Annotated in this window: 62 protein-coding genes and 4 tRNA genes (1 of these 66 running past the window's edge); 33 read left to right on the forward strand and 33 right to left on the reverse strand. The window is 59.5% G+C overall.

Translation table 11 applies throughout. The features are described 5' to 3' along the window. Window positions 1–20 precede the first annotated feature (20 nt). The 6 genes from Q5H93_RS21425 to Q5H93_RS21450 all read right to left on the reverse strand — a co-directional run bounded on the left by Q5H93_RS21425 (window position 21) and on the right by Q5H93_RS21450 (window position 4,481). The gene (locus Q5H93_RS21425; RefSeq protein WP_305008753.1) at window positions 21–317 is read right to left on the reverse strand and encodes a DnaB-like helicase N-terminal domain-containing protein; all 297 of its coding nucleotides are present in this window, start codon (window positions 315–317) and stop codon (window positions 21–23) included. Beyond that, window positions 314–1,078 (reverse strand): hypothetical protein, encoded by a 765-nt coding sequence (locus Q5H93_RS21430; RefSeq protein ID WP_305008754.1) that lies wholly within the window; start codon window positions 1,076–1,078, stop codon window positions 314–316. The genes Q5H93_RS21425 and Q5H93_RS21430 overlap by 4 nt, the downstream gene beginning before the upstream one ends. 176 nt (window positions 1,079–1,254) lie before the next feature. Further along, window positions 1,255–1,566, reverse strand: coding sequence for a helix-turn-helix domain-containing protein (locus tag Q5H93_RS21435; RefSeq protein ID WP_305008755.1), 312 nt, complete (start codon window positions 1,564–1,566; stop codon window positions 1,255–1,257). A 121-nt stretch (window positions 1,567–1,687) separates the two neighbouring features. Then, window positions 1,688–2,494 carry a hypothetical protein gene (locus Q5H93_RS21440; RefSeq protein WP_305008756.1) on the reverse strand — a complete coding sequence of 269 codons (807 nt, stop codon included), beginning with the start codon at window positions 2,492–2,494 and terminating at the stop codon, window positions 1,688–1,690. Between the two features lie 19 nt (window positions 2,495–2,513). Next, the gene (locus Q5H93_RS21445; RefSeq protein WP_305008757.1) at window positions 2,514–3,473 is read right to left on the reverse strand and encodes a site-specific integrase; all 960 of its coding nucleotides are present in this window, start codon (window positions 3,471–3,473) and stop codon (window positions 2,514–2,516) included. Window positions 3,474–4,040: 567 nt separating this feature from the next. After that, window positions 4,041–4,481, reverse strand: coding sequence for a hypothetical protein (locus Q5H93_RS21450; protein ID WP_305008758.1), 441 nt, complete (start codon window positions 4,479–4,481; stop codon window positions 4,041–4,043). A gap of 108 nt (window positions 4,482–4,589) precedes the next feature. Between Q5H93_RS21450 and Q5H93_RS21455 the strand changes: the two genes are divergently transcribed. Together Q5H93_RS21455 and Q5H93_RS21460 are read left to right on the forward strand one after the other, a co-directional pair. Next, window positions 4,590–4,811, forward strand: coding sequence for a hypothetical protein (locus tag Q5H93_RS21455; protein WP_305008759.1), 222 nt, complete (start codon window positions 4,590–4,592; stop codon window positions 4,809–4,811). 79 nt (window positions 4,812–4,890) lie between these two features. Beyond that, the gene (locus Q5H93_RS21460) at window positions 4,891–5,595 is read left to right on the forward strand and encodes a fasciclin domain-containing protein (protein ID WP_369811081.1); all 705 of its coding nucleotides are present in this window, start codon (window positions 4,891–4,893) and stop codon (window positions 5,593–5,595) included. Between the two features lie 105 nt (window positions 5,596–5,700). Here the strand turns inward: Q5H93_RS21460 and Q5H93_RS21465 are convergent, their stop codons facing one another. The 3 genes from Q5H93_RS21465 to Q5H93_RS21475 all read right to left on the reverse strand — a co-directional run bounded on the left by Q5H93_RS21465 (window position 5,701) and on the right by Q5H93_RS21475 (window position 11,416). Further along, window positions 5,701–7,671 carry a T9SS type A sorting domain-containing protein gene (locus tag Q5H93_RS21465; RefSeq protein ID WP_305008760.1) on the reverse strand — a complete coding sequence of 657 codons (1,971 nt, stop codon included), beginning with the start codon at window positions 7,669–7,671 and terminating at the stop codon, window positions 5,701–5,703. Window positions 7,672–7,733: 62 nt separating this feature from the next. Next, the gene (locus Q5H93_RS21470) at window positions 7,734–8,495 is read right to left on the reverse strand and encodes a PASTA domain-containing protein (RefSeq protein ID WP_305008761.1); all 762 of its coding nucleotides are present in this window, start codon (window positions 8,493–8,495) and stop codon (window positions 7,734–7,736) included. 230 nt (window positions 8,496–8,725) lie between these two features. Then, the gene (locus Q5H93_RS21475) at window positions 8,726–11,416 is read right to left on the reverse strand and encodes a D-alanine--D-alanine ligase family protein (protein WP_305008869.1); all 2,691 of its coding nucleotides are present in this window, start codon (window positions 11,414–11,416) and stop codon (window positions 8,726–8,728) included. 325 nt (window positions 11,417–11,741) lie between these two features. On the opposite strand from Q5H93_RS21475, the gene Q5H93_RS21480 reads away from it, so the two are divergent. After that, complete coding sequence (locus tag Q5H93_RS21480; protein WP_305008762.1) at window positions 11,742–12,932, forward strand: phosphoglycerate kinase; 1,191 nt, start codon at window positions 11,742–11,744, stop codon at window positions 12,930–12,932. A 114-nt stretch (window positions 12,933–13,046) separates the two neighbouring features. Next, on the forward strand, window positions 13,047–15,551 hold the full coding sequence (locus Q5H93_RS21485; protein WP_305008763.1) for a hypothetical protein: 2,505 nt from the start codon (window positions 13,047–13,049) through the stop codon (window positions 15,549–15,551). Between the two features lie 66 nt (window positions 15,552–15,617). Here the strand turns inward: Q5H93_RS21485 and Q5H93_RS21490 are convergent, their stop codons facing one another. The 16 genes from Q5H93_RS21490 to Q5H93_RS21565 form a co-directional block, all read right to left on the reverse strand. Beyond that, window positions 15,618–15,860 carry a hypothetical protein gene (locus Q5H93_RS21490; RefSeq protein ID WP_305008764.1) on the reverse strand — a complete coding sequence of 81 codons (243 nt, stop codon included), beginning with the start codon at window positions 15,858–15,860 and terminating at the stop codon, window positions 15,618–15,620. Window positions 15,861–16,094: 234 nt separating this feature from the next. Next, entirely contained in the window at window positions 16,095–17,030 is a 936-nt protein-coding gene (locus Q5H93_RS21495) for an alpha/beta fold hydrolase (protein ID WP_305008765.1), read from the reverse strand. A 40-nt stretch (window positions 17,031–17,070) separates the two neighbouring features. Next, the gene (locus tag Q5H93_RS21500; protein WP_305008766.1) at window positions 17,071–17,517 is read right to left on the reverse strand and encodes a hypothetical protein; all 447 of its coding nucleotides are present in this window, start codon (window positions 17,515–17,517) and stop codon (window positions 17,071–17,073) included. A 164-nt stretch (window positions 17,518–17,681) separates the two neighbouring features. Then, window positions 17,682–18,116: a hypothetical protein gene (locus tag Q5H93_RS21505; protein WP_305008767.1), complete on the reverse strand. Its 435-nt coding sequence runs from the start codon at window positions 18,114–18,116 to the stop codon at window positions 17,682–17,684. 100 nt (window positions 18,117–18,216) lie between these two features. Then, a complete protein-coding gene (locus Q5H93_RS21510) occupies window positions 18,217–19,551 on the reverse strand; it encodes a site-specific integrase (protein ID WP_305008768.1) in 1,335 nt (444 codons plus the stop codon). Window positions 19,552–19,582: 31 nt separating this feature from the next. Beyond that, a complete protein-coding gene (locus tag Q5H93_RS21515) occupies window positions 19,583–19,774 on the reverse strand; it encodes a hypothetical protein (protein ID WP_305008769.1) in 192 nt (63 codons plus the stop codon). Window positions 19,775–19,793: 19 nt separating this feature from the next. Further along, a complete protein-coding gene (locus tag Q5H93_RS21520) occupies window positions 19,794–19,949 on the reverse strand; it encodes a hypothetical protein (protein WP_305008770.1) in 156 nt (51 codons plus the stop codon). Then, entirely contained in the window at window positions 19,949–20,533 is a 585-nt protein-coding gene (locus tag Q5H93_RS21525) for a hypothetical protein (protein WP_305008771.1), read from the reverse strand. The genes Q5H93_RS21520 and Q5H93_RS21525 overlap by 1 nt, the downstream gene beginning before the upstream one ends. Next, the gene (locus tag Q5H93_RS21530) at window positions 20,530–21,639 is read right to left on the reverse strand and encodes a P-loop NTPase family protein (RefSeq protein ID WP_305008772.1); all 1,110 of its coding nucleotides are present in this window, start codon (window positions 21,637–21,639) and stop codon (window positions 20,530–20,532) included. Before Q5H93_RS21530 ends, Q5H93_RS21525 begins: the two co-directional genes overlap by 4 nt. After that, on the reverse strand, window positions 21,623–22,030 hold the full coding sequence (locus Q5H93_RS21535) for a hypothetical protein (RefSeq protein WP_305008773.1): 408 nt from the start codon (window positions 22,028–22,030) through the stop codon (window positions 21,623–21,625). Before Q5H93_RS21535 ends, Q5H93_RS21530 begins: the two co-directional genes overlap by 17 nt. A 3-nt stretch (window positions 22,031–22,033) precedes the next feature. Continuing rightward, window positions 22,034–22,801, reverse strand: coding sequence for an LvrA C-terminal domain-related protein (locus tag Q5H93_RS21540; protein ID WP_305008774.1), 768 nt, complete (start codon window positions 22,799–22,801; stop codon window positions 22,034–22,036). 11 nt (window positions 22,802–22,812) lie between these two features. Further along, window positions 22,813–23,493 carry an RNA polymerase sigma factor gene (locus Q5H93_RS21545; protein WP_305008775.1) on the reverse strand — a complete coding sequence of 227 codons (681 nt, stop codon included), beginning with the start codon at window positions 23,491–23,493 and terminating at the stop codon, window positions 22,813–22,815. A gap of 2 nt (window positions 23,494–23,495) precedes the next feature. After that, window positions 23,496–24,371, reverse strand: coding sequence for a ParB N-terminal domain-containing protein (locus tag Q5H93_RS21550; RefSeq protein WP_305008776.1), 876 nt, complete (start codon window positions 24,369–24,371; stop codon window positions 23,496–23,498). Between the two features lie 109 nt (window positions 24,372–24,480). Continuing rightward, the gene (locus Q5H93_RS21555; protein WP_305008777.1) at window positions 24,481–24,822 is read right to left on the reverse strand and encodes a hypothetical protein; all 342 of its coding nucleotides are present in this window, start codon (window positions 24,820–24,822) and stop codon (window positions 24,481–24,483) included. Between the two features lie 5 nt (window positions 24,823–24,827). Beyond that, window positions 24,828–25,271, reverse strand: coding sequence for a hypothetical protein (locus Q5H93_RS21560; RefSeq protein ID WP_305008778.1), 444 nt, complete (start codon window positions 25,269–25,271; stop codon window positions 24,828–24,830). Window positions 25,272–25,317: 46 nt separating this feature from the next. Further along, on the reverse strand, window positions 25,318–25,539 hold the full coding sequence (locus tag Q5H93_RS21565) for a hypothetical protein (protein ID WP_305008779.1): 222 nt from the start codon (window positions 25,537–25,539) through the stop codon (window positions 25,318–25,320). 95 nt (window positions 25,540–25,634) lie between these two features. Here Q5H93_RS21565 and Q5H93_RS21570 point away from each other — a divergent pair, with 95 nt between their 5' ends. Beyond that, the gene (locus tag Q5H93_RS21570) at window positions 25,635–26,384 is read left to right on the forward strand and encodes a hypothetical protein (RefSeq protein WP_305008780.1); all 750 of its coding nucleotides are present in this window, start codon (window positions 25,635–25,637) and stop codon (window positions 26,382–26,384) included. Between the two features lie 52 nt (window positions 26,385–26,436). Here Q5H93_RS21570 and Q5H93_RS21575 read toward each other — a convergent pair whose 3' ends face one another. Continuing rightward, complete coding sequence (locus Q5H93_RS21575; RefSeq protein WP_305008873.1) at window positions 26,437–26,655, reverse strand: hypothetical protein; 219 nt, start codon at window positions 26,653–26,655, stop codon at window positions 26,437–26,439. Between Q5H93_RS21575 and Q5H93_RS21580 the strand changes: the two genes are divergently transcribed. The 14 genes from Q5H93_RS21580 (at window position 26,563) to Q5H93_RS21645 (ending at window position 38,344) form a co-directional block, all read left to right on the forward strand. After that, on the forward strand, window positions 26,563–27,549 hold the full coding sequence (locus Q5H93_RS21580) for a DNA cytosine methyltransferase (protein ID WP_305008871.1): 987 nt from the start codon (window positions 26,563–26,565) through the stop codon (window positions 27,547–27,549). The genes Q5H93_RS21575 and Q5H93_RS21580 overlap by 93 nt on opposite strands. 4 nt (window positions 27,550–27,553) lie before the next feature. Further along, entirely contained in the window at window positions 27,554–28,597 is a 1,044-nt protein-coding gene (locus Q5H93_RS21585) for an HD domain-containing protein (protein WP_305008781.1), read from the forward strand. Then, window positions 28,590–30,434 (forward strand): ORC-CDC6 family AAA ATPase, encoded by a 1,845-nt coding sequence (locus Q5H93_RS21590; protein ID WP_305008782.1) that lies wholly within the window; start codon window positions 28,590–28,592, stop codon window positions 30,432–30,434. The genes Q5H93_RS21585 and Q5H93_RS21590 overlap by 8 nt, the downstream gene beginning before the upstream one ends. Then, on the forward strand, window positions 30,427–31,446 hold the full coding sequence (locus Q5H93_RS21595; RefSeq protein ID WP_305008783.1) for a hypothetical protein: 1,020 nt from the start codon (window positions 30,427–30,429) through the stop codon (window positions 31,444–31,446). The genes Q5H93_RS21590 and Q5H93_RS21595 overlap by 8 nt, the downstream gene beginning before the upstream one ends. 69 nt (window positions 31,447–31,515) lie before the next feature. Then, window positions 31,516–31,725, forward strand: a complete 210-nt coding sequence (locus tag Q5H93_RS21600; protein WP_305008784.1) for a hypothetical protein — start codon at window positions 31,516–31,518, stop codon at window positions 31,723–31,725. Window position 31,726: 1 nt separating this feature from the next. Then, window positions 31,727–32,026 (forward strand): hypothetical protein, encoded by a 300-nt coding sequence (locus Q5H93_RS21605; RefSeq protein WP_305008785.1) that lies wholly within the window; start codon window positions 31,727–31,729, stop codon window positions 32,024–32,026. A 66-nt stretch (window positions 32,027–32,092) separates the two neighbouring features. Continuing rightward, the gene (locus Q5H93_RS21610; protein WP_305008786.1) at window positions 32,093–32,758 is read left to right on the forward strand and encodes a hypothetical protein; all 666 of its coding nucleotides are present in this window, start codon (window positions 32,093–32,095) and stop codon (window positions 32,756–32,758) included. A 126-nt stretch (window positions 32,759–32,884) separates the two neighbouring features. Further along, window positions 32,885–33,331 carry a hypothetical protein gene (locus Q5H93_RS21615; protein WP_305008787.1) on the forward strand — a complete coding sequence of 149 codons (447 nt, stop codon included), beginning with the start codon at window positions 32,885–32,887 and terminating at the stop codon, window positions 33,329–33,331. A 207-nt stretch (window positions 33,332–33,538) separates the two neighbouring features. Continuing rightward, a tRNA-Trp gene (locus Q5H93_RS21620) sits at window positions 33,539–33,611 on the forward strand. Window positions 33,612–33,643: 32 nt separating this feature from the next. Next, a tRNA-Tyr gene (locus Q5H93_RS21625) sits at window positions 33,644–33,726 on the forward strand. Window positions 33,727–33,740: 14 nt separating this feature from the next. Further along, window positions 33,741–33,823, forward strand: a tRNA-Ser gene (locus Q5H93_RS21630). Window positions 33,824–33,829: 6 nt separating this feature from the next. Beyond that, window positions 33,830–33,914: transfer RNA gene (locus Q5H93_RS21635), tRNA-Ser, on the forward strand. 237 nt (window positions 33,915–34,151) lie between these two features. Then, entirely contained in the window at window positions 34,152–34,361 is a 210-nt protein-coding gene (locus tag Q5H93_RS21640; protein WP_305008788.1) for a hypothetical protein, read from the forward strand. A gap of 188 nt (window positions 34,362–34,549) precedes the next feature. Then, on the forward strand, window positions 34,550–38,344 hold the full coding sequence (locus tag Q5H93_RS21645; protein ID WP_305008789.1) for a LamG-like jellyroll fold domain-containing protein: 3,795 nt from the start codon (window positions 34,550–34,552) through the stop codon (window positions 38,342–38,344). Window positions 38,345–38,404: 60 nt separating this feature from the next. Here Q5H93_RS21645 and Q5H93_RS21650 read toward each other — a convergent pair whose 3' ends face one another. From Q5H93_RS21650 to Q5H93_RS21675, 6 genes are read right to left on the reverse strand one after another with little or no spacing between them, the layout of a single operon-like run. Next, a complete protein-coding gene (locus Q5H93_RS21650) occupies window positions 38,405–38,929 on the reverse strand; it encodes a hypothetical protein (RefSeq protein WP_305008790.1) in 525 nt (174 codons plus the stop codon). Continuing rightward, window positions 38,926–39,381 (reverse strand): phage virion morphogenesis family protein, encoded by a 456-nt coding sequence (locus tag Q5H93_RS21655; RefSeq protein WP_305008792.1) that lies wholly within the window; start codon window positions 39,379–39,381, stop codon window positions 38,926–38,928. Before Q5H93_RS21655 ends, Q5H93_RS21650 begins: the two co-directional genes overlap by 4 nt. After that, on the reverse strand, window positions 39,378–41,666 hold the full coding sequence (locus Q5H93_RS21660; protein WP_305008793.1) for a phage portal protein family protein: 2,289 nt from the start codon (window positions 41,664–41,666) through the stop codon (window positions 39,378–39,380). The genes Q5H93_RS21655 and Q5H93_RS21660 overlap by 4 nt, the downstream gene beginning before the upstream one ends. A gap of 1 nt (window position 41,667) precedes the next feature. Next, a complete protein-coding gene (locus tag Q5H93_RS21665; protein ID WP_305008795.1) occupies window positions 41,668–42,102 on the reverse strand; it encodes a phage protein Gp36 family protein in 435 nt (144 codons plus the stop codon). 16 nt (window positions 42,103–42,118) lie between these two features. Continuing rightward, window positions 42,119–43,639, reverse strand: a complete 1,521-nt coding sequence (locus tag Q5H93_RS21670; RefSeq protein WP_305008796.1) for a terminase large subunit domain-containing protein — start codon at window positions 43,637–43,639, stop codon at window positions 42,119–42,121. Continuing rightward, window positions 43,623–44,135 (reverse strand): hypothetical protein, encoded by a 513-nt coding sequence (locus Q5H93_RS21675; RefSeq protein ID WP_305008798.1) that lies wholly within the window; start codon window positions 44,133–44,135, stop codon window positions 43,623–43,625. Before Q5H93_RS21675 ends, Q5H93_RS21670 begins: the two co-directional genes overlap by 17 nt. A 207-nt stretch (window positions 44,136–44,342) precedes the next feature. Between Q5H93_RS21675 and Q5H93_RS21680 the strand changes: the two genes are divergently transcribed. From Q5H93_RS21680 to Q5H93_RS21730, 11 genes are all read left to right on the forward strand, one after another. Next, complete coding sequence (locus Q5H93_RS21680; RefSeq protein ID WP_305008799.1) at window positions 44,343–45,434, forward strand: Clp protease ClpP; 1,092 nt, start codon at window positions 44,343–44,345, stop codon at window positions 45,432–45,434. A gap of 37 nt (window positions 45,435–45,471) precedes the next feature. Further along, window positions 45,472–46,413, forward strand: a complete 942-nt coding sequence (locus Q5H93_RS21685) for a hypothetical protein (RefSeq protein ID WP_305008800.1) — start codon at window positions 45,472–45,474, stop codon at window positions 46,411–46,413. A 91-nt stretch (window positions 46,414–46,504) separates the two neighbouring features. Further along, window positions 46,505–46,714 carry a hypothetical protein gene (locus Q5H93_RS21690; RefSeq protein ID WP_305008801.1) on the forward strand — a complete coding sequence of 70 codons (210 nt, stop codon included), beginning with the start codon at window positions 46,505–46,507 and terminating at the stop codon, window positions 46,712–46,714. 34 nt (window positions 46,715–46,748) lie between these two features. After that, window positions 46,749–47,183, forward strand: coding sequence for a DUF5675 family protein (locus Q5H93_RS21695; RefSeq protein WP_305008802.1), 435 nt, complete (start codon window positions 46,749–46,751; stop codon window positions 47,181–47,183). Window positions 47,184–47,186: 3 nt separating this feature from the next. Beyond that, a complete protein-coding gene (locus Q5H93_RS21700; protein ID WP_305008803.1) occupies window positions 47,187–47,492 on the forward strand; it encodes a hypothetical protein in 306 nt (101 codons plus the stop codon). 3 nt (window positions 47,493–47,495) lie between these two features. Continuing rightward, the gene (locus tag Q5H93_RS21705; protein WP_305008804.1) at window positions 47,496–48,089 is read left to right on the forward strand and encodes a hypothetical protein; all 594 of its coding nucleotides are present in this window, start codon (window positions 47,496–47,498) and stop codon (window positions 48,087–48,089) included. Next, the gene (locus Q5H93_RS21710) at window positions 48,086–48,313 is read left to right on the forward strand and encodes a hypothetical protein (RefSeq protein WP_305008805.1); all 228 of its coding nucleotides are present in this window, start codon (window positions 48,086–48,088) and stop codon (window positions 48,311–48,313) included. Before Q5H93_RS21705 ends, Q5H93_RS21710 begins: the two co-directional genes overlap by 4 nt. A gap of 3 nt (window positions 48,314–48,316) precedes the next feature. After that, complete coding sequence (locus tag Q5H93_RS21715) at window positions 48,317–49,516, forward strand: DUF2586 family protein (protein WP_305008806.1); 1,200 nt, start codon at window positions 48,317–48,319, stop codon at window positions 49,514–49,516. Window positions 49,517–49,521: 5 nt separating this feature from the next. After that, window positions 49,522–49,947, forward strand: coding sequence for a hypothetical protein (locus Q5H93_RS21720; RefSeq protein ID WP_305008807.1), 426 nt, complete (start codon window positions 49,522–49,524; stop codon window positions 49,945–49,947). Between the two features lie 3 nt (window positions 49,948–49,950). Next, complete coding sequence (locus Q5H93_RS21725) at window positions 49,951–50,271, forward strand: hypothetical protein (RefSeq protein ID WP_305008808.1); 321 nt, start codon at window positions 49,951–49,953, stop codon at window positions 50,269–50,271. 50 nt (window positions 50,272–50,321) lie between these two features. Next, window positions 50,322–50,474, forward strand: coding sequence for a hypothetical protein (locus Q5H93_RS21730; protein ID WP_305008809.1), 153 nt, complete (start codon window positions 50,322–50,324; stop codon window positions 50,472–50,474). Here the strand turns inward: Q5H93_RS21730 and Q5H93_RS21735 are convergent. Then, complete coding sequence (locus tag Q5H93_RS21735; RefSeq protein ID WP_305008810.1) at window positions 50,471–50,671, reverse strand: hypothetical protein; 201 nt, start codon at window positions 50,669–50,671, stop codon at window positions 50,471–50,473. The genes Q5H93_RS21730 and Q5H93_RS21735 overlap by 4 nt on opposite strands. A 51-nt stretch (window positions 50,672–50,722) precedes the next feature. Here Q5H93_RS21735 and Q5H93_RS21740 point away from each other — a divergent pair, with 51 nt between their 5' ends. The 3 genes in view from Q5H93_RS21740 to Q5H93_RS21750 are tightly spaced (at most 3 nt apart) and all read left to right on the forward strand, a layout consistent with a single transcriptional unit that may run on beyond the window. Next, window positions 50,723–52,378, forward strand: coding sequence for a tape measure protein (locus Q5H93_RS21740; protein WP_305008811.1), 1,656 nt, complete (start codon window positions 50,723–50,725; stop codon window positions 52,376–52,378). Between the two features lie 3 nt (window positions 52,379–52,381). Next, window positions 52,382–53,089: a DUF6046 domain-containing protein gene (locus Q5H93_RS21745; protein ID WP_305008812.1), complete on the forward strand. Its 708-nt coding sequence runs from the start codon at window positions 52,382–52,384 to the stop codon at window positions 53,087–53,089. A 3-nt stretch (window positions 53,090–53,092) separates the two neighbouring features. After that, window positions 53,093–53,297 carry the 5' end (the start) of a hypothetical protein gene (locus tag Q5H93_RS21750; RefSeq protein ID WP_305008813.1) on the forward strand. Its footprint extends 836 nt past the window's final position, so the window shows 205 of its 1,041 coding nt (coding positions 1–205); it begins with the start codon at window positions 53,093–53,095; its stop codon lies beyond the right edge, outside the window.

Here is a 53,297-nt window from a genome sequence, read left to right on the forward strand (position 1 = left end):
TTTTATGACCCCACTCGAATTTAAACAAGCAGCTTAACCTCTACTAACGACTGGCTTGCCGAATGGGGAAGCGTACAGCCCGCTTTCTGCAGCTCATTGACCACGGTTGCGAAGTCAACATCTAATCCCTTGCGCTGTAGTTCCAGGATAGCCCGGTATACATGCTGGTGGGCTGGGAAGTGAAAAATATCGACCTGAGAGCCAAAACTTTCCTGAATAATGCGTAGTGCTGGCGCTTCGAGCAGCGCTGCGCCGAGTACTGCCTCTTCAAGTGTGCGGTCGTTGAGAGGGTGTAAGGATTGGTCGGCAGATTTCATAGGATAGGCTGCTGAACAGTGCCTTTGGCGTGCAAGTCGCCAATGCTGCCGTGGAGAGTGGGAGAGGAGCTACTAGCTTGCGCGGCCAACAGGAGCGCATCCTTTGCCCGGTCATTGTTCAGGTAGCTGATAATCCATTTCCGCCAGCGGGGGAGGGATAGAGCTAGGGTATTGTCGCGAGCCGTTGCGAGCATTTGCAGGCGGTAGGTTTCGATATCCACGTGCGCATAGTTACCTTCTCGCAGAATGCGAACAAAGTGCTCGGCATTCACTAGGGGACTATCATCAGCACTCAGTTCATCCGTCGTCGTGCGCGGACCGACTGTCTGGTTTGATAAGGAAGAACGAGTTTTCTTTACTGATGAGGCAGTATTTTCCAGCCTATCGGGGAGCTGACAAGTCCCATAACCCTCGCTCAACACCGGAAAAGACTGGAGTTTACTACGACTATTTTCCAGGGTATCATCAGCGCCTAGTAGGTGGTCATGGGTAGCCAGCCAGTAGGTGGTGGGGTAGCGCTTATGGCCTGGCTGATAAGTAAGCAGACCAGCGCTTTGAAGCTTAGTCCGCGCGGCTATCAGCGTTTTTTCGGTAATGTTTAGGCTGACGTACAGCAGCTGATTGGAGTGTTGGAAGGGGTTCTTCCAGCGGAGGCCGTTGCATATAGCAAGCAAGGCAAAATATAGGGCCGTTTCGGCGGGGGTAAAGCTTGCTTCGCGGTGTCGTTGCCAGAAGCGATTGAGGAGTTTAATGTAATCCATGATGGATTCAAAGTGAACTGCAGAGCTGAAGCCTCGTAAAGGCCAGAATTCTGAAGCAGGTCATGCGCCCGAAAGAGGGATAGCATGAGATAAAGGCGATGATTGGGGCGCCTCAAGGCAATGAGGGCTAGGGTAGGTGCCGAACCGTAGAGAGCTACAGAATATGCGCCATACATTTAGCGGCTTTTTCTGCCAGTCTTTACCGTGCGCTGCTGGCCTTGCAAGGCCGCTAATACCTCATGGCGCTTGAGGTAAGTGCGCCCCCCAATTTTGTAGTAGCACAGCAGGCCTTTGCGCTTCCACTCGTGAACGGTCTGCAGGCAGACGTCGAGCATGGCGGCAGCTTCTCGCACCGTGAGTAGTTGTTCGGCCTCAGGCTCCTTCGAGGAAGGGATGGCCAATGTGTTCTGGACTTCCCCACGCACTAAGGCGCGGAGGTCTTCCAGTAGTTGGGTGTAGAGTACACCCGATAAAATGACTTGTTGCATGGTATCGCACTTCGGGGTTGTGAGCGAAGTGGGACAAAGGTGGGGTCCTAGCGAATCAGCCTGCAAGCGACCATCTATCGGATAATCTATCCCCGGCCTAAATCATCTATTATTTGTCGGCTTAGCTCGGCATCAGGCGGCGAGCGGTAAGCTCGGCAGCCGTTAGAGCCATGTAGTCCCCGGCAGCTAGTTTTTGCTTGTAAAGGACCGTGCGAACTTCGACGCCGTAGCGTTGACCAAAGAATTCGTTCAGTTCAGCGACGGTACCCGTAACCAGTCCTCTAGCATACAAGGCCCGGTGAAATCCTATCAGGGCGCTCTTTTTCTTAGGGCCAAGTATATAGCGGCCGTGTTTTATAAGCCCGACCGTCGTGGCAATTTCATCAGCCAGTTCAAGGGTAAGTGGCGCTAGGCAAGGGTTGCCCAAGACCGACGCCGCTGGCGCTTGCTCCGCAGCGACCTGCCGAGCCGCCCGGCTTTTAAGTTGGTCAAGCAAGCGAAGCGCCCGGCCCACCGCTGGCGACTTAAGCGCGTCAGCGGCGCGCAGGATGTCGGCCAGATAGCCATAGCCAAGCTTGTCCTGAAGTTCGGGGTGTGCGGCGCAGAATTCCCTCAAGTAAGGTTCAATATCGTGCAGGGGTCGGCTGCTCACCTGCGTGTAAAAAGCCGCATCAAAGTCTTTGTGAAAAGGTGTCTGCCGCCCAAAATATGCGTGACGCTCCTGCAAGCGAGTTTCGAACAGGTCGTCGGCGCGCTCGCCACCTTCTTCGTACCAAGCGGTACGGATATCCATCATAAGGCAATGCATCGCCTGCCAACTCATGGTAGCCGTGTTTTTAATGCCAAAAGCAGCAGCTACCCGGCGAGCCACCGCTAGTACAGCGGCATCCTGCCGCGCACGATAAAGGGTAATTTCTTCGTCGGTCATGTGAAGAGTAACGCTTTTATTACACCCGGGCCGGCTCGTACACGCGGGCAAATTCAGTTAGCACGGCATCCTCGGTTACGTTCACATACCGGCTGAATGACTTCAGGTCTTTGTGGCCGGTGATTTTCATAATCAGTTCGGGCCGGAGCTGGTCCTCCAGCGCCAGCGTTACGAAGGTTCGGCGGGCAGTGTGGGTGGTTACGAACTCGTATTTGGGTGCCGTGTGCGCGTAACGCTTGCCCCCAGCGTAGTGAATGCGCTCGGTGAGTGTTTCGATGCCAGCCAGGGCCGCTAGCTCTTTCAGGTAGCGATTCAATGTCTGATTCGGCAAAGGGCGCAGAGTGCCATCTACTACCCGTTCCAGTAGTGGCCGTGCTTCTGGTCGGATGGGTATAATAAGCGTGGTGCGCGTTTTCTGGGTCGTCAGTCGCAAGCGGTCCGGTTGAATGTGCTCGGGGCGGAGGGCGGCAACGTCCGAAAAACGCAGCCCCGTGTAGACCCCCAGCAGAAACAGGGCCCGGGCATTGTCAAGGGGGCGGTGCTGGGTCAGGTCCAACGTGGCCAGGGCCATTACCTCGGCCCGGGTGAGCGTGAGAATATCAGGCTCCCGGCGCTGCCAGCTTATTTTTTTATACTCCGGATTGACTGGATACCCCTGCTCACTGGCCCAGCCCAGAAAGCACTTAAGAATAACCAAATTTTTGCGCACAGCCGTATCCCGGAGCTGACGGTGCGTAAGCAGGTACTCGGCCAGGCGCTTGGCGAACGCAGTACCAACAGCCTGAAAGGTCAGCATACTCTTGCCCGTGGCCTGCAGGTCGCGCAGGTGACGTAGGGTTGTGCGGTAGGTGCGAAGGGTGTTCGGCGTATGGGTAAGGGCGCGGCCGGTTATCCAGTCGGCAAATAACTCCAGCATTCCAGCGGTAGTCGTGGTGCCCGGTGAAGCGTCAGGAGCAGCAGAGGCAATGGCTTCCTTCAACTGAGAAGCTGTTGGCAGCAGCCCTTCGGCGCGATATTGACCGTAGCAGTCCAATAGGCTCGTCTCAGCCGTATCAAGAGCATCGTTTAAGTGTCCGTTTCCCTCGTTCCCGCGCCCCCGAACTTGTGCCCGCTGGGCATCCTTAACCCACTTCGCGGGGTGGATACTTAAGCCCGTGTACACCTTGATGCGGCCGCCTTCGTGGGCCAGGAAAGCGAAGATTGCCGTTGGGCGGTCGACCTTGGGGTCCTTTAGGTGAAACGACACAGTTGCCATAGTTTTGCAGTGTTGGTTACGGCTTCAAATGTAACACAGAACAACAAAATCCGGGGTACAGCTGGGGGTACAATAAAGCCGTTTCAAGCCGACCGTCTTCCGACACAAACCGACTAGTGAAATAAGAAAAACCCCTTCACGTGCTACTAGAGGCTGTTTTTTGCTCAGAAGCAATCGGGTTTCATCAAGTGGTTCGATTCTTAGCGCGACCACTTTTTTAATTCAAAAACCGCCCCGGCAAGCTGCTGAGGCGGTTTTTTTGTTGCAGATGCAGGGTAGTTGGTTTCAACACTACTTAGCGCTGAAGCGCACGCCGCTGTAGAGCACCGGGCTGGACTGGGTTTTCAGGGGCTCGATGCGGACGCGGCGGTTGTTGTCGCGTACGTTGGCAAGCTGGAGCAGAGGAGTGTAATCGGCGGTGGCGCCGTGGGCAGTGCGAATAAAAAAGTCGTGGACCTGACGGGTTTGGGAGTTGAAGCTTACGAGCAGCGTGGTCGTGTCGCGGGCGAATATTTTGGTCCACTCGGTGGGGCCACTCTGGTACTGGCGGGCGTTGGGGTCGTCGGCGCGGCCCTGGGTTTTGCCGAGCAGGCTGGAACGAACTTGGTCAATGTCCTGGCCCAGCAGAGCAGGCACGTCGAACACGGCGCCGCCGGCAGTGGGGCTGCTGGGGCGGTCGGCGACGGCGCAGCTGGTGAGGAGCAGGAGGGCGAAAAAAGCAAGATAGCGCATGGTGGGACGAAGCAAAATGTGAAAAGCAGCCAAGTGCGGCTTGCGGCTGCCTACGCGGGATTACGGCCGGAGTTCCGTTCTTTACGGCTCTCTCAAGCATCTTTCATTATGCCCTTCGTACAAATTGATGGCAAGCTGAGCTGGGTCAACGACCAGCCCCAGCCCGCCAAGGCCCAACGCCAGCTTATCGAGCAGGCTGCCCAATTGCTGGCCAGTCAGGAAGCTAAAAGTGACTACGCCTGCGTGCCACTGACACCGCCGGGCCAGGCGCCGGTGAGCGTGTGTTTCCGGCGAGAGGGTGACGAATGGGTGTTTGATAAGATGGAATAGAAACGAGGGGCGGTAGCATCTTTAGGGGAGCGGGGCCGTATAGCAAGGCCAACTATTCTTTCCATTTTCCCGAATTACCATGAACACCAAGCCTCTTTTCGCCGCTTTTGCCCTGAGTTTTGCCGTAGCCGCTCCCAGTTTCGCGCAGGACATGAAAACCAAAAGCGACGGCGACAAAACCAAAACCACTACCAAAGGCATGACGGTGAAAACCAAAGCTGAAGCCGATGGTAAAATGAAAGTTAAAGGCAAGTCGGATGACGGCGCCAAGATGAAAGCTACCACCAAGCCGCGCGAAGATGGCCCGGGCATGAGTGGCAAAGGCGTGATGGTGGGCGGTGCCCTGATGAGGCCCGACAAAGACATCGTGGACAACGCTGCTGGCTCAAAAGAGCACACCACGCTGGTAGCCGCCGTGAAAGCCGCTAACCTCGTAACCACGCTGAAAAGCGCCGGGCCTTTCACCGTATTCGCGCCCACCGATGCCGCCTTCAACAAGCTGCCCGGTGGCGCTTTGAACAACTTGCTGCAGCCCGATATGCAGCCCATGCTGGCCAAAATCCTGACGTACCATGTGGTGGCGGGCCGCCTATTGGCCTCCGACCTCAAAGATGGTCAGACCCTGACCACTGTGGAGGGCGAAACGCTACAGGTAGAACGTAAAGGCAACATGGTGATGCTGACCGATGCCAAAGGTGGCACGGCTAACGTGACCATTCCCAACGTGGTATCGAGCAACGGCGTGACGCACGTTATTGATACTGTGCTGATGCCGGCTAAGTAGCCTGTTTCATGAGGGAATAGCTTTCCCAATGCAAAAGGCCCGCTACACTGTGTAGCGGGCCTTTTGCATTGGGAAAGCTTGTAAAAAGCTAACAGCTTAAAAAAACTACTGACTGATAACCAGGCGGCGGGTGGCCACGCTGCCATCAGGCAATGCCAGGCGCACGATGTAAACGCCGTTGGGCAGTGCGCCCAGATCCAGCTGACGCTGGCCGGCCTGGGCGGCGGGCTGCTCCCAGGCGGTGCGGCCCAGGGCGTCGAGCACGGTGGCGCGGGCAAAAGCCGGGCCTTCGATGCTGACGCTGCCGCGGCTGGGGTTGGGGTAGAGGCGGAAGGCAGCCGCGTCGCGCACGGGGGGCGTGGTGGCCGAAAGGACGTTGTTATTCATTACGGGCTGCATCATCAGGGCGCCAGCTACCACGTCGGCGCTGGTTATCTCACTCCATGTGCCATACACTGATTTCCAAAGCGTTTGCGGGGGGATGCGAGTGTTCCGGTCCAGGCCGTATTCGAGAATGCGGCCCTGGCTGGGCTGCCCGTAACCGACGTAGAAAGTGCCCGTCACCGGCACCGGCGTGTCGAAGGCCAACTCGACGTATTGGCTGCCGGCGGGCAGCGGGTAATTAATGGCAAAGGATTTCGTAGCCAAAGCAGTATTGGCCGGGTGGCCATTGTCATCAGCCCACACGCCGATGATGACCGAGCGAGTGGCAAGGTCGGCCGTGAACACCGGGTAAAGCCGCAACGCCTGCACCTGGTCGGCCTGATTGGCCACGAAGCGGTAGGCAAAAAAACCAGGCTGACCGACGGCAAGGGCCGGGAAGTTGATGGCCGACTCGGGCGTGCCATCGTCGTAGGCGTAGTAATTGCTCAACGTTACATCGCGGAAGATGGTATCGTTAGGCAAGGTGCGGGCATCCGTTTCCTGCGACGACAGCACCAGCGTGTAGCGCAGGCGTTTGGCCTCGGGCGTAAGCGGAATGGGCACCTGCGTGGCATCGCCCACCAGGTTGGTGACGCGCACGGGCAGCGTGGTGAGGTTGGTCGTGGTATTGCCCCAGGTACCCAGATTGATGCCCGTGCCCAAGTCGCGCACCGTACCCAACCATTGCGTGGGGAGCGGCGGCGGCGGCGGGTTCAGGTTCTGCGCCTTAATGCCCAGCTCCGGGTTAAGCTCGCTGCCGGGCGCAGCGGCGTTGTACTGCCACACGGGCATGGCCGTGTAGTGCCGCAGCGGGTTGCTGAGGCCGGCATGGTAGAGGGTGTCAATACCAGCGCTGGTGGCTACATCGGCCGTGACGGTATCGGCGAGGGCGCCGGTGGCGGTATTGGGACCGCGGCCGTTTTCCAGGCGTACGTAGTCCACACTCCAGGTGTCGGCGGCATAGGCCGAGCGGCCGGTGGCGATGAAGCGAAACTGAAACGTGCCGTGCAGGTAAGCGGCCTCAATGGGCAGCACCACCTGGCGAAAGGGCAAGGTCCGGCGGTTACTGCCCGCGGGCCGCTTCGGCCAGCCGGTAGGCGAAAGCCAGCGGCCATTGCTGGCCTTAAACTGCAGGTCGAAGCTCACGTTGCTGCTGCTGGTGCTGCTGGCCGGGGCGCCTATGAGGCTGCCTTCCTGCCAGGCGAAGCTCAGGAATATCTGGTCGGCAGCCGAGGCGCCTGCCAGGTCGATGGGCAGCGAGGTCAACGTGTCAGTGGCTGAATAGGGCGAGCCGCCGTTCGGGGGGAAATTGGTGTAGCCCGTACCATCGGCCTTCAGCCCGTCGAACGTGACGGCGCCCCGCGTGGGTGGGTTGATAGCGAAGCGGTTGCTGACCAGCGTGCCCCCGGCCTGCATCCAGAGGTCGGCCCGGGGCGCGCCTTCCAGCGGCGTGGTGAAGTCGTCGAAAAATGGCAGGCTCAGGGCGGTGGTGCGGCGCTGGTCGGCGCGGCTGGCGGCCGTGGGGGCGTAGCGGGCCCGGCCGGGGTCGGCCCCCAGCGGGCGCACTTCAATCGACTGAGCGGCGGCGCTGCCGGCCAGCAGCAACAAGGCGGGCAGCACCCCACGGTGCCAGATGCGGAAGAGTAGCGTCATACGAAATGCAAAAACCTGTGGGCCCTGTAACGTGCCCGAACTCGAAATAATTGCCCTCGACGCTATTGGGCAATCCACAAATCCACGAGCTGGCCGGTGCGGGTGGTGGCATCGGGGCCGGCGGCGGGGCGCTGGCGCACCACGGTGCCGGGCGTCTGGCCCGCCTCGGCGGGCTGCGGGAATTTTTCGCCCACCTGCAGGCCCTGGCCTACCAGTAGGGTAATGGCCTCATCCTCGGGCATGTTTACGAGGTTGGGTACGGCAAATTCCTGGTTGCCCTGGCCGTCGCCCACCACCAGGTCCACCTTGGTGCCTTTGGCAATGGGAGCGCCGGGCGCAATTTCCTTACCGTTCACGAGCTGCTTGAGCACGGCGTTCTGGGCCAGGTCGGGCACGAGCTGAATCTGGCCCACCACGAGGTCGTAGCTCTGCAGGATGAGCTGGGCATTCTTCACCGAGCCGTCGGTGAGCTTGGGCATTTTGATGACCGGCGGGTTTTTCATGCTCACCTGCAGGTATATTTTGCGGCCCTCCTTCACTTTCTCGCCGGGCGCGGGGTCCTGGGTGAGCACGGTAAAGGGCTGGGTGCTGGGGTTGTAGCTGGAGTCATCGACGAAGTAGGCGAGGTTGCGCTCGTCGAGGTAGTCTTCGAGGTCGGCCAGCTTCATGCCCGTTACCTTGGGCACGGTGATGGTTTCGCCGTGGTGGGTGGTGATGGGCAGATACACGTAGAAAAAGCCCAGCACCAGCAGCAGGGCTGCCACGCCAATGATGACGAGGTGCTTGAAAACGTCGGCCGGAGAGTTGGCGGAGAAGAAGGACATAGGGAGTATGAAGAACGTCAACTCCCCTCCTTTCCAAGGAGGGGATGTTTCAGCGCAGCTGAAACGGGGGTGGTTCGCCCGGTCGCGCCGTTTGCGCCGAAGGGGAGTGGTAAAGTTCGGGAGTGGTTTGTAATTCGTGCTGTTATCTCTCTAACGGCGCGGGAGGCCTAACCACCCCCGTTTTGCCTGCGGCAAAACATCCCCTCCTTAGCAGGAGGGGAGTTTTTCGTTCAGCCGATTTTCGCCTGCCGCTGCTTGCCAAACTCCAGAATCCTATCCACGAACTGGTAGGGCGTGTAGCCGGCCAGGGCCGTCTGGTGGAAAATGCAGGTGGCGGGCGTCATGCCGGGCAGCGAGTTTACTTCGATGATGAGCACCTCGACGGCGCCGCCGGCGCGCACCCGCACGAAGGCGTCGATGCGGGCGTACCCCTGGATATCGAGCACTTCGGCCACGCGGCGCAGCACGGCTTTCACTTCGTTGCTGATGCGCTGGCGCTCGGCGGGGGCGGGGGCGTAGCGGGCGGGGGTAATGTTCTGGCCCTCGCCGGCCAGGAATTTCTCTTCCAAACTCAGCACTTCGCCGGTGGCCAGGGCCTCGCTGGCCTCAAAGACTTCGATATCGAGCTGGCCGTCTTCGTCATAGCTGGTGAGCAGGCCGCCCGTGATTTCGAGGAAGTGTTGGGCGCCGTCGCGGCTGATGAGGGTTTCGACCAAGAAGGCGTCCTTCTGGGGAAATTCTTCCTTGAAGCCCAGGTGCAGCACCTCGGCGGGGGCGGGCAGCAGGTCTTCCTGCTCGCGGAAAATCAGCTCCGCAAAGGCTTCCAGTTCGGCGCGGGTCTTGATTTTCTTCACCGCCGAGGAGCAGCCGTCGTCGGCGGGCTTGGCGATGAAGGGGTAAGGGAACTGGGCCTCCAGCTCGGCGTAGAAGGCGGCCGGGTCGGCCTGCCAGGCCAGCTTGTCGGCCATGCGGTGCTCGGCCACGCGCAGGCCAGCATCGCGCAGGCGCTTGTTGGTTTCGAATTTGTTGATGGTGACGCTGCTGCTGGCCACGCCCGAGCCATTATAGGGCAGGCCCAGCTTTTCGAGCTCCACCTGCAGAGCGCCGTCCTCGCCGGGGCGGCCGTGCAGGGCGATGAAAACTTCATCGGCCATTTGCCCCAGTTCCGCGAAGCTGATGCGGTGCGGCGCAGCGATACCCTGCCCGGCGTAGGTGCTGGTGATGCCGCCCGCCTCGCGCCGGATGCGCTCCAGGATGGGATGGCTGGCGTGCCCGGCCTCGGCGTGCTCGATTTTCTCTTTGATGTCGTCGGCGTTATCCTTCAGCATCACGTTGATGGGCAGCACGTAGAGCTTGTGCTCCTGGGCCGAGCCGGTGAGGAACACCGGCACCGGCGCGTACTTCACCGACGAGGCCAGCTTCTCATAAATATTCCGCCCGCTTTCCACCGAGATGTGCCGCTCGGAGGAGTAGCCGCCCATGATGACGGCCACCCGGATGCGCTCGGTATCGGCATTTTTGCGCGAGGCCACGGCGGTATCGAGCTGCGCCAGCAGCTGCTGCAGCTTGATGGGCCGCAAGCCGCCGCGGTGCCGGGCCGCCAGCGAGGTGCGGATGAGGAAGGTGAGGAATTGACTGGGGTTGAGCCCGATTTCGGCGGCCTGGTGGAAGAAGAACGAGGCCGGCAGCATGCCCGAGGTGGTGTTCGGGTCGTTCAGATACAACTGGCCGTCCGGGCTCACAAAGCCGTCGAGACGAGCATACACCTGAAAGCCAAAGGTGCGGAACATCTCCTCGCAGGCCTCGCGGATGCGCTGGATGTCGGCCTCGGGCAGGTCGATGGGGGTGACCTTGCGAGCCAGGCCGGGCAGGTACTTCGAGCGGTAGTCGAACACCTCGGTGCCTTTCACGATTTCGGTGGGGGGCAGGGCCAGGGGCTGGCCGTTCTGGTCTTCCACCACGATGCAGCTGAACTCGCGGCCGGCCACGAAGGCCTCCACCAGCACCTGCGTCTCGCCGTCGACGTTGGTCAGACGGATTTCCTCGGCCGTCTCGAACCGCTCATTGAGGGTGAAGAGCAGGGTTTCGGGGTGGTAGATGGGGGCGGTTTCGTCGTTGAGCACCACCGGCAGGCCGATGCCCTCGCGGATGTCCGTCAGGTGCTGCACCCAGGTCAGCTGGTCCTTCTCGCCCAGGCGCCGCCACTCGGCGCGGGTCAGGGTTTTGCGGAAAAGGCTGCGCTCGACGGCGGCTTCAAATTTCTCCAGACTGGCCTCCTTGAGAATGCTCACGCCGATGCTGCTGCCCTGGCGGGGTGCCTTGAGCACCAGCGGCAAACCCAGCTCACGGCTAAGGTAGGCCAGGGTGGCGGCGTGGTCCGTCGTGTCCCACTCGGCGGCCGTGATGGTGCGGAAATCCGGCGTGGGGTGGCCGGTGGCCTTCAGCAGGCGCTTCTGGGCCACTTTATCAATACCGAAGGCCGAGGGCAGGATGCCGGAGCCGGAGTACGGAATGCCCAGCCACTCCAGCAGGCCCTGGATGGAGCCATCTTCGCCAGCGGGGCCATGCAGGGCCAGGAAGGCGAAGTCCATGAGCAACGGCAATTCGTTGATTTGCACTTGGCGGCCCACTTTGGCAATGGCGTGAAACTCTTGCTCGTGGGTGAGCGGGCCGAGACTTTCGATGTACACCTGCACGGGGTGCAGGGTAGGGGGGAGCACCTCCACGGGGGGGTAGAAGTCGCGGATGGTGCCCTTGTAGATAAACTGCCAGTCGAGCAGAATGAAGTTGCCCAGGCTGTCGACAAAGATGGGCACGGGCTGAAACAGGCCCTTGTCCAGGTTGTCGAAGACGGTGCGGCCGCCCGCAAAGGAAATCTCCCGCTCGCGGGAAGGGCCACCGAAGAAAATACCGATTCTCATGCTCATAATAGGAGTGCAAAGGTAACGAGTGCCAGGGAAGCGCCGAACGAGCAGAACGAGGACGCAAGAACAAAGCTCCCCTCCTTGGAAAGGAGGGGATGTGAGGCGCGAAGAGCGCCGAACGGGGGTGGTTGGCCCGCTCGCGCCGGTAGAACTCCGTTTCGCCCTGTTACTGCCCAAACTTTCGCGCTCATCCGTCGTTCTTTCGGCGCGAGCGGGCCAACCACCCCCGTTTTGCCTGCGGCAAAACATCCCCTCCTTTCCAAGGAGGGGAGTTTTACGTTCTTTGCACTTTCAACTCTGACCTTATACCACCACACCAACCATGAACACCCTCGACACCTACAACTTTGCCGGCAAGCGCGCCGTGGTGCGCGTCGACTTCAACGTGCCGCTGGATAAAAGCCTGCACATCACCGACGACACCCGCATCCGGGCGGCTACTCCCACAGTGGCCAAAATCCTCAACGACGGCGGCTCGGTGGTGCTGATTTCGCACTTGGGGCGGCCCAAGGGCGGGCCCGAGGACAAGTATTCGCTCTCGCACATCGTGGACCGGCTGAGCAAGGAGTACGGTCGCGAAGTGAAATTCGCTCCCGACGTGGCCAGCGAGGCCGCCGTGCAAATGGCCCAGGCTCTGCAGCCGGGCGAGGTGCTACTGTGCGAAAACCTGCGCTTCTATAAAGAGGAAGAAGGCGGCGACCTAGCCTTCGCCAGCAAGCTGGCTCGGCTGGGCGACGTGTACGTGAACGACGCCTTCGGCACGGCCCACCGCGCCCACGCCTCCACGGCCGTGATGGCGGCCAACTTTGCGCCGGCCGACCGCGTGGGCGGCTACCTGCTGGCTTCGGAAATCGACAACGCCCAGAAGGTGCTCGACAAGCCGGAGCGGCCGTTCACGGCCATCATGGGCGGGGCCAAGATTTCGGATAAGATTCTCATTATCGAGAAGCTGCTGGACAAGGTGGACAACCTGCTCATCGGGGGCGGTATGGCCTACACCTTTGCGGTGGCCGGGGGCGGCGAGGTAGGCAGCTCGCTGCTGGAAGCCGACAAGGTAGAGCTGGCCAAACAGCTCATCGCCAAAGCCAAAGCCAAGGGTGTAAACCTGGTGCTGCCCGCCGACAGCACCATTGCCGATAAGTTCGCCAACGACGCCAACGTGGACGTGGCCGACAACCACCACATCCCGGCCGGCTGGATGGGGCTGGACCTGGGCCCCGAAAGCCGCGAGGTGTTTGCCAGCATCATCCGCGACTCGAAAACCATCCTGTGGAACGGGCCGATGGGCGTGTTCGAGATGTCGAACTTCGCCGTGGGTACCGAGTTCGTGGCGCAGGCCATTGCCGAGGCTACCGAAGCCGGGGCCTACTCGCTCATCGGCGGGGGCGACTCGGCGGCGGCCGTGCAGCAGCTGGGCTTCGGCGAGCGGGTGAGCTACATCAGTACCGGCGGCGGCGCGCTGCTGGAATTTATGGAAGGCAAGGAGCTGCCGGGCGTGACGGCGCTGGGGTAACCGGTCGGGTTTTTCAGGAACCGCGAAGTAGAAGGCGCGGCTGGGCAACGTATTCGTTGGCCAGCCGCGCTTTACTTTTGGACTTTACTCACATTTCAATTGTCGGCTGCCTTCATGCGTTCTTTCTACATCCTGTTTGTATGGTTATGCGGGCTGAGTCAATTGGTACTGGCCGAATCGACTCCGCCCGTAGCAAGCGCTACCGGCCGCCCCCTGGCCGAAGCCCTGGCCCCCGATGGCACGTTGCGCCCGGGGCTTAGCGGTTCTTTCAACCCGGCCGGCTACGAACTGGTGAGCATGGCTGGGGCTCACCGGCCGCAGTTTCGGCCGGTGCAGACCCGGCGGGTGCAGGGCCCGGGCGACGAAAGGTGGCAGACGGGGTTTGGTACGCCGGGCATTGCCGGGCCGGTGCAGGCGCTGGTGTGCCGAGGAACGGAGGTGTATGCCGGAGGAATTTTGACAGTCTCCGGCCAAGTATCCACTTCGTGCGCTGCGAGGTGGGATGGCACGGCCTGGGCCGACATGAGCGCCGGGCTTCGGGGACCGGCAAACGCCTTGGCTATCGACAGCAGCGGCACCCTGTATGCCGGGGGCATTGTGTCGGCGCCCTCGGGGCCGACGACCGGCTACCTAGCCCGCTGGACGGGCACTACCTGGGTGCAACTCGGCCCAAGCCTGAATAACTTGGTGACTGCGCTGGCCTGCGATAGGCGCGGCAACGTGTATGTGGGGGGAAGCTTTACCCAGGCCGGCAGCGTGCCGTCGCCATACGTGGCGCGCTGGAATGGCATGGCCTGGGACGGCCTGCCCGCAGGCGTACCCAGCACCGTGCTGGCCCTGGCCGCCGACAGCAGTGGCACGGTGTACGCGGGGGGCGTGATGCTGCAAGGGAGCGTGGCGCAGGGCTTCGTATCGAGTTGCGATGGCAGCAGCTGGACGCAGATAGGCACCATGAACAGCCGGGTGCGCAGCCTGTTGCTGGACAGCACTGGCGTACTGTACGCGGCCGGCAATTTTACCCAGGCCAGCGGCGTGGCGGCCAACTACGTGGCCCGCTGGAATGGCACCGCCTGGAGCGGGCTCGGGGCGGGGCTGAACAATGAAGTGTGGACCGTGATGGCGGACAAGCGCGGGGGGCTGCTACTGGGCGGCGACTTCACGCAGGCCGGCGGAAGCGTGGCCAACCGCCTGGCCCGCTGGACCGGCACCACCTGGAGCCCCCTGGGCGCGGGCTGCAACAATAAAGTCTACAGCATGGCGGTCCGACCAAATGGGGAGGTGTTCGTGGGCGGTATCTTCGACCTGGCGGGCAGCACGGTGGCCAGCCGCGTAGCGCATTGGAACGATAATACCTGGAACTCGTTGGGCACGGGCCTACTGGGCATCGTGTATGCCTTGGCCGTGGATGGCAGGAGTGGCGATGTATACATCGGCGGCAATTTCCGGCAGGCCGGGGGAAACCCCGATGCCAACTACGTGGCCCGCTGGAACGGCACCGCCTGGCAGCCCCTGGGCACGGGGCTCGATGGCCTGGTGCAAGCCTTGGTGCTGGACGGTGCCGGCAACCTCTATGCCGGGGGATTTTTCACGGAAGCCGGTGGGCAGCCGGCCAGCCGCATTGCCCGCTGGAATGGCAGCACCTGGAGCCCCCTGGGCACCGGCACCAATACCGAAGTGAAAGCCCTGGCGCTGGATGCCAACGGGAATCTTTATGTCGGGGGGCGCTTTAGTCAGGCCGGTGGGGCCGCCGCTGCCAACCTGGCCCGCTGGAATGGCAGCACCTGGAGCCCCCTGGGCACCGGCATGAACAACGAGGTAGATGCACTGCTGCTTGACCGCAACAATGTGCTCTATGCCGGGGGGTATTTCACGCAGGCGGGCGGTGTACCCGCCAACTACCTGGCCCGCTGGAACGGTACCACCTGGCAGCCCCTGGGGGCCGGCACCAACGGCGGCGTATGCGCCCTGACACTGGATGCCACCGGCAACCTCTATGCCGGCGGCTACTTCACCCAGGCGGGCGGGGCCCCGGCGGGCTACCTGGCCCGCTGGAACGGCAGCACCTGGAGCACCCTGGGTCAGGGCGTCAACTATCCCGTGCTGGCGCTGGCCTTTGATGGTCAGGGTAGCTTGTATGCAGGAGGTGCATTTCTGGCGGCCAGCGCCATTCCAGCGCGCCACCTGGCCCGCTGGAATGGTGCGGCCTGGGCTTCCGTTGGCACGGGACTCACTTCCTATGTAATGGCCCTCCAGCCCATCGGTACCGACCGCATCTGCGCCGGTGGCGCGTTTCTCATGGTGGGCGATGGCAGCCGGGTAAGCGCTTGCTTTGGCATTTACACCTCTGCCTTGCTTACGTCTACTGCTCCTGCCACCGCTACTGCCCCGCTGACCCTCTACCCCAACCCAGCTCACGGCAGCGCTACCCTGCGGCTGCCCCCGGCCGAGGCTGCCCACCCCGCCACGGCCGAGCTGCTCGACGCCCTGGGCCGCGTGCAGCGCCGTTACGTGCTGCCGGCCGGCGCCGGCCGCCACGAACTGGGCCTGATGGGCCTGGCGCCTGGCCGCTACACCTTGCGGCTAAGCAGCGGCGGCAGCCAGCCGTTGCTGGTGGAGTAGCGACAAGTGCCCTTACAACAAAAAAGCCCCGCGTTGGCGGGGTTTTTTTGTTGGCAAAACAGTTTCTTAACGGGTAGCCGTGATAACGTGGTAGCCAGTGAGGCTGGGGCTGGCCGTTTCCACGGGCAGCTTCACCCGCAGGCGCGTGTCAAAGGGCAGGCGGATGGTATCCGACGGCATGGCCTGCGGGCCTTCGTGCACGGCGTAGGCACTGAGGGGGCGCCATTCGCCCAGCAGCGAAGGGGCATCGTCTTTGGCACAGCTGGCCAGCAGAGTAGTGAGCAACAGGGCGGGCAAAAGGGTTTTCATAAGCTGGAAGGGGCAGGAATAGTCAGACAACGAAGGTACTGCAAATTAGGGGTGCGGCCGCCTCGCCAACCGGGCGGCCCAGTTAGCTTCGAGGTACACAAAACACGCTTCTGCTGCCATTACTCCAGGCATCCCCGCCGGATTGCGCCCCTAAGCCTCAGCCTTCATCAACTGCTTGGTGACCTTGTGATTGAAATTAGTATCGACCTGCCGGCCAGCTACCCCCCAGGCTGGCTACCGGGCCGCCGGCGCATGCTGATACACCTCCCGGATGACGCCCAGCACCCGTTCCGGGTCCATATGGTGGATGACGTGTACGTAGCCCGGCAGCAGCTGCAGCACACTGTGGTGGTTGCGGGCAATAAGCGCCGAAAAATCCTGGATGCGGTACTTCGTTACCTGGGCCGACCAGGCGGGCTCGTTCAGCTGTAGCTCCCGCGAGAGGGCGGCTTCGCCGCCTTCCACCGGGCTGTTGTAGGCCAGCAGCACCGCCACGGGCACATCGGGCAGCGGTGGCAGGTACTGATACTCGCCAAAGTAATCCGGCTGGTTGGCCTCGGCCGCACGTAGCAGGTCGCCGCGCACATGGGCCGGAATAGCCGCGTCGGTGGCCCCGCGCCGCAGCATCGTGGTAAACACCGCCCGGTAGCCCAGGGCGCTGCCCGACTCCCGGCGAATACGCTCATCGTCGGCCGCCGTGAGCATAAAATTGGTAGGGTCGATGAGCACCAGGCCCGCCACCTCGCCCGGATAGGTAGCGGCAAACAGGCGCACCAGCGCCCCGCCCAGCGAATGCCCCACCAGCAGGTACGGCGGGGCAATCCGCTCGCGTTTCAGCAGGGCGTGCAGGCGCGCCACCACCTCGGCATCGGTGCGCACGTCGGGGTCGGGCTCGGAGCCGCTCAGGCCGGGGCGGGCGTAGGTGAGCCAGGCAATGCCGGCCGCCGAAAGGCCCGGCAGCAGGGGAACGAAGTTCTCGGTGCCCGCGCCCACCCCGCCCTCAAATACCACGATGGGCGCACCCGGGCGGCGCGAGGCCCGCTCGCTCATCTGATACGCCAGCTGCTTGCCTATCACCTGCGTATGGGTGATGGGCGGTAAGTCCTGCGCCTGGATTGGGCGGCTGCCGAGTAGTAAAAGCCCCATGCCGGCGGTAAGAAAGCGGTTCATGCCAGCAAGCTACGCACCACCGCGTCCGCAAGCCGGGCACCTACTTGCCCGGCTTGCGGGCGCGGTCCTGCTCGTGGTAAAAAGCCAGCTCTTCGGTGTAGGGGTCGGTGTCCCATTCCGGCCGCAGCTCATTGATGAGCTGCTGAGTTTTCTGAATAGTCTCGTACAGCTCGGCCGGTACCACTTCGGCGTGTGGGTCGGCTGTGAGCGTGGTGTAGCAGCGCTGCAGCAGCGCCTCCACCTGCAGAATCTCCGGTTTGCCCGGGCCGCTGTTGAGCTTGCCGCGCGCCGTGCGCTTTTGCGGGAAGGTCATTCCTTGGTAGTTGGCCTGGGGCACATACTGGTCCCGTAGCCCGGCCTTGCTTTGCAGGGCCGCACTGGTGCCTACGGTAATGCCGGCGCTAACGAGGCGAATCAGCGGCGACACCTGCGCCCGGGCCGCCAGGGCGGCAGTGATGAAAGCAAGGGAAAGTAGCAGACGCTTCATGGGGGTAGGGTAAAAACAAAGAAGCTGTTTAGGAAGTCGTTTTCAACCGGTCCGACGCCCTAGGGCGTCGGACCGGTTGAAAACGACTTCCTAAACAGCTTCAAAGGCTCGAAGATAGAGTGGACAGGCAAAACTCCCCGCGTGGGCAGGGCTTTGCCCGGGCGCTACTGCTCCGGCGCCACCGTAAAGCCAGCCTCCGCAATGACGTAGCCGGTGCTGTACGTGCCCTTCGGCGCCGCATACTTCTCTTTGAACAGCCGCACTGCGCCGGGCGCTATCGGCTCCTTGATGGGCGTGTCGTACTGCTGCAGCACCCGGCCCTCGGCATCCTGAAACGTCACCTGCAGCACCACGTCGGTATAAATGGCCGCTGTGGCCGTGCTGGTGATGCTGCCCTCCACCACCACCTGGCCCAGCAGGTTGCTGCGGTGCTGCAGCTTTTCCTGCAGGTAGCGCCGCCACTCCTTGCCCTCGCGCTCGGCCAGCTGCCGCCGGCTCTGGGCATACTCCTGGCGGAGCTCGGCCTCGCTGCGCTCGGCAGGCGGCGGGGTGCAGCCAACAACGGTGAGGAGAAGGCAGGAGAGGAGCAGGCGCTGCATTGAAAGGTAGGAGGTAGTGCGACCCGAAGATAGATGGAGGAAGCAAAACGGCCCCTCACGCTACCGTGAGGGGCCGTTTCGTGGGCCCAACTGGAATCGGCTATTTGGTAAGCCGTGGTAGCGAATACGCTCCTATTGTGCGTACAGGGCGTAAAACGTAGGTCTCATCCGGTGCTGAATCGGGTGGATTAGCAGAAAAGTTGTTGTCCATTTTTGGTTTGGACAACACGGCTTCCCAGGCGCGCAGCAGGGCCGGGCCGTAGCGCTCCAGCGCATCGTGGCCGTAGACGCCGGCGTGCCCCAGCGCCTTTTCCTTGAGGTTGGAATCGCCGCCCGAGCCGAGCATCACCATGTCGGCGCCGGTGTGGCGGGCCGTGTGCGTGGTGATGACCTTGTGCAAAGGTATGATTTCCTCGACGGGCTCGCCCTGCACGTACTGTACTCGCACGAAAGAGCGCTCCAGTTGGGCTACCCGGGCCAGATGCTTCATGCGGCGGTTGCGCTCCTGCTGCACGGGCATCGGGAGCTTGCCGGCGTAGCGTTCCCAGATGGCTGCGGCCGCCGGTGGCAGGGGCAGGCGCACCTCGTCACCGGTTTTGGCCTGCCGGAAAGTGGCTACCGGCACGGGGCCGTAGCCCGGCAGCGGGACGGGCTCGATGTGGTGGGGGCGCAGCTGGCGCAGGTCGGAGTCGCGCAGCAGGAGCAGGGTTTGCAGCACGAACAGGTCGCGCTCGATGGCTAAGTCGGGCAGCAGGTCGGATAAGGCAATCAGGTGCTGCAGTTCCTTGGCACGCAGGGCCGGGGCGCGGCCGTAGCGGGTTTGCAGCTTCAGCCAGCCGGGCACCGGCAGGCCGCCCAGCCGGAAGCACTCGCGCAGAAACTTGACGTGCTTGCTGACCGTGCCATCGACCAGCCCCAGGCCAGCCAGGTGCGTGAGGTAGCCCAGAAACTCGGGGCGCGTGAGCTCCAGCACGGGCCAGTCGGGCTGGTAGGCTTGCAGGTGGTCTACGACCTGCTTGTAGCGCCGGGCGCCGTGGGAGGTCTGCCCGGGGTTGTCGGCTTTCCAGCGGGCGTAAAATTCGGTGGGCGTGACGGCTGGCGGCGCTACCGTAACCGATGTGGAGTTGGTTTTGGCACGCCGGGCGCTGGTGGCCGTGCGCAGCATGGCGGGCGTCAGGGGCACGTCCTCGACCACGGCCCGCTCGGCCACCTTGAGCACGGTGGCCTTTAGCGCATTCAGGCGGGCGTTGAGGTGGCCGGCGGCGAGGTCTTTGGCGGAAACTGGTTGGGCCTTGTCGGGGCGGAAGTGCGCGGGCAGGCACTTGACGCCAGTAGGTAGGGTGGCCCGGTGCCTGGGCCAGGTCACGTCCAGAAAGACGTAGCAGCGCCCATCCCGGGCGGGTTTGTCCAGGCGTTGCCGCAAGGTCAGGTTCATAAAGTGCGGGTTGGTAGTGGAATGTCGGCGCCTAGGGCCGGCGCTTGCGGATGCCGTAGGCGGCGCAGAGGTCGCGCACCTGGCGGGCCGAGCGCAGGCCCAGCAGCCGGGCCAGCTCCGCCGCGGTGTGGTGGGGGCGGAGCTGGCGCAGGCGCTGCAGCGTGGCGCAGGTGTGGTACTGGTAGGGCCGGCGGGGGCGAGTGAAATCGAGGCTCAGCTGCATGGGGGTAAACGGTAATCGGTCAGGTGTACTTCTGGGCGCTCAGGGTCTGGGTGAGGAACTGCAGGAGCTGGGGTAGCTGCTCCCTGGGCAGGTCCAGTACTACCCGCTCCCGGGTTTTGTCGAGGAAGGCCGGGGCGTGGGCATAGCGGCAGGGCTTGGAGGTAGTGGGTGGCATCAGGGAGTGAGAAAGGGGAAGTGAGCCGGCCGCAGGGCCGCCATAGAGTTGAGCACGGCCAGGCCGTCGTCGTAGAGCAGGCGTAGGTCTTTCAGCCGCTGGTTGGTCTGGATGGGCAGGTAGAGGGCGTTCAACTGCTCCTGCCGCTCGGGTGAGCTGGCGTAGTAGCCGGGTTTGAAGGCTTGGAGCCAGTTGAAGGCCGGGTAGTATTCCTGGGCCGTCCATCGCATTTCCTGGTCCAGCAGGCGCGTGTCGCGCTGGATGGCGGGCAGGCAGTCGGGGTCGTCCAACAGGCCGGCCAGCGTATCCAGGCGCAGGTGCTGGATATTCCGGAAAGGGGCCAGGCAGGTCGTTAGCTCGGCCTTATGCACGTCGAGGCGTTTCACCCGCTGGGTGGCGTAGGGCGACGTGCGGCCCCAGCGGTTGGCGACGTGCAGGCGCACCCAGCGCAGGTGGCGGTTGTAGCCCCGCACCATGATTTCGCCCAGGCGCTTGCCGTCCACGATGTGGAAGACCGTGCCGCTGGCCGTGGTCATGGGAAGTTTGGGAGTGGCCGCGGAGGGGCCTTTGGGGTAGCGTTTCATGCGGTGAAGTCGCGGGAGGTGGAAGTGATGGGCCGCCCGTGGGGGCTGAATTCGGCCGGTAGCTCGTCGGCCTTGAGGTAGTTGGTGCCGTGCTGGCGGTAGGTGTTGATGGCCTTGGGGTCCAGGGGCGAGTGTCCCAGCTTGCCATCGTGGTAGCGGAAGCTGTGACGCTGGTAGGTGAGCGTGATGCCGTCAACTGGAGTCGGGAAGCCGGTTTCGGGCTGCTCCTTGATTTTCTTGGCGTGGAAGGCCACGGCGTTGTCGGTGGGGTCTTCGTCGTAGCTCGGGCGGTGCACCACCAGCAGGTTGTCAATCTTGTTGGCCCACATGCGTCCCTGGGCCACGCTGAACTGGTCGGGCACCTTGAGCTTGCCCTCGGTAGTGCGGGCCACGCCGGCGGGGTGGGCACACACGACGGCGCACTGGTCGTAGTCCTCGGCGAAGTCGCACAACGCGCCCAACTGGTGCTTGAGCATCTCGTCGTCGCGGCCGCCGTATTCGCGTAGGTTGTCGGTGAGGGTGTTCCAGGGGTCGAACAGGAAGCCCTTGGTTTTGTGGGTCACGGCGCAGTGCTGCATCACCCGCAATACCTCATCGAGCCGGCCGGCCTTGCGGGGGTTGACGATGTGGAAGTGCTGCACCACCCAGGCCGCGGCGGCTTCGTACTCGGCGAAGCTCAGGCGGCGCTTTTTGGGGTGGCAGGTCTGGCCCACGTAGGCCTGCACCAGCTTGCGTACCAGCTTCCAGGCCGGCATGTTCTCGGGGCAGTCCAGGCCCCAGGTCCAGCCGTCGTACACGCTCTTGGTGAGCATGAGTTGCAGCATCAGCTCGGTTTTGCCGTGGCCGGGCCAGCCGGTGACCAGCGTGGCCTCGCCCGGCATCCACGACCACGTACCCTGCAGGCTGGGGAAATGGGTAGGCGAGCCGTTGGTGTCCTGCCGGTTCCAGGCCTGGCGCATCTCGTCCAGCACGTCGGCCGGGTGCAGCAAGGCGTCGGCGGGGTTGCTCAGGGTTGACTTGCCGGGCTTCAGCGGGCGGGGAGGAGCAGAACCGGCAACGGGCTCCGCCGGCTGGGCGAAGGGATTGAATCTATGCGGGGAGTGCATGCGGGACGGGTAGAGGCGGGAGACGGTCTTGCAGGGCGATGAGGGTGTCGAGGACGTCGTAGTAGCGCTGGTTGAGCTGCTGCACCTCCTGCTTGAGGTAGTCGCGCTCCACGCCCATCATCGTGTAGCGGAGCTGGGCTTCAGTCATCTCCTTGCGCATTTCCCCCACCTGCTGGGCTTCCAGCTCGTGCAGGACCGACACGGAGCCGGTGTAGATTTTCAGGGCCCGCAGCAGGGCGGCGTTCTGCTCCCAGCGTGCCCGGTGGGCGGGGTTGGTGGGCGGCTCGGCGCAGCGTAACTCCAACAGTTCCACCAGCGGAGCCAGCTGCTCGGTGGCGTAGTCGAGTTGCCAGCCGGCATCCTCGAGGGCTCGGGGGTCGGGCAGGTTCATGGCTTAGGCGACGTGGCTAAGGGGTTCGGATTCGGCGGGTTGCAGGCTGGGATAAAACAGCGCCTCGGGGTCGAAATCGGGCCGGGCGGCCGGGGAAATGACCGGGGCAGGGCGCTCGGCCTGATTGCTGACCTCATCCAGCCAGCAGCGGCCGTTGAGCCAGGTGAGCGGGTTTTTGCGGTACTTCCGGTCAGGCTTGGCTGCCACGTAGGCCGGCACGGCGGCCAGGGCGGCGGCTTGGTCGGCAGGGGAGAGGGCTTTCCAGCGCTGCTCGCACTTGTGGCGGTCCTCCTTCTTGCCGAACAGCTCCCAGAAATCCTCGAAAGAAGCTCCTTCACCCGCCCCGGCGGCAGCCGGGGGTTGGGGTTTCGTTTTCCTTTTCGTTTTTTCCTTATTAATAGAGGTGCCGCTTTTACTGCCGTTTATACTGCCACTTATACTGTCACTTGTACTGCCGTTTTTACTTACCTCAGGTAAGGGTATTGCGGAAGCATCGGGGTCGATGAGGCGGTATATTGTGGGGTTGCGCTTATGGCCTGACGTGAAATCCAATAGCCCTGCCTGCTTGAGTCGGTTGCGAGCACTTATCAGTGATTTCTCCGAAACCCCGAGGGTCGCACAGAGAAGCGGGTTTGAGTATTGGAATTCGGTAGGCCAGCGCAACTTATTGCAGATAGCAACCAGCTCGTAAAACAGGTCGGCTTCGATGGACGAGAAACGAAAGCTGGGGCGTAGCTCGCGGAAGTGGTCAGATAGGTCGTAGCCGTTCATGGGAGACGGGCCTAGCTGGCCAGGCGCAGGGCGGGCTCCTGAAAGAGCGGGCCGGTGTCGAGGTGCCGCACGGCGGCGTAGGTGTCGGCCGTGGGTCGGGGCTGGGTGTTGGCCCAGCTTTGCAGTTGAGCCAGGCCCCGGCGCAGGCGCACCCGAACCATGTTGGCGCTGATGCCCAGCTGCTGGGCGGCCTCTGCCACCGGCAGGCCCTGGTAGTAATGCAGCGCCACGGCGGCGCGGGCGTCGGCATCCAGGTCCAGCACGGCATCAGTGGCGCCCATCACCAGGGCCCCGGCGCGGGCTGCCTCGGCGGGCTCCACTGTTGCGCCCTCCTCGTTGGTGAGGGCCAGCAGCAGGAAGGGGTCTTCATTCATGCCCGGGCGGGTGATGAGGTTGGTCTTGCGCTTCAGGTGCGCGATGTAGCACCGCCAGCCAATCTCGTTCAGCCACGAAGCCATCGAGCCCGTGCCGGTGTACAGCTTCCGGTGCAGGCTTTTGAGTGCCTGGGCCAGCGCGTCCTGGGTCAGGTCGGCTATCAGCTCGGCATCACGCGGGCCCTTCACCTTGAAGAAATCCACCAGCCGGGGCCGCAGCTCGGCCAGCATCGGGTTCAGCAGCGCCTCGTTCCCCGTTTCGTAGTAGGCGCGCACCACTTCCCGGTGGCGCGCATCCTGTTCGCGGCGGGTCTTCATCGTTAGGCGAAGCGGACCCGGTTGGCCTCGGCTGTGCGGTAGTTGTAGATTTCGCTGAACAGCTCCAGGTAGAGCTTGTGCGTGGCGCAGGGCTTCAGGGCCCGGGGGTTCAGCAGAATCTTGTGCAGGAACACACTTGGCTCGAAGCCGGCCACGCAGGCGGCGCAGTAGTACACGGCGGCCACGAAGCGGGTGTCGAAGGCGTGCTTGAAATCACCCTCTTCCTTGATGCGCTCGATGAGCCCCGCCACGGCCTCGGCCTTGTCGAGGTTGGCGGCGCGGAATACCCCGTCCCGAAACTCGTCGGCGCGGTTGTTGGACGAGCCCGAAACCATCATGCGGGCGTTGGAAAAGCTCAGGGTGGGGTGCGCGTTCATAAAGTCGGTGAGGGCTTGGTAGTCGGGTTTTCCTTTCTGGGTCCAGTAGTGCAGGTAGTCGGCGCCCTGCCAGTTCTTCTGGGCCACGTTGAGCGTGGCAATGTCCTGCTCGCTCAGGTCGGGGGCAATGCGGTAGTACACCGGCAGGCCGAGCTCGCGGGCGGCCGCCAGGCGGTGCTGGCCGTCGATGATGCCCATAGTGGCCTGCACGTCGATGGGCTTGATGTGGAGCAGGTTTTTCTTGGTGATTTGCGCCACCAGCTTGCGGACGTGCTTGGCGTCCACGGCCCGGTTTTCGGGCAGCAGGTGGAACAAATCGTAGTTGGTGGTCGAGTACACCACGCCGGGCACCGGGGCGTCGGTGGTGGGCAGCGAGGCCGGCAGGGTGGCGGCATACTTGCGGGCGGTACCCGTGGCGGGGGCGACGGCTACACCCAAATCGCGGGCGAGGTCGGAGAAGCTGCGGCCCGTCGTGGGGGCGGTCAAAGTGTCGGTTGTCATGAGTAAAATTGAAGTAAAAAAGTAGAGGAATAAAACGAGATATTTGGGTGCGGTCGCGCTAGGAATCGAACGTGGATTGAGAGCTTTGAAGACGCTAATACCAGCTGTCCTACGCCGCCTGCCTACCCGACTGAAATGCCTCGAAGTCCCGCACGTCCTGCTCGGTGACGTGGTACTTCTTGCCCAGCCGGGCGTGGCGCAGGCCGCCCGGGGCTGGGAACAGGCCCAGGTACTTGTAGCAGGTAGTGGCGCACTGCCCCAGCCGCGTCGTCAGGCGGTCGTCGTAGCCGCGCTCGGGCGTGGGCGTGCCGCCCATGTGGTAGGTACGGTTGGCGACCTCGGCGGCGGCCCGGCTGTCGGCGTACTGCCGGCCCACCACGTTCAGGAATTCCTGCTCGCTGGGCTTCGAGAGCCGCAGCTCGGCCACGCCGTTCTTGATGTCGAGCTGCATGGCGCTTAGGCGGCTTTCTGGGTGGTGGTGTCGATGCCCAGGCGGTCGTAGTCGTACATCGGGATGACGATGGCCCCCGTCTCGCGCTGCAGGCGAATCGCCTCGGCGTGGTCGGTCACGTCCAGCTCGGTGAAATACAGCGAGCGCATGCCCCCGAACCAGACTTCTTGCTGCAGGGCCGTGCGGAAGCGGCTGGCCTGCCGCCCGGCGTAGGTGGTGCGCTTGCCCGGCACGTAGGCCCGCAGGCAGTAGGGCGTGCCGTCCACGTCCATGTCGAGGCAATAGCCCAGCACCGGCAGTACCGTGCCCGCCCGGAAGCTCAGCACCCGGCCGGTCAGCACCAGCATGTCGCCCTCCTTGAAGCCCTCCGACACGTCGAGCTTCGCCCGCTTGTTCACGGGGCTCCCCAGCAGCGGAATGAGGGGCTTGGGGTTCTTCTTGGAATTCATAGGGGTGTTGTGTGAAAGAGTGAAAGGGTATGAAAGTGAATGCCGCCTAGGCGACTGGTTTAAGAGATTGAATGTCCTGGGCCGCCTGGAGCGTGCCGGTTTCGCGGGCAATGCACAGTGCTTTTTGCACGAAGCGGTTGCCGGGGCGCTGCCGCTTAAGCGCCTTGCTGACAGCAGCCAGCGATACGCCAGCCTCGCGGGCCATGCGTGTAACTTCGCCCTCCGGCAGGAGCTTGGCGAGGCTTTCAGGTTTGGGGTTGGTTTGCATGTGGCTACCTTTGGTTATGTGCTGTTAAGTACGGCAAAGTTAAACCAATTGGTTTAAGATTTCCAAACCAATAACCCCAAAAAGATTTAATAAAAATGGCGGAGGTTATTCATTCCACTCTTACACACCGCGTAATAGAATCCTTTGAGGAGCTAAAAAAACGCGGACTGGTTAAGAATAAGCGTGCCTTTGCGGAAGCTGGGGGCTTTTTACAGCAGCATTGGAGTGGTTATGAAAAAGGAACCAGACGCATCAGTTCAGAGAATGCGGCTACCTTATCAAAGCGCTTTGGTTTATCACTCGACTATCTCCTACACGGAGAGGGCGAAATGTTCGGCACTTCTAAACCAGTAGCTGAAAATGCGCCATTCGATGTGCAGGCAATAGGATTCCTATCGGACTTACCGTTTGTAGAACTACCCTTCGTAAGTGTAAAGGCTCGTGCCTCATTCACCGGGATGGGAGGCGTCGAGATAAGCCCTAAGCAATTTGATACTGTCCGCCTCACAGTGTTAACCCCAGAAGAGGCCGAGCGCTACACCGGAGCCGTGGTATTCGAGGTGGATGGCGACAGCATGGAGCCCCTCATGCACTCAGGCCAGCGCGTCATAGCCTGGCCGGTGGCCGAGGGGAAGTGGGAGCAGCTACATAATGTAGCCTGCGTGGTGGCTTATGATGATACCGTAACAATAAAGGCCATCCGTGAGAATGACCTTTTTACGAAAAATTTATTGACGCTTTATGCCCTGGATGCGAGAGCAGGTTACTTACCAGTGGCTAGACAATCAATACGTTCAATATGGCGTGCTGACGAGTTTTTTGACCGTCCAAAAATTCGCCTTTAACTGACTGCTTCTTTTTGTGGAAAACTAATTTTGGTTAATGTAAGGAAAGGCGTTAAGTTTCGGATGGATAAAGCCGTTGCTTGGGTTTTTTATAAAAAATGCAGTTTTCATGATAGGTGTTGACCTCTTCTCTGGGGCCGGTGGTATGAGCGTTGGCGCCCGACAGGCTGGCGTCCGTGTGCGTTTTGCTGTCGAGAATGACCCACACGCGGCTCACACCTACCGCGCCAACCATCCTGATGTAGAACTCTTCGCTGACGACATTCGGCATTTGGAACAAGTCGATGTACCCCGCGACGAACCACTAGTGGTATTCGGTGGCCCGCCGTGTCAAGGTTTCTCTACCTCGAACCAACGAACCCGCTCCCTCGAAAACAATAATAACTGGCTCTACGCTGAATTTTTGCGGGTTGTCAAAATGTTTAGCCCCCTACCCGATTGGGTAGTTTTCGAAAACGTCAAAGGCTTTACAGAAACGGCTGACGGCGTGTTCCTGCAAACCGTTATTGGTGAACTGGAGGACTTAGGTTATACAGTTACTACGCAGGTACTCAACGCGGCTAACTTTGGCATTCCTCAGCGGCGTAACCGCTTTTTTGCCATTGCTTCACTTGATGGCCGCAAGGTCCAAGTACCCGAGCCAGGGCTACCACCCGTCACTGTAGCGGAGGCTTTCGCTGACCTGCCATCACTGGAAGTAGGTGCCAGCCATGACAAACTTCCTTATCGGAAGGTGAAACCTTCCTCTTATGCTCAAGCCCTTCGAGGCGAATTACAGGAATGTATTGGACACTTGGTGTCACGAAATGCTACCGGCGTATTAAAACGCTATCCGCATATTCCACAGGGTGGTAATTGGGAGAATATCCCCACTGAGTTGATGAGTAACTATAAGGACCACTCGCGTTGTCATACTGGCATATACCACCGTCTGCACGCCCAACGCCCATCTATAGTTATTGGCAACTACCGCAAAAATATGCTTATTCACCCTACAGAACACCGAGGCCTTTCTGTGCGTGAGGCTGCTCGGTTGCAGAGTTTTCCTGATAACTTTGAGTTCAAAGGCAGTATAGGGTTTCAACAACAACAAGTGGGTAACGCTGTTCCACCTCTACTCGCTCAGGCTGTATTTGAAGCTATTATAAGTAATATTACTAAGTAATTTTATGGCGGAAGCACTTGAGAAGATTTTAAAAGAAAAATCTAAAAGCGAACCTGAAGCTTTCCCCAATAGTAGTAAAGGCTATTATAAACGGTATGCCAGTTTCTCAGACTATCTAAACAATGAGGTACATCCATTTGTCAATCAGGCGGCAATGGTGCTTGATATTGAGAAAGGGCTAGGCTTTCTAACAGACCATGGCCCGGGTCATATTCAAACAGTTATGCGGCGAGCCTGGGACTTATTAGGCCATAGCTCTAATGTGCTGAGCGGATATGAAGTGTATATGCTTTTAACGGCCATACATATCCACGATGCCGGTCATATTCGGACAGGACGTAAGGGACATGAGAAGGCTTCCAGACCTCTTCTTAATGCGCAGCTTGGAGCTGATAGTGTGGAAAATGCTTTTATTTATAGTATAGCAGAAGCACATGGAGGTGAGGTTGTTCCCGGTGATAGGGATAAGCTAGCGAGACTAGTTCCTCGGCCCTTTGCAAGTAAAAAGTTCAACATGCCCTTCCTAGCGGCACTTTTACGATTTGCGGACGAGCTTGCCGATGACTATACTAGAGCAGCAAGGTACGTAATGGGAGAAGGTGGTATACCTCATCCAAGCGAAGTGTTTCACGCTTATGCATTCGCTCTAAAATCTGTTGACGTAAATCTAGAAGCTAAAGAAGTGCAGCTAAGCTTTTATCTTTCTCCGGATGATGCAACCAGAGAGTTTGGGAAGCTAGAAAGTAAAGTGTATCTGTTGGATGAAATACTAGATAGAACATTTAAAATGTACCATGAATGCCTCTATTGCATGCGATATTTTCCTGCCGAGTTGCAGATAAACGCCATAAGTGTACAAATTGAGTTTATGGGTGATTCAGAGGTTCACCAACCGATTAATTACCGATTGAAAGAAAGCGGCTATCCAAAACTTCATGCACAACATCCATCAGAGTTATGTGGTAAAGACTTGATGATTGATGGTAGAGTAATCGACGGAATTACGTTGAAGGAAAGGATCGAGAAAAAAATACAAGAACATGTCTGAAAAGTCAACTACCGTAGACCCTACAGTGAATCCGTTTGCTGTTCAGACGCCTGAGGATATTTCTGCTCAAGAGGCGTTCGACTTATTTGTCGATGTGTTTACTGACTTTAATCAGGTTCGGCTCCCTGGCCATACTTTTCTGCATGGCCCTAGGGGTTCTGGTAAAAGCATGATGTTCCGATTTATGCTGCCTGATTGCCAGATGCTGAATCTTAAGCAACCCCTACCACAACACAATTACTTTTCCGTTTATATACCAGTTAAAAAGACTGGCCTCAATCTCATTGATTTAGGCCGTATTGACCAGCACGCTAAGTATTTATTGAATGAACACCTGCTGGTGTCTTATATTTCAGGCAAGGTCTTTTCGTTTCTTGTTGAACTGTCTAAAAAACACAGCATATTCAATGAGCATAAAGGAGCCATCGCAAGATACATAAAGAAGTTTTTCAATAGAGTTATTTCTTCTGGCTACACAGGCCCAATGCCTGTTGTGACAGAAGGAGCAGATGCGCCTGAGATGTTCGCAATAATGGCCGATATCTGTGATGGCCTTTACCTTGATGTGCTTCAGTATGTCAGGAAATTGATTTTCATAAGTAACAGCTTTCCTCCATACTCCGGCTCTATTTGTGGCTATCTTGACTTCTTATATCCATTACTCTGTGAACTTCGGGCTCTTGAGTTCATGCCCAAAGCACCTATTTTCCTTTTAATAGATGATGCAGACAACCTAAATATTTCTCAAACTACTATATTAAATACCTGGGTTTCATATAGAACGACTGCTGATGTTAGTCTGAAGATATCAACGCAGTTGAACTATGTGAATTTTAAGACCATAAGCGGTATACCTATAGAATCGCCTCATGATTACAATGAAGTAAATACGGAAACTATCTATACGTCCAGTAAGGACAAATACAAAGAGCGAGTTTCTGCAATTGTCAAGAAAAGACTCGAGAATGCTGGCATCAACAAAACAGCAGAGGAGTTCTTTCCTGTAGATAAAGTACAGGAAGCAAAGATTAAAGAGTTTGCTGACCGAATAATTTCAGGTGAGATTGTTACGCCTAATGGGCGAGACACGGATAAAGCTTATAGATATGCAGCATCAGAGTACATTAAGTCCCTGAGAGGGATGAGCAAGTCCGGCATGACTTATCGATATGCAGGCTTTAAATCAATTGTCAATATCTCATCGGGAGTCATTAGGCATTTCTTAGAGTTAGCGTCACGTATGTACAGTGAAAAACTTGCTGACGCAAAGGCTACAGATTACACTGTTATAGAGCCGTCTATTCAAAATAGGGTTGTCCGAAACTACTCTGAGGAAATCATTCTTAACGATTTTAACAAAAAAATCGAAGAGATAAACCAAGAGGAAGAGGGGGTAGAACTTAATCTTACAAAGAATGCTAAATTGAGAAACCTCATCTATTCGATGGGCGGTGCATTCCAAGCAGTTCTTCTTTCTGATGGGTCACAGAGGCGGATATTCTCGATAGCACTTAGTGACACTCCGGACAAAGAGGTGAATGAAATTTTGAAGCTTGGTGTTAGGTATGGGTTCTTCCAAGAGGCAACAATAGGCAATAAAGAAGGTACTGGTAGGACGAAAAGGTACGTCCTTAACCGACGTTTAGCTCCAGCCTTTTCGCTACTTCCAACAAGTTTTGCAGGCTACCTGTTCATCACAAATAAGGACTTGAAGACGGCAATAGCCAATCCAAAGTACTTTGTTTCACAGTTCAAGAAGAAAAAGTCTTGGATTGATTCTCCAGAACCTGTGAAGAAGCCTCAACAAGGTAATCTATTCAGTACCGACGATGAATAAGCCAGCTGAGAATCTGCTCCCGGAAATCAACAATAAGCCCGCTAGGAAACTGCTTCTCTCAAAAGTAGCTAGCCGATTCAGCCATAAGGTTGATTTATTCGTCGTGTCCGTAAGCTTTGAAGTTCGTTGCTTATGCATAGCGGAGGCACTTGGGGCTGAAAATGTTAATAGAGTTCTTGTATGCTATAATCAAGACCAGGAATTTTTGATGCATAATAACCGTATGCGTCTTAAATCATTGTTTGGTAGCAAGGCTGTAGATGTTCCATTGATGATGGACAAGCCCTTGATAACAGCAGACCACTTAGTTACTGGTCTTTCATATCTTGAGCATGATGATGCTAGAAATGTTCTTGTTGATATAACATCATTTACGCATGAAGCGCTTCTGATATTAATTAGAGTGATTTACGACTTGTTTAATAAGAAAAAATACAATTTTAATTTTATTTATACAGCTGCCTCAGCATATTCTTTCAACGAAAAGAATGCCGACACTTGGCTGACTCGTGGCATTAAAGATATACGTACTATTCTCGGGTATTCAGGAGAGTTTGTACCATCTAAAAACACCCATTTGATAATTCTTCTGGGATATGAAGTTGAAAGAGCATTTAAGCTGATTGACCTTTTTGAGCCCGCTCAAATCTCATTAGGTGTAGCAAGAAAAGCAGAGTCAATACACCCCTCTTTTCATGCTGTAAATCAGCTTACACACAGTAAAATGCCTGGCTCCGAAAAGAAAGTGAGTACATTTGATTTTTCCTGCATAAACCCTTGGCAAACCAAGGAAGATATTGCTGCACAAGTAAAAGCCAACCCTGGATACAATGTCGTTATCGCTTCGCTTAACAATAAAATATCGACAGTCGGGGTAGGCATATTTGCATTGGGTAGGCCAGAAATTCAATTATGCTATACTAGCGCTGCTCAGTATAACACTAAAGGTTATTCGTTGCCAGACGACCACTGTTATCTGTTTAAAATGGATTTTGGAAGTATTGGGGGGTAATTAGTAATGGATGAATACACAACAAAAAACGTTGTGTATTCGTAAGCGGTGCATTACCTTTGCCCCATCATGAGCCAGCTCCCGCAATACGCCACCTTTGAAGGCCCCACCTTTCGCGGCTTCGTCACCGCCGAGGTGCCGGGCCTGGAAAACATCAAGCTCACCACCGCCCAGGCCCAGCGCGTCGAGGCCGCCCGCATCATCCACGGCTACAAGCCCGACACCTTCGAGTGCTGGGCGCTGAAGGATGCCCCCGGCAAGGTGCGCATCGTCAAGTAGCATGGAGCCCGCCACCGCCCGGCGCGGCCGCCAGCTCGCCGACCCCTGCCCCCCGGCCTGGCTCGACCACCTGCGCACTTGGTGCGACCAGTCCGGCGCGGGCGACCTCACCCGCTACGCCACCATCCCCTGGGGCGACTACGAGCGCCTGCAAGGCATCACGCCCTACAAGGTGCGGAAGTGGTACCAGGGCCAGCCAGCAGGAGGGAGGGGTAATGGGCCGCAGCTGCTGAGCCGGGCGGATTACCTGCTACTGGTGCCGCTACTGGTGGGGTGGCATGGGTACGAGCCGATAGAATAACCAGAAGCCCTGCTAACGCGGGGCTTTTTGTTTACCTTGGCTGCACAAACTTAGCCTAGGGATTAAATGGATTGGAAGTTAGCCTTACCTATCATAGTACCGTCAGCAACTGCGGTGCTGGTGGTGCTCATCACATTCTTGAGCAACGCATGGCTTAAGAACATAGACGCAAAACAGCGGCAGGCTGACCACAAGCATGAGTTGAGTAAAGTCTTATTGGTCCGAAAGCTTGAAGCTGGGGAAGCGTTTATTGCCAGCATAGTGGCACTCATCAATCAGTATGACGGCTTACGCATCCTGCTGATAGCTGGTATGCCTGGTGCAGAAGACAATGAGTATTTTGCCCATATCCGAAAAGCATTTGAGTCGTTGCAGGCTGCCACCACTGCCATGATGACCAAAGAACGTAATGCCGCTTACATGTACTTTAACAGTCGGCTCTTAGAGCAGGACGAAGGTTCTGAAATACCGCGCATTATCCAGTTGGAAAAAGAGATGGTTAATATCATGATTGCCAGAGGCGAAATTGAGCAGCTACTTTATGAAGAAGGAATAGACCGGCGTAGCAAAGACAATGTTCTCTGGAGCTACAAAGAGAATCAAAAGGATTTCAGCCGACTACGGGAGGAATACGCTGAGGCAATCGTCAAGCATCGCGCGTATCTGCGTAGCGTATGTGATGCAATCCGGCAGGCTCTAGCCAAGTATGACTTGCCTCAGCTCATAAATTAGCTCAAGACCGAAGCCCCGGGCTACGTCGCTACCGTGGCGCTGGGCATCTCGGATGCCACACCGGTAGAATAGCCACCGCATACGAAACTCCAGCTCCCCAGCGTTAAGCAGGAAACCGTCCTGCTTATGCGCTCACCCCGCCCCATCCTCGCCTACGTCCTCGTCGAGCGTCTCTACAACCGCCGCATCACCGTGCGCCGCGATGAAGCCGAGGGCGGCTACCGCCTCCAGCTGGAAACATGCCTCTCCCGTGAGGCCGCTGCCGAGTACGCCGAGGAGCTGGGGCCCGCTGTGCCCTTCGGCAAGCACGTCGAGCTGGTGCGGGGCCGCATCCTGGTTACCCGGCTCGCGCTGAGTAACGAGGCCATGCAGGCCATTTTCGGGCTGTTCCAGCACCACGAGCACAGCGCCACCCAGCGCCAAAAGGCCCGCAACCGCCGGCAGCAATCCATTATCGCCCGGCTGGCCGCGCTGGAGGATGCTGCCATCACCGCCGACTTGCAGAGGCAGCCAGCCGAGCCGGCGCAGGCCCCATCCAAGCCACCCCGCAAACCCCGTACGCCCAAAGAGTAGGGGAGGAGCCCCGCCCGCGTGACCTGCATTTTTGTCGCCCTGTAGCTTTTTTCATTTTCTTTCGTACATTTGCCCCAGTTATGAAATTCTTCTTCTACAGCAGCTGGTATTATTCGACCTCCCCCGAGGCCCGGATGCCTGTTGCCTAAAGAGTAGACCTCTTAACGACGCGCACCCCGGCCCACCAGCCGGGGTTTTTTATTGTTGACACAGGTAGCTCAGTTGGTAGAGCGGCGGTCTCCAAAGCCGTTGGTCGTAGGTTCGAATCCTGCCCTGTGTGCAAGTCGTCGGCAATCGGCCGGCGCCTATTTGGGGAGTTTATTCTGTAAGTGGTAGCAGGGCTGACTGTAAATCAGCTGTCTCAGACTCGGGTGGTTCGACTCCATCAACTCCCACACTTCATTGCCCTGGAGGGTTAGCCTAATTGGTAAGGCAGCATTCTTGAAAACTGCCGGGTTTGCGCCCTTGTGAGTTCGAGTCTCTCATCCTCCGCTAGCCAGAGAGTTGCCCGAGTGGTTAAAGGAGTAGCCTGCTAAGCTATGGTCGGGAAACTGGCCCGTGAGTTCGAATCTCACACTCTCTGCTTCGAAGCCCCGCCCATTCCGGCGGGGCTTTTTTTAGTAGTACCCGCCTGTGGCCCCCGCAAGCCAACCGAGTAGGGGAGGGGTAACACGCGGCACAACCCACGGCAGCTCCTGGCCGCCCCTGAGCAGCTTAACACAAACCCGCATTTCCTTGCCTAGCTGAGGCAGTAGAGGGAATTTCACGGTAGCATAAACCTCCGAGAAACTTCCCCCCATTTACCCCTCACCTCTGCAGCATGACACAAGCAGGAGCCCTGACCCGGCAGGCCAATACCGAGAACCGCAACCGTAAGATTCGGAACGCCTTCTACGACCGTTACACCAACAAACCGCGCCCCCGGCAATTCAGCCGCGAGTACGTCATCAGCCAGCTGGCCGAGGAATACAACCTCAGCATGACGACGGTGGAAAATATCTTGTACAAACAAGAGAAGGCCCCTGTATAGGATCTTGTCGTAATCTTCTCTTATCTTGTCCTCTCAACGGTTGCCGCACATCTGACTTTCAGGTAATAAACCTCGTTGTCAGCCGTTACCTAGTTATCCCTCTCACATTTTAACCCTTCCCTCGCCTATGCCGCACTAAAAACACCTGTTTATTCCATTGTTTTCCTCATTAACTCTCTTTCTCAACTATGAAAAAAACATTACGCATCAGTCGGACGCTCTGGCTGCTTGCTCTATGCCTGACCAGCATATCCTCCTGGGCACAGATTACCCGCACGGTGACGGTCAGCACGACCGGTGGTAGCTCAACTTCTTCCGTGCAGAGCGCATTCATTAGCGCCGTGACCGACCTGCTAACCCAAATCCAGGCCGCCAATGCCCTTAGTCCAAGCGCCCCCACATACGTTGCTCCACAGACCATCACTTGGCGCCTGGTAATTCCACCGCTCGCGGGGGGAAGCGCCAGCCCTTACTACGTCGGCAACGCTAACGTTGACCGTGAAAGCCCCATTGCCATCAACCTGCAGAACCTGCAATACGCGGGACTCACCATCAACAGCGGAATGCCTGGGGTTACCACCTATATCAAGTATATAGACGGCTTAAAATTCGGTATCGACCCGGCCGACAACGTAACGTACAGTGTTGGATGCTTTATATACTTACAAAACTGTCGCAATGTGGTTATTCACGACCTTAACGTGAATGGCAACAATCCGGCTTTCATACGGAAAGCCACGAACTCTGACCATGGCTACCAACTGGATAACGACGGTATCTTCCTCGGTAAATGCCGTCGGGTGCGCATCAATAACGTGAGCTGCAAGTTCTTCGGGCGCGACGGCATTCAGGTGAACAGCCCCTTGAATACGCCCACCCCCACCGATACGGCCGCTAATTGCGATAACGTCCGGATTACTAATTCGCACTTCGACTACAACGCCCGGCAGGGATTGTCGTGGACGGGGGGCTGTGGTTTGGTAGCTACTACTTCCTCCTTCAGCCATACCGGCCGTGGAGTGCCAGGTTCGACAGCTCTCCCCATTATCAACGGTCCTACTGCTGGTATTGACATTGAGCCCGAGGGAGGTTTCTACGGAGTTAACCTAAGCTTCAGCAAGTGCCATATTAAGGATAACTTTGGCCGCGGCGTGCTGTCAGATTCAAAACCGGCTTTCATCTTTCATGCCCGCAATGTCTCGTTTGATAGCTGTACTATCAACAACTATAGCGGCGGTCCGGCTATCTGGACGGTCCGGCCAAACTTCACCTATACGAACTGTGATATCGTCGGTCGGATACAGGGCTGCTACTATGGTTCCGTCGACGCAGCCTGGGCCACCCGCTTCACTAACTGCCGCATCAGCGATACCTACATCGACGCAGCTGGAGGCAAGCATCCATCGATAATAAGTGAGGGCGGTGATAACTTCCTGCTGGCGCTTTACCGCAAATGCATTCAGACACGGTTCACTAGGTGCGAGTTTTACGCGGGTAATCTCAACTTAGCCAATATCGACCTGCACGGCGTTCAGGACACCGCCCAGTGGGTGATTTTCGAAGACAACACATTCAACCTGGGGTATAAGCTGGTCTCCGAGCAGCCTCAGCAAAGCTGGACCGGTAGCGGTACTACTTCGCGGTTCTGCGGTGTAATTTTCAAGGGCAACAACGAAATCCGCGATGCCGATATGGGTAATATTGGGGGCTGGGCTAATACCCCGGATGGACCTATCAACAAGGGCTGGCGCAATTCCTTTGGCAGCGTCCTCATCACCAGCGGCAGCGCGCATACTGGGAAGCTGACACTCGATACCGGCTTCAAAGCCGGACACTTGCTGGAGCTGGAAAACGAAACCTTCACCATTGGTAAGACAGAAAACGACGTGGCTGCTCTCGTGCTGGGTACGCACGATGATTATCTGCCTGAGACGACAATAACAGCGAGTACACCCAAGGTAAAAGCGGGTGCCTATATGCTTTTGTCCAATGCATCCATACCACCAATAATACGCGTGGGAACCAAATCAATGATTCATGTTCGTGAAGGAGCTCTCCTGCGGGGACAGGATAGCGACAAGCTCTACCTGAATGGCCGGTTTATCGTAGATGGCGGTGCATACCTGGGTCTGGCAGAGTATTTCCGAGTCATGTTTGGGCCGAAAAGCGAAGTATACGTTCACAAGAACGCTATCATCGCCCCAGATGAGCGGCGCCTGCCTGTATCTGTGTTCGGGGCCCTTAGCACTAACTGCGTCTTACTGACTTGTGTGCACGGTGGCAATCCTCGCTTCGACAACCAGAATAGCTTTCTATGTACAGAAGGAATGAAATTCAACGGTACGACCGATTACGTTACTGTGCAAGATAAGGTCAGTAGCCCCAAGCTGAATTTTGGTACTAATGACTTCGCCATTGACTTAGCATTTAAGATGCCCGCGTCAACCATCAATCGTCCCATGCTGCTGTTCACCAAAGCTAACGGCACCATTACCAGGTTGAGTGGTGGTGTTGGCTATAAAGTCGAAGTTCAGGACGGGTTTGCAATATTCATGGAGGGTAACGCTATGAATATTGCAACTAAATATAGTCGTTACACTAGCGATGCAATATTTGCTAACGATGCGTGCTACAATGTGCTTGTTACTCGGACTGAATCAGGGTTTGGTATTTTCATCAATGGAGCGCCTGTAGGGGTGACTCAGGTGATTTCAAGTGGTGCGCCATTAGGCCCGGAAAACCTGTCGTCGCCTACCGCCCCCTTGTATTTCGGCTATCCTAGCCCCGACTACTCCTTCAGTGGAATTATTGATGAGGTGCATATATGGAATGGTGCACGGACATCGTACACGGATGTGCAAAGCATGAGCATGCCTGTAACCGGTCTGTTGGGAGCATGGAGCATGCAGCAACCAGATGGCTTCATCCGGTACAATAACTGCACTGACTCCGATTGCACTTCCAGTCAGTATCCCTGCAATATCTACGGCAATTACGAGGAGGTGCCGGACTTATCTCAGGTAATGCCCGCTGACCGTCTATCCGGCACGCGAAGTACATCGGCTAGCAACCGCTGGGTGACCAAGGTCAATGTAAGTAATCACGAAGAAGGTCTTCTACGTCCTAACATGACGCCCATCAACACGGCCCCTATCTTCTTGGGAATAGGATGTATAAGTTGTACTCCATCCGCATTCACGGCTCCGACGGCTACTTGCTCCGGAAGTTCCCTCACCTTTAGCACTTCGCCGGATAATAATATCTCCTGGCAAACCTCTCCGGCTGGCGTCTTTACCCCTTCCTCTGGTACAGGCAGCTCATTTACAACAACCCCTTCATCGCCTACTGCTATCATAGGGACGGTCACTGCTACACGAACGAACTGCTCGAATCCTCAAAGCTTCAGCAGCAACATTGCCATTAGGCCTACTTGCCCTGAATCAACTGACTTCCCCATAACGCAGACTCGGGGGCAGTATAACTGCCTGACCAACCGTTGCCACTATGACTTCAGCATCACCAATCCGTTGGGATGGCCCTACAACTGGTCTCTTGATGGCAGCTACTCCAGCACCAGCATTGCCGTAGGCCGCGCCACGCCCTCGCCTTTCGTTCCCCTACCCACTGGCAACGGACCAGGCACCATGACCATCTACTGTGTCTTCCGCGACCCGGCGGGCTGCTGCGACGACGTGGTTGTGCCCGTGACCATCTGGTACGACGGCATTTACGGCGAAATCCATCGGAGTAGCACCAGTGGGACTACTCTATTGCCCACCCAAGCCTACCCGAATCCTGCCAGCGACTACCTAACGCTACCCGCAGGAGCAACGCAGGTGGAGTTCCGCAGCGTAATGGGCAAGCCCGTACTCAACAGCTCCCAGAATAAGGTCGATGTGCAGAACCTGCCCGATGGTCTGTACTCAGTGACGTATCTCCTCGACGGCAAGTCGACGACCCAACGTATTCAAATCAAGCACTAGCTTGTCACATTGTCTTATTATCAAAGCCCTGCTCTCACCGGCAGGGCTTTTTTATGCTCTTTAAGGTAGCACAAATGCCGCTTCCGGCCTCGGCTCCAATCCACTCACCGTGCTGGTGGCCCCGTCGTAGCCCTCGGTATCGGTGAGCAGCACCTTGTAGCCCATGCTGTACTGCCAGATGGCCGGCAGCTCGCTTTGCTCCTTCCGCGAGTAGGTGCGCACCAGGGCCCCGAAGTCGCCGCCACCGTCGAAGTGCTGCAGCGCCTTGTGAATCTCCCCCAGCAGTTGCAGCTTTGCTAAGGCCTGGCTGCGTTGCGAACTGCACTGGTAGCTGTCGGCCACCACCTGTACCGCGAGCGTCACGCGCACAATGGCGTCGCCGCGCTGGATGCCCTGCCCGATGTCATGCCAGTCGGCCTCGTCGAAGTCGAGTAGCACCACGCCGTCATGAAACGGCAGGGCGTACTCCTGCAGTTGGCCGTCGGGCGTGAGTTGGCCTTGGTCCAAGTCAATCCAGCCAATGCCGGGAATTTCAGCGGCGAGACGGTCGGCGAGTAGTGGGTAAACGGTAGCGAAGCTGCTCATTTCGTCAGTAGCTTGGTGATGTCTTTTGTGATGGTGCGGGTGATTTTACTCTTGACCGACTTGCCCACGGTGATGAACGGACGGGCCGGCAGATGCTCGAGCCCCTCCTGCTGGGCTTGGGCGTAGTCCTGCGTGCTGCCGATGGTCACACTGTTGGCTGTCGTGGCGACGATGCGCACCGAGCGGCGCAGCTTGCCCGTCTTGATGAGGATGGCCCGCTGCCGGGGGTTGGGCACCCGGGGCCCGCGCTTGCCGTCCTTCCGCTTGCGGCCGGGCTTCATATCGACCTGCTTCCTCGGCTCCCAGGGCACCACGCTGCCGCTGTCGTTCTCATAGCCCTGCCGGCGGAAGTTATCGGCCGACTCCTGCACCACCGCCCGGCCCAACAGCTTGGGCACCGTTTTCAGGTAGCTGCGTAGCTCCTTGCCAAATTGCTCCAGTCCGTTGCTCATAGCTGCTCCTCGATACGGCGCGCCTGCTCGGCGCTGAGTTGATAATACGGGTGGTCATCCCCGAAAATCCGCCCGGTTTTGCCCACGTTTTCTCGGAATTCATTGGCCGCTTCCGGTAGGCCGGCCAGCTGCTCGTCGGTGCTCAGGGTGGCGTCATCATCCACTTCGGTCACGCTGCACCGGCAGGCCCAGTCGAGGGGTGGGTAGTGGTCGTCCCAAAACGGGTCATCCTGTGCCCGGGTGATGCCGTCGAGGTCCTGATGCTCTTCGCGCACCCGGTCATCGCCGGCGGTGTCGTAGCGCAGCGGCCCGCCGCCGAACTCGCTCCACCGGGCCGCCATCTGGCTGCTGGCAATGGCTTGGTTGTACTCGGTGGCCAGGTAGTCCACGTTGTACTGCTGGTTGATGGCCAGCGCATCCTCGCGGAACTCCGCGAAGGGCCGCACGTTGCCCCCGGCATCGGTCAGCTTCTCCGTCATGGCCCGCTGCACGGCGGCGGTTTTGAAGCCCGAGAAGCGCTGCACGTTGGCCAGCAGGTAGCCGCGCAGCTTCTTGTCAGCTGCCCCGAAGCCCAACTGCACGGCATCTTCTAAATGATTGCGCAGGTAGCTGTAGAGCGGCTGGTCGATGGTGCCGTCGAACAGGTCGCCCCGCTCGTGAGTGGCTTTGATGAGGGCATTCACCAGCTTGGTGAGCTTGCCGTCGTCTTTGCTGCTGGCCTGTACGGCTGCGGTGTGCCCGCCGCAGCGGGAGCAGCTACGGGCGTAGAGCGTCGCCAGCTGCGCCGTCATCGTTGCCGCTATTGTTGCCGCCGGTTGGCTCGGGGCCGGCGTCCCCAGGGGCTTTCCCGGCGCAGGCGCAGGGGGTAGCTCGACTACTCCCTCCAGCCCGGCCAGCTTCAGCGCCTGCGCCAGGGGCACGCCGGCGGCCGTGGCGGCCTGCATGACCGACAACTGCCCCTTGAGCTTCTGCTGTGCTGTGGCCTCGCTGTCATCCTCCGCTGGTAGCAGCAGCTGCGCCCGGGCCTCGTTGCGCGACACCACGCCCTCCTCGATGTGGTAGCCTAGGATGGGCCGGGCTTCGGGCTTCGCGGTACCATCCGCGCCCTCAGTAGCCGCTTCCTCCACCTCAATCGGCACGCCGAAGCGCTCGGTCAGGTAGGATGCCGGCACCTTATAGCCCTTCTCCAGGATGCCTGCCACGATGGTCCATTGGTCTTTGATGCCCAGGTTTTCCGACTCATCGAAGACGAAGGCATACCCGGCCAGCGGATAGCCGTGCACTAGCAGGAACGGCAGCAACTCCTCATTCACCCAGTCGACCAGCCACGTCGAATCGTCGCGGGTGTAAGCATCGGCTACGCGCTCGTGGACGTTAGCCTGGCTCTGGCTGCTGCCGTCGTCGGTGGTCATGGTCTGGCCCAGCACCAGCTTGCTCAGCTCGCTGTTCACCCGGGCCAGGAAGCCGTCGTAAATCTTGTCGTTGCCGGTGCTCGGGGCAATGAAGTCAATTTTCATTTCGGTGCCCGAGAAGATGCCATAGCCGGCCTGGCCCATCTCGGCCATCATCTTCTCGGCCGCCTGAATCTGGGCTGCGTCCATGTCGCCACTCACTGAGCGGTAGGGCATGCCGAACATCTCGGTAAAGTCGGCCCAGGCGCTGAGCACGTTCTTCTTCCAGATAACGTAGGGCGCGGCCTTCACCAGCAGCCCGAGGTCGCGCAGGTTGCCCACCTCCAGCACCCAGGGCGCGTATTGCGGGTCGTTGCGGTAGTCGGTGCCGTTAATCATGCCCGGCATCGTGCGCACCAGCCCCGCCTCCGGGAACACATACTGCCGGTCGATGAGGCTCACCTTGTGGAATTCGCCATCGACGGGCGTGCCGAACTCCATCAGGCTATGCCCCCAAAACTTACTGTCCAGGGCCAGCTCGCAGGCCTGCCGGAACCACGGCCGCTGCAGCAGCTTCGTGAGTTTCGGGTTTTCCTTGCCGGCGGCATCCACCACCTTGAACGGGCGGCCCAGCACGTTGATTTTGCGGGTGCTCAGCACGCTCGACAGGTGCGCGTCCAGCACCACGTCGGCGTAGATGTTCAGCAGGTCGCCGCGGTCGGGGTAGAACACGGCCTCGGCTTTGTCGAGGGCCGCGCGCCACTTGCCCACGTCCTGGCGGATGCGGCGCACCTGCACCGGGAACGACTGCGAAAGGATACCGCCGCGCTTGTTGGCCGCGAAGCCGGCGCGGGCCGCGTTGGTGATGCTTTTGAAAGTGTCAATCAGTCCCATGCTAGTAGCCGTTGGTCAGTTTGGGGAGGGAGCCGCCGCGCGGCAGGATGTTATCGGGGTCAGGGGTGCCGTCGGGCTGGGTCACATTCTCCAGCGGCAGGCCGGTGCTGATGGTGCCCTTGCGGGCCATCTTGAGCCAGTTGAGGGCGTTGTCGTAGCGGTCCTGCCGAATCTGGGGCACGTTGCGCGGGTTCTGGCGGCTGTGCAGGTGATACAGGGCCATATCGACCAGGTACATTACCACCACGGGGCTGCGCTCCTCGCCCGTGCGGGTGAAGATGGCTTCCACGTCGAAGCGGCCGCGCAGGTAGCTCTCCATCTCGGACTGCGCGGCGAGGGCCGCCGCCTGCAGCAGCGGGTCGGAGCCGTCGGTGAGCAGGCCCCGGATTTCGTCGCGGATTTGCAGGCCGTAGTCGGTGGCGGTCAGGAAGGGCATGGGTAATAGTTAATTGTTAATAGCTGTTGGCGCGCACCCGGCCGGCCGAGGGCAGCGAGTCGATGAGCACCGGGGCGGGCTTGTGGAAGCGCCGCCATTGCTCCTTGAAGGCGCTGGTGTAGTAGTAGTCGTTGGCGTCGGAGGTGTGGCCGAACTTCTCGTAGCGGATGCCGGTATTTTCGTCCTTCACCTCCTCCTTGAGCTTGGTGCCGTCGGGCGCTTCCTTCAGGTAGATGTAGTCGCCGATGGTGTGCACGCAGCTTTCATCAATCAGGAATTCCAACCCGTCCAACTGCTTCTCGTGCACGGCCGTAATCCACTGACCTCGCACCGCTACCGGCGGCGCTTTGGTGGCTACCCGGTTTTGCGGGTGCAGCCGGGCCAGCTCCTTCAGGATGATGGAGTAGTCGTTGGTGCCTTCCTCGCTGCGGGTGTCGCGCTTCTTGCCCGAGGGGTCGCCGTAGATGAATAACCCACCCTCGTGCTGCCCGAATTTCGATTTCAGGAACGCCGCGCACACCTTACTCGTGGAGTTGTTGGGGTTCTCCAGGCAGATTTCCGCCAGCTGCACGTCGGTGGTGCCGTACTGCTGATGAATGGTCAACGTGTTGTAGGGAATGGCGTTCTGGTCGAAGCTCAGGTGCAGCGGCAGCTTCGGGTCGTAGCGGTGAGCATACTTGCCGACGTGCTTGCTGCGGTCGAACTGCTTATAGAACTCGCCCCCGGTGCGGCTGAACGGGTCGCCGAAAATCAGCATGCCGTGTTTGTCGATGTTGATGTTGGCGAACTGGTTGCTGATGTAGTTGCTCGGCAGGTTGTGCCCGTTGAGGTGGGTGGCGCTGATGGTCACCAGCTTGTTGCCCGCCTCGCGCCGGAAGTATTTCGGCGGCGTGTAGATGGTGCGCTTGATTTCGTCCTGCACCTGGTCGAGCGAAAACCACTCATTAATCCACGGCACCTTCGCGGGGGAAGTGAAGATATAGAGCGGGTTGAAGGGCTCGGGCGTGGGGTCTCCCACCAGCTCGCCGCGCTCGTTCACGTACATGCCCTGCTGGCGCAGGCGGCCCACGATGACCTCCTTCACGGCCACTTCCTTGGTGTCTTTGGTTTCGTCGAGCATGGCCCAGCAGATTTCCATGCCATCCAAGGCCTTATAGTTGTCGAGGCTGCCGATGTACACCACGGCGCCCCAACTGAAGCTCATGATGTTATTGTAGCTGTCGAACTCGTAGAAGGTGGTGAAGTGCTTGGGCGGGCGCTTGCCCACCACGTAGTGCCCGGTTTTCTTCTTGTCGTCCCACTCGGTTACCCCGAACTCCTGCTTCCACACTTCGCGGATGCGGAACAGCGTCGAGCGGGTGAGCTGGGCGTAGGTGTTGGCCGCGATGAGCCCGCGCATACGCGGGAAGCTCTGCAGGTAGAGGTACGAAATCACTCCGGCGAGGTGAGTTTTCCCGCTGCCCTGCCCGGCCAGAAAGAGGTTTACCTGCTTCCGGCTCTCGAAAATGTCGAACTGCGGGTCACTCAGGCTTATCATCAGTCGGGCGGTGGCGAATGACTTGGATAATGGCCGGCGGGGCCTGTGTGGCAATCTCGCCGCTGTGCTTCACCTCGGCCTTGTCGGTGATGCCCTCCACCAGCGCCATCCACAGCTTCACGGCCGTGGGGTCAGGCGGGTAGTGTTCGGTGTACTCGTGCCGCTCGACCACCGAGGGCTCGCCCTTGCCCTGCGACACGGCCAGAATCTTGACCGCTGGGTGCGAGTAGCCCGTGGCCCGCTCGTAGAGCTTCAATAGCACGTCAGACGTCAGGGCTTGGAACGGGTTGGCGCTGCCGTCGCCCAGCGTGATGCGCTCCAGGTGCTTGCTGATGGTCTTATCCGAGAACCCGGTAAGCTCGACCAGCTCCTGCACGGTGGGGGCGCGCAACTCATCTTTGATGAACGCAAGCATGTGCTTGCGAATCACCTTCCGGTTGCGCTTGCTGTCCTGGCGTTCAGTATTGGGGTTGCTGGGCATAGTACAATCGGGCATTTGGCCCTTTTCAGTAGGTTGAAGGGATGAGGGTAATAGAATAGGATGGAAAACTACTTGCCGGCCAAGGTAGTGCTGGATTCTTTTCAGTAATAAGGGGAATTTTTACTACGATTAAGGGGGAAAACTCCCCTTATTACTGACTAAGAAAAGTACCCGATTTGCGGGGGTAATAAGTTTGAGCATTCGTTTTCACACGCTGCTCTCATGGCCACCCCTACCCTTCAGATTTATTCCGCTATTGGCTTCAACCCGGCAACCGGGGCGGGGCTGAGCGCGGCCGAATTTGGGGCGAAGCTGGCCGAGGCGGAGGCGACGGGCGAAAAGCGCGTGGCCGTGCGCATCAACAGCGGCGGCGGCGACTGGCAGGAAGGCCAAACGATGTACGACCTACTCAAAGCCAGCTCGCTGAAAGTAGACACCTACTGCGTGGGGCTGGTGGCCTCGGCTGCTACCCTGCCCTTCATGGCGGGCAACAAACGGCTGATTTCAGCCCACGCCAAGCTGATGATTCACAACTGCGCGAGCGGCGCGGCGGGCGGGATTGCCGACCTGGAAAACGCCATCAACCAGCAGAAGGCCGTCAACGCCAGCATGGCCCAGCTGTATGCGTCGGCCTCGGGCCAGGCGGTCGAGAAGTGCGCCGAGCTGATGGCCGCCACTACCTACATGGATGCCGAAACGGCCGTGGCCCTGGGCTTCGCCACTGGCATCGTGGACGACGACAAAAAAGGCCTGGCCCCGCCGGCCGACATGCCCACCGCCGAGCTGGTGGGCTACTACGCTGCATTGCTTCCCCAACCCACGAACATGAAAAACCTACTCCTTCCCATCATGGCAGCCGCTGGGCTGTCCACCATTACCGCCGCCTCGCCCGACGCTGACGTGGCTCAGGCTGTATCGGCCGCCTTCACCGAGCGCGACAAGTTCAAAAAGGACGCCGAAGACGCCCGCGCCGCCGTGGCCGACGCGACCACCAAACTCACCGAGGCCGAGGACAAGCTAAAGGCATTCGAGGAGCAGGCCACCGCCAACGCTGCCACGGCCGCCGCCAACGCGGTAACTGCCCTTGTGGACGGCGCCATCAGCACGGGCAAAATCACGGCCAGCCTGAAAGACACCTACACCACGCTGGCCACGGCCGACCTGGCCAGCACCAAGGCCATCCTCGACGCAATGCCGGCCCGCCAGTCGCTCACCACCGTCATCGAGGCGCACGCCGACGGCACCAAGCTGGCGCCGCTCAGCGCGGCCGGCGCCATGCTGGAGGTGCAGGCCAACCTCAACAAGGGCAAATAGTCTCACCTCCCACGCTTTTTAACTCTAAGTAGCTGCTATGGCACTGCAAATTAACGATACCACCTACGCCGGCGAAGTTGCTTCGTCGTTCATCGTCAAGGCCGCCATCGGCAACGAAATCGTGCAGGGTGGGCACATCATGGTCAAGGACGGCATCAAAAAGAAGTACACCATCCCGCGCATGACCGTGGGCGACGACTTCATCCAGGACCGCGTGCCCACGCCCGTTTCGGGCGGCTCGGGCACCGGCAAGGGCACCATCACGGTGGATGCCCGCGTGCTGGAACCCAACGACTACATGATTTACCAGGAGTTCAACCCCAGAGACTTCGAGGACCACTGGGAGGCCGTGAACCTGAATCCTACCCTCATCGACCGGCGCCTGCCGGCCACGGTGGAATCGGTGATTCTGCAGGAGGTGATGAAGAAGCACAACCAGTGGCTGGGCGGTGCCATCATGCGCGGTAACACCGCCGTGACCACCAACAACCTGAAATATTTCGACGGCCTCATCACCCGCGCCATCGCCGACAGCGAAGTGCCGAAAGTGAGTTCGCCCGTGGTGCTGACAGTTTCCAACATCGAGGGCGAGTTGGAGCGCTCGCTGGCTACCGTGCCCGCTGCTGTGCTCTACGACCCCAACCTGAAGGTGTACGTGAGCTACAAAACGGCCCAGCTGTGGGAACGGGCCCAGCGCGCCGCCGGCTTCAAGGGCATCGACAACACCATGGCTGGCCTGATGCGCTTCGCTGGCCGCCAGATGGTGTACCTGTTCGGCATGCCCGACAACACCATCTTCTGGGCCAAGGGCGCCCCGGACATGACGAGCAACCTGTGGTTCGGCCTCAACTCGAAGGACGACGCCACGGTGCAAATCGCCCGCCTGCAGGCCAACAGCGAACTCTACTTCATCAAGATGCTCTGCAAGGCCGACACGAACTACGGCTACGGCGGCGAAACGACTCTCTACACGCTGTAAGCTAACAGCTAATAGCTAACACCCAAATGCGGGCACTCTTCGGGGTGGCCGCTTTTGGCGGCAACAGCCAATCAGTTTTAGCCTCATCACCATGGCCCTCAAGATTAACGACAAAGCCGGCATCCGCGCCACCTTCAACGCCTGTCCCGCCCTGAAAGAAGTGCATGTGCTGGAAAACGGCGACCACTACTTCAATAAGGAGCACGCCAAGACTGCCGCTGGCGAAAAAGGCAAGGTAGTCACCTACAAGGAGGACGCCAAGGAGCTCGAAGACGAGGCCCCGGCTACGCCTACTGCCTAAGATTCCTCACAACCTTTCTACCCCTGCCACCACCATGCACCTGACCCTTACACGCACCACCTTTACTGAGGAAAGCACCATCGGCGAGCTATTCGTGGATGGCAAGTTTGAGTGCTACGTGCTGGAGGACGTGGTGCGCCAGCCCGGCCAGGCCAAGGTGTGGGGCAAAACGGCCATTCCCACCGGCAAGTACCAGGTGCGCATCACCTACAGCAACCGCTTCCGCCGGCGGCTGCCGCTGCTGGTGAACGTGGCGGGCGGCGCCATCCAGTTCGGCGGCCGCCGCATCGACGACTGCGGCGTGCGCATCCACTCGGGCAACACCTCGGCCGATACGGAGGGCTGCCTGCTGGTGGGCCTCGACCAGAAAACCGATTTCGTGGGCCGCTCGCGCGACGCTTTCAGCCGCCTGCTGCCGCGCCTGCAGGATGCCGTGGCCGCTGGCACCGTCACCCTGACCATTTCCTAAGCCGTGAGCACGACTAACAACACCGTTTCGGCGGACTGGGTGAAGTGGGTGGCGGGCCTGGCGCTGACGCTCAGCGGCACGGCTTTCGGCTACGCCATCAACACCGAACACCGGCAGACGGCCACCGAAACCACTCTGGAGCAGCACCTCGCTGATGCACGGGAAACCAAGGCCGAAATAAACGCCCGCCTCAAAGCTACCGAGGACAAACAGGCGGCCGTGCTGGAAAGCATCAACGCCGTGCGCGTGGACGTGGCCGCCATCCGTGGTGCCCTGGGCATCAAACGCCAACAACCAATCGACCAGTAAGCTATGCGCATCCTTCTTACTCTCGCCATCGCTTCCCTGGCCCTGAGCAGCTGCAAGCTCGGCAAGCTATTCGAGCCCTCGCCTGAGCGGCAGTTGGGCCGGCTGCTGACGGCGCATCCCGAGCTGGCCGCGGCCGACACGGTGACCATTCACGACACCATCACGGTGCCCCAGGTCCACGTCGAAACCAAGTTCGTGTACCGCGCCAACCCGGCCCGGGAACACACCGACAGCCTGCGTCTCGACTCGCTACTGCAGAAACTGGAAACCCACCTCGACACGGCCAGCCGCCGGGCGACGGTGCGCGAGGTGTTCCAATACGTGCGCACCGAGCGGCCCCGCTTTCCGGACACGCTCTGCTTCGACACGCTGGGCCTGCGCGGCAAGGTGTGGCGCACCGGCTCAGCCTACCAAATCAGCCTTACCCGCAAAGAAATCCGGCAGCCCCACGCCGCCCGCGCCGTGGTGGCCCGCCTCAAGCCCTGCGACTGCGCCCCGCTGGTGTGGTACGACCCGCGCACCTGGCCCTACGGCTGGCTACTGTGTGGCATCCTCATCGGCCTTATCGCTCGCTTCCGTCAATCCCGCTCCGCATGAAAACGCTACTCGCCCGCTTTACCGGCCCGACCCCGGCCTTTTGGCGCCGGGTGCGCAATGCCACCATCATCGTGGCCGGCGGGGCTGAGTTCGTCCTGAACTATTCGGCCACGCCCGAGGCCTGGCTGCCGCTGCTCAAAACCGTGGCCACCATCGCCGCCACTGCGGCCTTCGTGGCGCAGCTGACCTGCAAAGATTCCCCCACCGACCAACCCGCCTCCTAACCTATGGCCCTGCCCGATATTACCATCACCAAAGCAGCCGGCGGCCTCGGCCGGCAGCAGCCCACCGACGACGGCATCAGTGCCTTCATCACCCAGGGCGTGGCCATCAGCGGCAAGCTCACGCTGGGCACCGTGTACGAGCTGCGCAGCATCCAGGCGGCTGAAGCCATCGGCATCACGGCCACCGCCACCAACTTCACCAGGACCTACCGGCACCTGAGTGAGTTCTTTCGCCTGAGCCCCGGCGCGGTACTGCTGTTCATGGCCGTGGCCCGCACGGCGACCATGGCCGACATCTGCGACCATACCCTGGGCGGTGGCGCGAAAGCCCTGCTCAGCAATGCCAACGGCCGCGTGAAGCAACTCGCCGTCTGCCTGAACCCGGCCAGCGGCTACACACCCGTCACTACCGGCGGCCTTGACGCTGACGTGCTGACGACCGTCGCCAAGGCCCAGGCCCTGGCGGCCGAGGAATTCGACCAGCACCGCCCGGTTGCGGTGCTGCTGGCGGGCCACAGCCTGCTCGCCGACCTGACCACCGCCCCGAACCTGCGCGCCCTGAGCAGCGAGTACGTGGCCGTGGTAGCGGGCACCGACCACACGCTGCTGCCCAACGAGCCTGCCATCGGCACGGCCCTGGGCGCTATCTCGGCCGCCCGCGTGAATGAGTCGATTGCCTGGGTGCAGAAGTTTAACCTGACCGGCGACGGCAGCTTCGTGAACGCGGGCCTGAGCAACGGCAAAGCCTTAAGCGAGCTGCTGCCCGGCGACCTGGGCGCCTTGTCGGATAAGGGATTCATCGTCGTGCGGCAACACGCCGGCCTCGACGGCTTCTACTTCTCCGACACCCCCACCTGCACGGTTGTCAGCAGCGATTACGCGCAACTCGAAAACGTGCGCACCACCAACAAGGCCGCCCGCGTGTGCCGCACGGCCCTGCTGCCAGCCCTCAACGGCCCGCTGCCGGTGAATGCCGACGGCACCCTGCAGGCGCAGGTCATCGGCGAGTTGCAGGGCAAGGCCAAAACGGCCCTGAACGCGGCCCTATTGGAATCCGGCGAGGCCTCAGCCCTGGGGGTGTACATCGACCCCGCGCAGAACGTCATCAGCGACTCCAAGCTGGCCGTGAAGGTGCGCATCGTGCCCACGGGTGTAGCTCGCCAGATTACGGTTGACCTCGGCCTTTCCACTAAACTCTCCTAAGCCTTATGGACTTCGTTCCCCAAATCAACGGCCGGGCCTACGACTGGGCCAGCATCAAGCTGCAACTGCTGGGCCAGACCGTGGCCGGCATTACCGCCATCAGCTACGGCGTCAAGCAGGAGAAAGTCAACAACTACGGCGCGGGCGTGAACCCGGTAAGCCGGGGCTATGGCAAGCGCGAACCCAACGCCAGCATTACGCTGGAAATGAAAGAGGTGGAGCGCATCATGGCCGCCCTGCCTCCCGGCGGCTCGCTGCTCGACATTCCGCCCTTCCCCATCCCGGTAGCCTACGTGAACGCGAGTAATCAACTGATTACGCACACGATAATGAATGCGGAATTCACCGAGAATAAGCGCGAAATCAAAACCGGCGATACCAATATCGAGGTGGAACTGCCCCTCGTCGTTTCTCACATTGAAGGTCTGTAAATCATGAGCACCACCCCCGAGCAAATCACCACCTGGAAACAGGAACACGGCGAAATTAAAAGTATCTCGGTCACCGTTGCCCCTGGCGACGTGGCCACCGCCTACCTCAAACCAGCCAACCGCAACGTGGTGGCGTTTGGGGTAACCAAAATGGCCAGCAACAAGATTGTGGAGGCCGGCGAGTTCGTGCTGCAAAACTGCTACATCGGCGGCGACGAGCGGCTGAAAATCACCGGGCAGGCCGAAAGCCCGGCGCAGGTAGCGGCTGCCATCGCGGCGTCCTCGCTGCTGAAGATGCTGGAGGTCGAAGTAAAAAACGCCTAGCCGCCGCGCCGGTCATCAGCGACAAGCCCGAAGATGACGACCTGCAAAAGATGGCGGCTCTGATTTCCTATTTCCTGCACGACCCACACCCCGAGCGCCTCAGTGATGAGGAGTTCGGGGCGAAGTTCCAGCAAGCCGACTGGCTGCGGCGCAATCCCCAGATACGCGGTATCACGCCGGCCCTACTCGTGAGTTCTGCTTAACGCCTCACCTGTGATAGCGCTGCCAGGGTTTCCCGGTGGCGCTTTTCGGCTAAATCCTGATTGCGCGAGGCCACTCCCCAGATAGCAGCTGGAATCCAGCCAATGAGGGTGAACTGTAGAATAAAGCAGATAATACCCTTGAGAAAATGGCCATTGACAATCATTGACAGGCCGGGAATGAGAATAGCAAGCAGCATCGTGGCAGATGGTAAAGTGAGCCAGCAAACCTACTGAATTTTAGATAAACGATGAGCGCTGCAAACCTGAATTTTCGCCTGACGCTGGAAGACTTGCTCGGGCCAAAGGTGGCCAGTGCCATTCGGCAGGTGCAGAGCCTGAGTCAGCAGGTTGAGAAGCCGCACAAGCTCAACGTTGATACCAGCCAGGCGCAGGGAGGTATGTCCAGCATCATGGGCATGGTGGGCAAGCTGGGATTGGCCGCTGGCATCGCGGCTGGGGCTAAGGCTATCGGCGGCATGGGCATTGCCATGGAGCAGACGCGGGTGCAGTTCGAAACCTTCACCGGCTCAGCCGAGAAGGGCAACGCCGTCATTGCCGATTTGCAAAAGTTTGCCAACCTGACCCCCTTCGATGATGAACAGGTAATTTCAGCAGGACGCCAGTTGCTGGCATTCGGCGAGGATGCCGGCAGCCTGAACCCCATCCTGACCAAGCTCGGCAACATCAGCAGCGCCACCGGTAAGGACTTTGGCGAGTTGGTGAGCATCTACGGCAAGAACAAGCTCTCAGGCGTTATTCAGGGCGAAGACCTCAACCAGCTCACCGAGTCGGGCATTCCCGTCATGGATTCGCTGGCCCGGCAGTTGGGCGTCACCACCGACCAGGTGAAAAAGATGGGCAGCGAGGGCAAAATCAGCTTCTCGATGCTGGAAACAGCCTTCGATGAGTTGGGTGGCGCTGGCGGCAAGTGGGGCAACCTAATGGACAAGCAGAGCCAGACGGTGGCTGGGCGCTGGTCGTCGCTGGTGGGCTTTGCCCAGAACATGGGCGGCAAGATGGGCGAGGCCCTGCTGCCGGCCATGGGCGTTATCGTGGACGGGGGCAATGAGCTGCTGCAATTTATTCAGCAGAATACCGATAAAATCAAGGTGATGTTTCAGCCGGTGATGGATGCCATTCAGCCACTGATTGACGAATTCCAAGCCATCAAAACCGAGATTTTTGGCACCAGCGAGGCGGGCGACATCCTGAATACGGTATTCAACGTGGTGGCCACCGTCATTAAGTACCTGTCCCCGGTGCTTAAGATTGCTGCGACCTTTATCGGCGAGGTGTACAAACAGGTTTTCCGCGTGGTGAAAGTCATCGGCGAGTGGCTGGCCACCAGCCCCCGCGTGCAGAAGTTTCTCGCCGGGCTTTGGGAGGGGGCCGTGGCAGCCTTCAAGGGTATTGCCGAGGCGGCCAGCAAGTTCCTGGGCGGCGTGGGTGGCATCATTGAGGGCATTTTCACGGGCGACTTTGGCAAGATTAAGGATGGGTTGATGCAGACGCTGAACGCCGTCGGCGATACCCAATTTGAAAAGCTGGGCATGAAGGCCGCTGAGGGCTTCAACGACGGCTACGCCAAAGGTTTCGAGCCGGTGAACCTGTTCGGCAACGACAAGCCCAGCGGCGACGCGGCCAGCAGCTTCCTGAATGGGGGCACCAAACCCGGCGGGGCAAAAGCGCCCGCGATGACGGCCGCCGCCAGCAAGGCGGCCGGGGGCGTGTCCGGCGCGGGCGGCAAGGGCATTACCAACATTCACCTGCACGTCGGTACCGTCTTCCCGAATGCGACCATCACGGCCGGCACCCCGCAGGAGGCCGCGCGCGACGTGTCGGGCATGTTCGGCGACTGGATGCGGGCCGAGTTCAACGACCTCAACACCCTAGCCTCGACCTAAGCCATGCCCTACGGACTGAACCCCAGCACTGCCGTAGATAGCCTGACCGGGCGCGGACTCGCCGTGTCCACCGACCAGGTAAACCGGGGCCTGGGCGGCAGTGCTTCGCTGCCCGTGGACCTACGCGCCCTCACGTTGGAAGCCTTTGGATACTCGGGCCTGCGCCGCTACCAGGTGCCGGGCAACCGGGGCCAGGAGGGCGTCGATGGCTTCTACGCGACGCCTGAAAACCTGGGCCAGTCGCCCGATGGTCACACCAATATGTTCGGGCTGCCGGTATTTGTGGCGGTGAATTTCGGGGCCGTGGGGGGCAACGATACCCGCCGCGACTTCTACGGCCTGACGCTACTCGACCCGCTGGTGAGCGTGGACGAACCTTTCAACATCATCACCACCCCCATCACCGGCCGCAAGGGCACGGTCAAGGAATACATCGGCAAAGGCGACTACGCTGTGACCATCCGCGGCATCCTCGCCACCAGCATCACGGCCGAAAACCGCTTCGCCTACCCGCTGGCGGAGGTGCAGGAGATGGAGCAGCTCGCCAACCTGGGCGTGGCCGTGCCGGTGTCGGGCTGGCTGCAGGACGTGTACGGCATCAACAGCCTGATTATCCGCAACGCCCGCTTCGAGAGCCTGAACGGCTTCGTGAACCTGCAAGCCTTCGAGCTGGAATGTCTATCTGATGACCCCATCGAATTAATCCTCTGAGCCATGTTTTCCCTGGTTGATGGCATTTCTATTCAGATTGGTGGGCGCAAGCCCATTACCATCGTCCACGAAGTGGAGATAGAAAGCGCGTGGGCGAAGTTCACCGATACGGCCACCATCACCCTGCCCCGCAACCTGAACGTGCTACACGCCGGCATCAGCACCCCACTGCCCGACCTCATCAGCGTGGGCGACACCGTGGAAATTA

Origin of the sequence: Hymenobacter aranciens (assembly GCF_030580865.1) — a bacterium.
Classification (GTDB): domain Bacteria; phylum Bacteroidota; class Bacteroidia; order Cytophagales; family Hymenobacteraceae; genus Hymenobacter; species Hymenobacter aranciens.

Excerpts from the sequence above, each read along its gene's own strand:
- Q5H93_RS21425 (WP_305008753.1), bottom strand. The coding sequence starts at position 317 with ATGAAATCTGCCGACCAATCCTTACACCCTCTCAACGACCGCACACTT.
- Q5H93_RS21430 (WP_305008754.1), bottom strand. The coding sequence starts at position 1,078 with ATGGATTACATTAAACTCCTCAATCGCTTCTGGCAACGACACCGCGAA.
- Q5H93_RS21435 (WP_305008755.1), bottom strand. The coding sequence starts at position 1,566 with ATGCAACAAGTCATTTTATCGGGTGTACTCTACACCCAACTACTGGAA.
- Q5H93_RS21440 (WP_305008756.1), bottom strand. The coding sequence starts at position 2,494 with ATGACCGACGAAGAAATTACCCTTTATCGTGCGCGGCAGGATGCCGCT.
- Q5H93_RS21450 (WP_305008758.1), bottom strand. The coding sequence starts at position 4,481 with ATGCGCTATCTTGCTTTTTTCGCCCTCCTGCTCCTCACCAGCTGCGCC.
- Q5H93_RS21455 (WP_305008759.1), top strand. The coding sequence starts at position 4,590 with ATGCCCTTCGTACAAATTGATGGCAAGCTGAGCTGGGTCAACGACCAG.
- Q5H93_RS21460 (WP_369811081.1), top strand. The coding sequence starts at position 4,891 with ATGAACACCAAGCCTCTTTTCGCCGCTTTTGCCCTGAGTTTTGCCGTA.
- Q5H93_RS21465 (WP_305008760.1), bottom strand. The coding sequence starts at position 7,671 with ATGACGCTACTCTTCCGCATCTGGCACCGTGGGGTGCTGCCCGCCTTG.
- Q5H93_RS21470 (WP_305008761.1), bottom strand. The coding sequence starts at position 8,495 with ATGTCCTTCTTCTCCGCCAACTCTCCGGCCGACGTTTTCAAGCACCTC.
- Q5H93_RS21475 (WP_305008869.1), bottom strand. The coding sequence starts at position 11,416 with ATGAGAATCGGTATTTTCTTCGGTGGCCCTTCCCGCGAGCGGGAGATT.
- Q5H93_RS21480 (WP_305008762.1), top strand. The coding sequence starts at position 11,742 with ATGAACACCCTCGACACCTACAACTTTGCCGGCAAGCGCGCCGTGGTG.
- Q5H93_RS21485 (WP_305008763.1), top strand. The coding sequence starts at position 13,047 with ATGCGTTCTTTCTACATCCTGTTTGTATGGTTATGCGGGCTGAGTCAA.
- Q5H93_RS21490 (WP_305008764.1), bottom strand. The coding sequence starts at position 15,860 with ATGAAAACCCTTTTGCCCGCCCTGTTGCTCACTACTCTGCTGGCCAGC.
- Q5H93_RS21495 (WP_305008765.1), bottom strand. The coding sequence starts at position 17,030 with ATGAACCGCTTTCTTACCGCCGGCATGGGGCTTTTACTACTCGGCAGC.
- Q5H93_RS21500 (WP_305008766.1), bottom strand. The coding sequence starts at position 17,517 with ATGAAGCGTCTGCTACTTTCCCTTGCTTTCATCACTGCCGCCCTGGCG.
- Q5H93_RS21505 (WP_305008767.1), bottom strand. The coding sequence starts at position 18,116 with ATGCAGCGCCTGCTCCTCTCCTGCCTTCTCCTCACCGTTGTTGGCTGC.
- Q5H93_RS21510 (WP_305008768.1), bottom strand. The coding sequence starts at position 19,551 with ATGAACCTGACCTTGCGGCAACGCCTGGACAAACCCGCCCGGGATGGG.
- Q5H93_RS21515 (WP_305008769.1), bottom strand. The coding sequence starts at position 19,774 with ATGCAGCTGAGCCTCGATTTCACTCGCCCCCGCCGGCCCTACCAGTAC.
- Q5H93_RS21520 (WP_305008770.1), bottom strand. The coding sequence starts at position 19,949 with ATGCCACCCACTACCTCCAAGCCCTGCCGCTATGCCCACGCCCCGGCC.
- Q5H93_RS21525 (WP_305008771.1), bottom strand. The coding sequence starts at position 20,533 with ATGAAACGCTACCCCAAAGGCCCCTCCGCGGCCACTCCCAAACTTCCC.
- Q5H93_RS21530 (WP_305008772.1), bottom strand. The coding sequence starts at position 21,639 with ATGCACTCCCCGCATAGATTCAATCCCTTCGCCCAGCCGGCGGAGCCC.
- Q5H93_RS21535 (WP_305008773.1), bottom strand. The coding sequence starts at position 22,030 with ATGAACCTGCCCGACCCCCGAGCCCTCGAGGATGCCGGCTGGCAACTC.
- Q5H93_RS21540 (WP_305008774.1), bottom strand. The coding sequence starts at position 22,801 with ATGAACGGCTACGACCTATCTGACCACTTCCGCGAGCTACGCCCCAGC.
- Q5H93_RS21545 (WP_305008775.1), bottom strand. The coding sequence starts at position 23,493 with ATGAAGACCCGCCGCGAACAGGATGCGCGCCACCGGGAAGTGGTGCGC.
- Q5H93_RS21550 (WP_305008776.1), bottom strand. The coding sequence starts at position 24,371 with ATGACAACCGACACTTTGACCGCCCCCACGACGGGCCGCAGCTTCTCC.
- Q5H93_RS21555 (WP_305008777.1), bottom strand. The coding sequence starts at position 24,822 with ATGCAGCTCGACATCAAGAACGGCGTGGCCGAGCTGCGGCTCTCGAAG.
- Q5H93_RS21560 (WP_305008778.1), bottom strand. The coding sequence starts at position 25,271 with ATGAATTCCAAGAAGAACCCCAAGCCCCTCATTCCGCTGCTGGGGAGC.
- Q5H93_RS21565 (WP_305008779.1), bottom strand. The coding sequence starts at position 25,539 with ATGCAAACCAACCCCAAACCTGAAAGCCTCGCCAAGCTCCTGCCGGAG.
- Q5H93_RS21570 (WP_305008780.1), top strand. The coding sequence starts at position 25,635 with ATGGCGGAGGTTATTCATTCCACTCTTACACACCGCGTAATAGAATCC.
- Q5H93_RS21575 (WP_305008873.1), bottom strand. The coding sequence starts at position 26,655 with ATGCCGAATGTCGTCAGCGAAGAGTTCTACATCAGGATGGTTGGCGCG.
- Q5H93_RS21585 (WP_305008781.1), top strand. The coding sequence starts at position 27,554 with ATGGCGGAAGCACTTGAGAAGATTTTAAAAGAAAAATCTAAAAGCGAA.
- Q5H93_RS21590 (WP_305008782.1), top strand. The coding sequence starts at position 28,590 with ATGTCTGAAAAGTCAACTACCGTAGACCCTACAGTGAATCCGTTTGCT.
- Q5H93_RS21595 (WP_305008783.1), top strand. The coding sequence starts at position 30,427 with ATGAATAAGCCAGCTGAGAATCTGCTCCCGGAAATCAACAATAAGCCC.
- Q5H93_RS21600 (WP_305008784.1), top strand. The coding sequence starts at position 31,516 with ATGAGCCAGCTCCCGCAATACGCCACCTTTGAAGGCCCCACCTTTCGC.
- Q5H93_RS21605 (WP_305008785.1), top strand. The coding sequence starts at position 31,727 with ATGGAGCCCGCCACCGCCCGGCGCGGCCGCCAGCTCGCCGACCCCTGC.
- Q5H93_RS21610 (WP_305008786.1), top strand. The coding sequence starts at position 32,093 with ATGGATTGGAAGTTAGCCTTACCTATCATAGTACCGTCAGCAACTGCG.
- Q5H93_RS21615 (WP_305008787.1), top strand. The coding sequence starts at position 32,885 with ATGCGCTCACCCCGCCCCATCCTCGCCTACGTCCTCGTCGAGCGTCTC.
- Q5H93_RS21640 (WP_305008788.1), top strand. The coding sequence starts at position 34,152 with ATGACACAAGCAGGAGCCCTGACCCGGCAGGCCAATACCGAGAACCGC.
- Q5H93_RS21645 (WP_305008789.1), top strand. The coding sequence starts at position 34,550 with ATGAAAAAAACATTACGCATCAGTCGGACGCTCTGGCTGCTTGCTCTA.
- Q5H93_RS21650 (WP_305008790.1), bottom strand. The coding sequence starts at position 38,929 with ATGAGCAGCTTCGCTACCGTTTACCCACTACTCGCCGACCGTCTCGCC.
- Q5H93_RS21655 (WP_305008792.1), bottom strand. The coding sequence starts at position 39,381 with ATGAGCAACGGACTGGAGCAATTTGGCAAGGAGCTACGCAGCTACCTG.
- Q5H93_RS21660 (WP_305008793.1), bottom strand. The coding sequence starts at position 41,666 with ATGGGACTGATTGACACTTTCAAAAGCATCACCAACGCGGCCCGCGCC.
- Q5H93_RS21665 (WP_305008795.1), bottom strand. The coding sequence starts at position 42,102 with ATGCCCTTCCTGACCGCCACCGACTACGGCCTGCAAATCCGCGACGAA.
- Q5H93_RS21670 (WP_305008796.1), bottom strand. The coding sequence starts at position 43,639 with ATGATAAGCCTGAGTGACCCGCAGTTCGACATTTTCGAGAGCCGGAAG.
- Q5H93_RS21675 (WP_305008798.1), bottom strand. The coding sequence starts at position 44,135 with ATGCCCGATTGTACTATGCCCAGCAACCCCAATACTGAACGCCAGGAC.
- Q5H93_RS21680 (WP_305008799.1), top strand. The coding sequence starts at position 44,343 with ATGGCCACCCCTACCCTTCAGATTTATTCCGCTATTGGCTTCAACCCG.
- Q5H93_RS21685 (WP_305008800.1), top strand. The coding sequence starts at position 45,472 with ATGGCACTGCAAATTAACGATACCACCTACGCCGGCGAAGTTGCTTCG.
- Q5H93_RS21690 (WP_305008801.1), top strand. The coding sequence starts at position 46,505 with ATGGCCCTCAAGATTAACGACAAAGCCGGCATCCGCGCCACCTTCAAC.
- Q5H93_RS21695 (WP_305008802.1), top strand. The coding sequence starts at position 46,749 with ATGCACCTGACCCTTACACGCACCACCTTTACTGAGGAAAGCACCATC.
- Q5H93_RS21705 (WP_305008804.1), top strand. The coding sequence starts at position 47,496 with ATGCGCATCCTTCTTACTCTCGCCATCGCTTCCCTGGCCCTGAGCAGC.
- Q5H93_RS21710 (WP_305008805.1), top strand. The coding sequence starts at position 48,086 with ATGAAAACGCTACTCGCCCGCTTTACCGGCCCGACCCCGGCCTTTTGG.
- Q5H93_RS21715 (WP_305008806.1), top strand. The coding sequence starts at position 48,317 with ATGGCCCTGCCCGATATTACCATCACCAAAGCAGCCGGCGGCCTCGGC.
- Q5H93_RS21720 (WP_305008807.1), top strand. The coding sequence starts at position 49,522 with ATGGACTTCGTTCCCCAAATCAACGGCCGGGCCTACGACTGGGCCAGC.
- Q5H93_RS21725 (WP_305008808.1), top strand. The coding sequence starts at position 49,951 with ATGAGCACCACCCCCGAGCAAATCACCACCTGGAAACAGGAACACGGC.
- Q5H93_RS21730 (WP_305008809.1), top strand. The coding sequence starts at position 50,322 with ATGGCGGCTCTGATTTCCTATTTCCTGCACGACCCACACCCCGAGCGC.
- Q5H93_RS21735 (WP_305008810.1), bottom strand. The coding sequence starts at position 50,671 with ATGCTGCTTGCTATTCTCATTCCCGGCCTGTCAATGATTGTCAATGGC.
- Q5H93_RS21740 (WP_305008811.1), top strand. The coding sequence starts at position 50,723 with ATGAGCGCTGCAAACCTGAATTTTCGCCTGACGCTGGAAGACTTGCTC.
- Q5H93_RS21745 (WP_305008812.1), top strand. The coding sequence starts at position 52,382 with ATGCCCTACGGACTGAACCCCAGCACTGCCGTAGATAGCCTGACCGGG.